The 57671-nt window shown below is 69.2% G+C and carries 48 protein-coding genes, 2 tRNA genes and 2 pseudogenes (1 of these 52 running past the window's edge); 21 read left to right on the top strand and 31 right to left on the bottom strand.

The features are described 5' to 3' along the window. Both MED01_RS17540 and MED01_RS17535 read right to left on the bottom strand, forming a co-directional pair. Positions 1 to 326, bottom strand: partial view of a hypothetical protein gene (locus MED01_RS17540; RefSeq protein WP_238669646.1) — the beginning only. Its footprint begins 469 nt before the window's first position; 326 of the gene's 795 nt are visible here — the first part of the coding sequence; it begins with the start codon at positions 324 to 326; its stop codon lies beyond the left edge, outside the window. A gap of 677 nt (positions 327 to 1003) precedes the next feature. After that, positions 1004 to 1399, bottom strand: a complete 396-nt coding sequence (locus MED01_RS17535; RefSeq protein WP_238669645.1) for a hypothetical protein — start codon at positions 1397 to 1399, stop codon at positions 1004 to 1006. A gap of 324 nt (positions 1400 to 1723) precedes the next feature. On the opposite strand from MED01_RS17535, the gene MED01_RS17530 reads away from it, so the two are divergent. Next, positions 1724 to 2413, top strand: a complete 690-nt coding sequence (locus MED01_RS17530) for a tyrosine-type recombinase/integrase (RefSeq protein ID WP_308193500.1) — start codon at positions 1724 to 1726, stop codon at positions 2411 to 2413. 91 nt (positions 2414 to 2504) lie between these two features. Here the strand turns inward: MED01_RS17530 and MED01_RS17525 are convergent. The 6 genes from MED01_RS17525 to gyrB form a co-directional block, all read right to left on the bottom strand. Then, positions 2505 to 2580, bottom strand: a tRNA-Ala gene (locus tag MED01_RS17525). Positions 2581 to 2622: 42 nt separating this feature from the next. Next, the gene (locus MED01_RS17520) at positions 2623 to 2751 is read right to left on the bottom strand and encodes a DLW-39 family protein (RefSeq protein WP_209444550.1); all 129 of its coding nucleotides are present in this window, start codon (positions 2749 to 2751) and stop codon (positions 2623 to 2625) included. 42 nt (positions 2752 to 2793) lie between these two features. Further along, a tRNA-Ile gene (locus MED01_RS17515) sits at positions 2794 to 2867 on the bottom strand. A 151-nt stretch (positions 2868 to 3018) separates the two neighbouring features. Then, on the bottom strand, positions 3019 to 3933 hold the full coding sequence (locus MED01_RS17510) for a DUF3566 domain-containing protein (RefSeq protein ID WP_238669644.1): 915 nt from the start codon (positions 3931 to 3933) through the stop codon (positions 3019 to 3021). 4 nt (positions 3934 to 3937) lie between these two features. Beyond that, positions 3938 to 6460 (bottom strand): DNA gyrase subunit A, encoded by a 2523-nt coding sequence (gyrA, locus tag MED01_RS17505; RefSeq protein ID WP_238669643.1) that lies wholly within the window; start codon positions 6458 to 6460, stop codon positions 3938 to 3940. A 130-nt stretch (positions 6461 to 6590) separates the two neighbouring features. Beyond that, on the bottom strand, positions 6591 to 8537 hold the full coding sequence (gene gyrB / locus MED01_RS17500; RefSeq protein WP_238669642.1) for a DNA topoisomerase (ATP-hydrolyzing) subunit B: 1947 nt from the start codon (positions 8535 to 8537) through the stop codon (positions 6591 to 6593). A gap of 522 nt (positions 8538 to 9059) precedes the next feature. Here gyrB and MED01_RS17495 point away from each other — a divergent pair. After that, on the top strand, positions 9060 to 9614 hold the full coding sequence (locus tag MED01_RS17495; RefSeq protein WP_238669641.1) for a hypothetical protein: 555 nt from the start codon (positions 9060 to 9062) through the stop codon (positions 9612 to 9614). Here the strand turns inward: MED01_RS17495 and MED01_RS17490 are convergent. Beyond that, positions 9599 to 10087, bottom strand: a complete 489-nt coding sequence (locus MED01_RS17490) for a MarR family winged helix-turn-helix transcriptional regulator (RefSeq protein ID WP_238669640.1) — start codon at positions 10085 to 10087, stop codon at positions 9599 to 9601. The two genes, MED01_RS17495 and MED01_RS17490, sit on opposite strands and share 16 nt — an antisense overlap. A gap of 125 nt (positions 10088 to 10212) precedes the next feature. On the opposite strand from MED01_RS17490, the gene MED01_RS17485 reads away from it, so the two are divergent. Continuing rightward, complete coding sequence (locus tag MED01_RS17485; protein ID WP_238669639.1) at positions 10213 to 10440, top strand: hypothetical protein; 228 nt, start codon at positions 10213 to 10215, stop codon at positions 10438 to 10440. A gap of 9 nt (positions 10441 to 10449) precedes the next feature. Here MED01_RS17485 and MED01_RS17480 read toward each other — a convergent pair whose 3' ends face one another. The 6 genes and pseudogenes from MED01_RS17480 to MED01_RS36470 all read right to left on the bottom strand — a co-directional run. Further along, positions 10450 to 11064 (bottom strand): DciA family protein, encoded by a 615-nt coding sequence (locus tag MED01_RS17480; RefSeq protein WP_238669638.1) that lies wholly within the window; start codon positions 11062 to 11064, stop codon positions 10450 to 10452. Then, positions 11054 to 12187, bottom strand: coding sequence for a DNA replication/repair protein RecF (gene recF / locus MED01_RS17475; protein WP_238669637.1), 1134 nt, complete (start codon positions 12185 to 12187; stop codon positions 11054 to 11056). Before recF ends, MED01_RS17480 begins: the two co-directional genes overlap by 11 nt. A 16-nt stretch (positions 12188 to 12203) precedes the next feature. Continuing rightward, on the bottom strand, positions 12204 to 13076 hold the full coding sequence (gnd, locus tag MED01_RS17470; protein WP_238669636.1) for a phosphogluconate dehydrogenase (NAD(+)-dependent, decarboxylating): 873 nt from the start codon (positions 13074 to 13076) through the stop codon (positions 12204 to 12206). 39 nt (positions 13077 to 13115) lie between these two features. After that, positions 13116 to 14249 (bottom strand): DNA polymerase III subunit beta, encoded by a 1134-nt coding sequence (gene dnaN / locus MED01_RS17465; protein ID WP_238669635.1) that lies wholly within the window; start codon positions 14247 to 14249, stop codon positions 13116 to 13118. Positions 14250 to 15025: 776 nt separating this feature from the next. Then, positions 15026 to 16348 (bottom strand): annotated as a pseudogene (gene dnaA / locus MED01_RS17460) (chromosomal replication initiator protein DnaA); the annotation flags it as partial. 182 nt (positions 16349 to 16530) lie between these two features. Next, positions 16531 to 16855, bottom strand: a pseudogene (locus MED01_RS36470) (chromosomal replication initiator protein DnaA); the annotation flags it as partial. Between the two features lie 625 nt (positions 16856 to 17480). On the opposite strand from MED01_RS36470, the gene rpmH reads away from it, so the two are divergent. The 10 genes from rpmH (at position 17481) to MED01_RS36455 (ending at position 26444) form a co-directional block, all read left to right on the top strand. Next, positions 17481 to 17618, top strand: a complete 138-nt coding sequence (rpmH, locus tag MED01_RS17455; protein ID WP_007453904.1) for a 50S ribosomal protein L34 — start codon at positions 17481 to 17483, stop codon at positions 17616 to 17618. A gap of 34 nt (positions 17619 to 17652) precedes the next feature. Then, positions 17653 to 18069, top strand: coding sequence for a ribonuclease P protein component (rnpA, locus tag MED01_RS17450; protein ID WP_238669634.1), 417 nt, complete (start codon positions 17653 to 17655; stop codon positions 18067 to 18069). Beyond that, positions 18066 to 18362, top strand: a complete 297-nt coding sequence (gene yidD, locus MED01_RS17445) for a membrane protein insertion efficiency factor YidD (RefSeq protein WP_238669633.1) — start codon at positions 18066 to 18068, stop codon at positions 18360 to 18362. Before rnpA ends, yidD begins: the two co-directional genes overlap by 4 nt. 2 nt (positions 18363 to 18364) lie before the next feature. Beyond that, entirely contained in the window at positions 18365 to 19354 is a 990-nt protein-coding gene (yidC, locus tag MED01_RS17440; RefSeq protein ID WP_238669756.1) for a membrane protein insertase YidC, read from the top strand. 212 nt (positions 19355 to 19566) lie between these two features. After that, on the top strand, positions 19567 to 20184 hold the full coding sequence (locus tag MED01_RS17435) for a Jag family protein (protein WP_091397533.1): 618 nt from the start codon (positions 19567 to 19569) through the stop codon (positions 20182 to 20184). Positions 20185 to 20188: 4 nt separating this feature from the next. Then, entirely contained in the window at positions 20189 to 21043 is an 855-nt protein-coding gene (gene rsmG, locus MED01_RS17430; RefSeq protein WP_238669632.1) for a 16S rRNA (guanine(527)-N(7))-methyltransferase RsmG, read from the top strand. A 256-nt stretch (positions 21044 to 21299) separates the two neighbouring features. Next, positions 21300 to 22607 carry a ParA family protein gene (locus MED01_RS17425; RefSeq protein WP_308193499.1) on the top strand — a complete coding sequence of 436 codons (1308 nt, stop codon included), beginning with the start codon at positions 21300 to 21302 and terminating at the stop codon, positions 22605 to 22607. Between the two features lie 27 nt (positions 22608 to 22634). Then, the gene (locus MED01_RS17420) at positions 22635 to 23651 is read left to right on the top strand and encodes a ParB/RepB/Spo0J family partition protein (protein ID WP_238669631.1); all 1017 of its coding nucleotides are present in this window, start codon (positions 22635 to 22637) and stop codon (positions 23649 to 23651) included. A 276-nt stretch (positions 23652 to 23927) separates the two neighbouring features. After that, positions 23928 to 24119, top strand: a complete 192-nt coding sequence (locus tag MED01_RS17415) for a hypothetical protein (protein WP_238669630.1) — start codon at positions 23928 to 23930, stop codon at positions 24117 to 24119. A gap of 1053 nt (positions 24120 to 25172) precedes the next feature. Continuing rightward, on the top strand, positions 25173 to 26444 hold the full coding sequence (locus MED01_RS36455) for a hypothetical protein (protein ID WP_443677139.1): 1272 nt from the start codon (positions 25173 to 25175) through the stop codon (positions 26442 to 26444). A gap of 93 nt (positions 26445 to 26537) precedes the next feature. Here the strand turns inward: MED01_RS36455 and MED01_RS17405 are convergent, their stop codons facing one another. Further along, the gene (locus MED01_RS17405) at positions 26538 to 27539 is read right to left on the bottom strand and encodes a D-alanine--D-alanine ligase family protein (RefSeq protein ID WP_238669629.1); all 1002 of its coding nucleotides are present in this window, start codon (positions 27537 to 27539) and stop codon (positions 26538 to 26540) included. A 7-nt stretch (positions 27540 to 27546) separates the two neighbouring features. Continuing rightward, the gene (locus tag MED01_RS17400) at positions 27547 to 28860 is read right to left on the bottom strand and encodes an aminotransferase-like domain-containing protein (protein WP_238669628.1); all 1314 of its coding nucleotides are present in this window, start codon (positions 28858 to 28860) and stop codon (positions 27547 to 27549) included. A gap of 294 nt (positions 28861 to 29154) precedes the next feature. Between MED01_RS17400 and MED01_RS17395 the strand changes: the two genes are divergently transcribed. Further along, positions 29155 to 29820: a GNAT family N-acetyltransferase gene (locus MED01_RS17395; RefSeq protein WP_238669627.1), complete on the top strand. Its 666-nt coding sequence runs from the start codon at positions 29155 to 29157 to the stop codon at positions 29818 to 29820. A 14-nt stretch (positions 29821 to 29834) separates the two neighbouring features. Here the strand turns inward: MED01_RS17395 and MED01_RS17390 are convergent, their stop codons facing one another. From MED01_RS17390 to murJ, 7 genes are all read right to left on the bottom strand, one after another. Further along, the gene (locus MED01_RS17390; protein WP_238669626.1) at positions 29835 to 30998 is read right to left on the bottom strand and encodes an N-acetylmuramoyl-L-alanine amidase; all 1164 of its coding nucleotides are present in this window, start codon (positions 30996 to 30998) and stop codon (positions 29835 to 29837) included. Between the two features lie 171 nt (positions 30999 to 31169). Next, positions 31170 to 31493 carry a thioredoxin gene (gene trxA, locus MED01_RS17385; protein ID WP_030331849.1) on the bottom strand — a complete coding sequence of 108 codons (324 nt, stop codon included), beginning with the start codon at positions 31491 to 31493 and terminating at the stop codon, positions 31170 to 31172. A 31-nt stretch (positions 31494 to 31524) separates the two neighbouring features. Further along, positions 31525 to 32475 (bottom strand): thioredoxin-disulfide reductase, encoded by a 951-nt coding sequence (gene trxB, locus MED01_RS17380; RefSeq protein ID WP_091396582.1) that lies wholly within the window; start codon positions 32473 to 32475, stop codon positions 31525 to 31527. Between the two features lie 183 nt (positions 32476 to 32658). After that, positions 32659 to 33681 carry an RsmA family anti-sigma factor gene (locus MED01_RS17375; protein ID WP_238669625.1) on the bottom strand — a complete coding sequence of 341 codons (1023 nt, stop codon included), beginning with the start codon at positions 33679 to 33681 and terminating at the stop codon, positions 32659 to 32661. Further along, positions 33678 to 34394: an RNA polymerase sigma factor SigM gene (gene sigM / locus MED01_RS17370; protein ID WP_238669624.1), complete on the bottom strand. Its 717-nt coding sequence runs from the start codon at positions 34392 to 34394 to the stop codon at positions 33678 to 33680. Before sigM ends, MED01_RS17375 begins: the two co-directional genes overlap by 4 nt. 43 nt (positions 34395 to 34437) lie before the next feature. Next, complete coding sequence (locus tag MED01_RS17365; protein WP_238669623.1) at positions 34438 to 36045, bottom strand: protein kinase family protein; 1608 nt, start codon at positions 36043 to 36045, stop codon at positions 34438 to 34440. Between the two features lie 446 nt (positions 36046 to 36491). Continuing rightward, positions 36492 to 38243 carry a murein biosynthesis integral membrane protein MurJ gene (gene murJ, locus MED01_RS17360; RefSeq protein ID WP_238669622.1) on the bottom strand — a complete coding sequence of 584 codons (1752 nt, stop codon included), beginning with the start codon at positions 38241 to 38243 and terminating at the stop codon, positions 36492 to 36494. A 126-nt stretch (positions 38244 to 38369) separates the two neighbouring features. Between murJ and MED01_RS17355 the strand changes: the two genes are divergently transcribed. After that, on the top strand, positions 38370 to 39830 hold the full coding sequence (locus tag MED01_RS17355; protein ID WP_238669621.1) for a CCA tRNA nucleotidyltransferase: 1461 nt from the start codon (positions 38370 to 38372) through the stop codon (positions 39828 to 39830). 302 nt (positions 39831 to 40132) lie between these two features. Continuing rightward, positions 40133 to 42211, top strand: a complete 2079-nt coding sequence (locus MED01_RS17350; protein WP_238669620.1) for a S8 family serine peptidase — start codon at positions 40133 to 40135, stop codon at positions 42209 to 42211. Positions 42212 to 42340: 129 nt separating this feature from the next. Here the strand turns inward: MED01_RS17350 and MED01_RS17345 are convergent, their stop codons facing one another. Next, positions 42341 to 43864, bottom strand: a complete 1524-nt coding sequence (locus tag MED01_RS17345) for a flotillin family protein (RefSeq protein ID WP_238669619.1) — start codon at positions 43862 to 43864, stop codon at positions 42341 to 42343. A gap of 28 nt (positions 43865 to 43892) precedes the next feature. Next, entirely contained in the window at positions 43893 to 44450 is a 558-nt protein-coding gene (locus tag MED01_RS17340) for an NfeD C-terminal domain-containing protein (protein WP_372493673.1), read from the bottom strand. A gap of 99 nt (positions 44451 to 44549) precedes the next feature. Between MED01_RS17340 and MED01_RS17335 the strand changes: the two genes are divergently transcribed. Beyond that, positions 44550 to 45029 (top strand): methylated-DNA--[protein]-cysteine S-methyltransferase, encoded by a 480-nt coding sequence (locus tag MED01_RS17335; RefSeq protein ID WP_238669617.1) that lies wholly within the window; start codon positions 44550 to 44552, stop codon positions 45027 to 45029. A gap of 34 nt (positions 45030 to 45063) precedes the next feature. Here MED01_RS17335 and MED01_RS17330 read toward each other — a convergent pair whose 3' ends face one another. From MED01_RS17330 to MED01_RS17320, 3 genes are all read right to left on the bottom strand, one after another. Then, positions 45064 to 45699 (bottom strand): hypothetical protein, encoded by a 636-nt coding sequence (locus MED01_RS17330; RefSeq protein ID WP_238669616.1) that lies wholly within the window; start codon positions 45697 to 45699, stop codon positions 45064 to 45066. Between the two features lie 150 nt (positions 45700 to 45849). Continuing rightward, complete coding sequence (locus tag MED01_RS17325; RefSeq protein ID WP_238669615.1) at positions 45850 to 46929, bottom strand: inositol-3-phosphate synthase; 1080 nt, start codon at positions 46927 to 46929, stop codon at positions 45850 to 45852. Between the two features lie 23 nt (positions 46930 to 46952). Then, on the bottom strand, positions 46953 to 47594 hold the full coding sequence (locus MED01_RS17320; protein ID WP_238669614.1) for a PadR family transcriptional regulator: 642 nt from the start codon (positions 47592 to 47594) through the stop codon (positions 46953 to 46955). 175 nt (positions 47595 to 47769) lie between these two features. Between MED01_RS17320 and MED01_RS17315 the strand changes: the two genes are divergently transcribed. The 3 genes from MED01_RS17315 to MED01_RS17305 all read left to right on the top strand — a co-directional run bounded on the left by MED01_RS17315 (position 47770) and on the right by MED01_RS17305 (position 52263). After that, a complete protein-coding gene (locus MED01_RS17315; protein ID WP_238669613.1) occupies positions 47770 to 48219 on the top strand; it encodes a DUF5318 domain-containing protein in 450 nt (149 codons plus the stop codon). 197 nt (positions 48220 to 48416) lie between these two features. Beyond that, positions 48417 to 51356 carry a transglycosylase domain-containing protein gene (locus tag MED01_RS17310; protein ID WP_238669612.1) on the top strand — a complete coding sequence of 980 codons (2940 nt, stop codon included), beginning with the start codon at positions 48417 to 48419 and terminating at the stop codon, positions 51354 to 51356. A gap of 628 nt (positions 51357 to 51984) precedes the next feature. Beyond that, the gene (locus MED01_RS17305) at positions 51985 to 52263 is read left to right on the top strand and encodes an IS66 family transposase (RefSeq protein WP_308193498.1); all 279 of its coding nucleotides are present in this window, start codon (positions 51985 to 51987) and stop codon (positions 52261 to 52263) included. An 828-nt stretch (positions 52264 to 53091) separates the two neighbouring features. Here the strand turns inward: MED01_RS17305 and MED01_RS17300 are convergent. Beyond that, a complete protein-coding gene (locus MED01_RS17300; RefSeq protein ID WP_238669610.1) occupies positions 53092 to 53586 on the bottom strand; it encodes a hypothetical protein in 495 nt (164 codons plus the stop codon). Positions 53587 to 54100: 514 nt separating this feature from the next. On the opposite strand from MED01_RS17300, the gene MED01_RS17295 reads away from it, so the two are divergent. Continuing rightward, on the top strand, positions 54101 to 55609 hold the full coding sequence (locus MED01_RS17295; protein ID WP_238669609.1) for a glycosyltransferase family 87 protein: 1509 nt from the start codon (positions 54101 to 54103) through the stop codon (positions 55607 to 55609). A gap of 138 nt (positions 55610 to 55747) precedes the next feature. Here MED01_RS17295 and MED01_RS17290 read toward each other — a convergent pair. Further along, positions 55748 to 57671 (bottom strand): putative glycosyltransferase family protein (locus MED01_RS17290; protein WP_238669608.1); only part of this gene is annotated, 1924 nt, incomplete at its 5' end.

The following is a 57671-nucleotide window of genomic DNA, read 5'->3' as shown; positions in this document are numbered from 1 at the left end:
AGATCACGGCTATGGGCAATACTGTTTCGCACATCCTCCAGCACACCAAAGTAGGCAAGGGTTCGCGCCTTGTCTTTGAAAACGGACTGGAATCGATCCCAGTTCTTCTCAACGATGCCCGTAAGGTGGTATGCCTCTGTATAGTCGATCAAATCGTCCGAGACAACAGCCCCGTCACGCCGTTTGGCTTCCTCGACCTGACGCTCCGTCAATCGCTCTGCATCTGGGGCACCCCTGGCTTGAAGCCAATCCTCCTCCCCAAGAACTTGCTTGATGACCAGACGCAAGGCGATCTCTATTGACCTTAGGGACTCGACCGGCTCCATGAACGGATCTTACAGCCGGATATCACAGATGCCTCTAGGCGCGACATAGGCCCAGCATGCCCGACGTGTCTACGAGATACGGAGACCCGTCCTCCGCAGACGTCAAGCGGACCTTGACGCCCGGTGACCGGCGACGAGTCGGGGGCGGGGTTGGCGGCGCGCACCATTTAAGGGCAGGCCATCGGCCTGCCCGCGACTCCTGCCCGAGGGTCGCAGAGGCTCCGAGGTCAAGGGCGGCCCGCAGGGCCGTCGCTTGCGACGCATAGCGCCCTTGAGCTTGGAGGGGCGGCCCGGCACACTCGCGCCGCCAACCCCGACCCCGACGGCCGCGACCTGCCGCGCGGACCCGGCGTGCCCATGTGCTGCGCCGCGCCGATCGGGCGCGGCCCGGCCGGCTGCCGGCCCACGAACCTCAACCACCCACGCCGCTACCGTCTAGGGCGGCCCCGGGCTTCCCGCTCTCCGCGCCAGCCGCCGGGCGTTCTGCGTGGCCGGCGTGGAGCGACAGCGGAGCGTCGGACGCGCGCCCAGGCGGCGGCGCGTGCGGCCCGTCTTCGGGCCGCCTTGAAGACGTACAGAAACTTTGCACAACACCGCCGGCAGTCCGGCTGTCCCGTCACGGCGCATATTTGACAGTCGCGTCCCACCAGACGCTTGACATGATCGTTGCGCCTCGTTTACGCCGATCCCTCGGGCCGGTACCAGCTCCGGCGCTCCATCCACGCCTGGTGAGCGGCCTTGATCGCCGAAGCGCCTCCGCTGCTTTCGCGCTCCGCCAGGAAGTGATCCAACAGCCTGAACAGGGCGTCGCTCGCCGCACGGTTCTGAATGTCATCGAGCGGCAGGAGCGGCGAAAACTCCTCGGGAGTAGCAAGCCGTCTGACGAGTGCCTGCCACATCAGGTTGTTGCCGGCGTCGAACTGGATGACCAGCCACTCGCGCCACCCGTCTAGGACTCGAGCGTCAGCCATCCAGCAGCCCTGCAAGAACGCTGTGAACTGCCCAAACGAGCCGTCTAGCCCGAACATGCCCGGCCTCCGGTGGAGCTTGTCGAACAGCTCCCGATAGTCCATCGCCCATCCTCCCGTGCCCTCCGAGCCCAACGACCACGCGCCGCCCGCCCATAGAACCTAGGTCAACCGTCGTGCATCAGTTGGGACGGATTTGTCAAGCATCTCGTGAGACTAGGCACGTCGGCAGTCCGGCCGGCAGTCCGGCGGGTCAGCCCTACGAATGGGTAGTGCTGAGGGGCTAGCAACGGCGTTATCGTCTATCCATGTCGCTGGTTCCGTGGGCCTACGAGGTCTCCCGCCAAAACCTGGCGAGCACCCTGCCTCGCCGCTGGGCTCACGTCCAGGGCGTCGCTCAGAAGGCACAGACTCTTGCCGCAGAAGCTCGTGAAGGTTCTCCGTGGTCTGTCCCGCGTGCCGAAGTGGGTACCCACAGAACACGAGGTGTTGGCGCTCCTCGACGCGGTCCCCGCACGGTATCGGGCTGCGATCTGGCTCGGTGCCGGCCAAGGTTGCCGCTTCGGCGAGATGCTGGGAATGGAACACGGTAAGAGCGTCGACGTAAGCGCCCAGGAGCTGCACGTCACTCAGCAGCTCCGGTACTCCCCACAGGGCTACGGCGGCTTCTACCTCTGCCTGCCCAAAGCCGGTTCGTCAGGAACCCTCGACCTGGACCAAGCCGTACGGGAAGCCCTCGACACTCATGTCCGCGACTTCCCACCGGTCGAGGTCGAAATGGTCGACATCACCTCCGGCGACCCGGTCCGCCGCTCGGTGCCGCTGTTGTTCCCGGCCACGCGCGGGAATCCGTTCACGGACCGAACCTGGTCGAACGAGTGGGTCAAGTGGCGAGACAAGGCGGGATGGCCCAAGAAGCACGGAGGGTTTCACGCGCTGCGGCACTTCTTCGCTACAACGCTGATCACCAATCACGCCGAGCCACAGGACGTGCAACGGCTCCTGCGTCACCAGACGCTACGGATCACCTTGGAGACCTACGTGCACTGGTGGCCTCGCCGGGAGCGGCGGCGCGGTGTCATCGGTGATGTCCTGCGGGCTGCGGCGCACCGCCGGTAGATGCCAACCGAGGGAAGATCATTCCTGGTCTGTGCCGGATCTGTGCCCGATGATCTCGAACCTAGCTCCGGTGCAGCTCACAGGCTGTGTGTGGTGGAGCCCAGGGGACTCGAACCCCTAACCCCTGCCTTGCAAAGGCAGTGCTCTGCCAGTTGAGCTAGGGCCCCGTGGGTGGCCCTGGCGACGATCGCTCGTCGCCGGGCCGAGCGTCAGCGCAGGTCGGGCGCGGTCGTCGCCTCGTGCCACAGGGCACGCTCGTCGTTCGACGCCTTGATCTTGTTGAACACGACGGCGGCCACACCGACGACGCCAGCCAGAATCAGCAGCTTCTTGAACATGGGGCGACCCCTCGCGCTCGACTACCGTCGGACGACATGCGGTGGGGCTAGATGGAATCGAACCATCGACCTCAGAGTTATCAGCTCTGCGCTCTAACCGACTGAGCTATAGCCCCGCGTTGCGACGAGCAAGATTAACCCATCCGCTCCGCCGGCCCCAAATCGGGGTCCGAGCTTGCGAGCCAGGCCCGTCGTCGCCTGCAAAACCTACCCGAGTACGGGACGCCGGAGCGACCGCTTTCCGCGGTGCCCCGGCGTCCCGGTCACTCAGTCCCGCTCGGCGAGGGTCAGCTCGATCCCGCCGACCAGGTCGGCGCAGACGTTGTAGACGAACGCGCCAAGGGTGGCCAGCGCGGTGAACAGCACCACGTTGACCAGGCCGATCAGCGCCGAGCTGAGAATCACGCCCTTGGCGGTGATCTGGAAGCCGCTGGTGCTCTGCCCACCGCCGGCGTTGACCAGATCGCTCAGGCTCTCGTTGACGCTCTGGAACACGCCCATCGCGTCCAGCGCCAGGTAGAGCACCGAGGTGGCCACCACCACGACGATGAAGAGCACCACCGACACCGCGAATGCGAACTTCATCACGGACCACGGATCGATCCGCTTGAGGTTCAGCCGGGCCCGACGCGGCCCGCGGGAGGCGGCCGAGCTGACCGACGTACGCGCCGCACGCACCGCGTCACCGACGCGGGCTGCGCCGACGGCGGACGCGTTGCCGATCCCCGGTGGGAGGCCACCGCCGCTGGCCGGGCGGCCGGCAGTGGCGGTCGCCCGCGCCGCGTCAGGCTGCGGCTGGGTCATCCCGGGTGTGATCCGCGGCTGGGTGCCGGTGGACCCGGTTGACGCCGCCTGACCGGGCCGGAGACCGATCGGTTGGGTGGTCGCCGGACGTGCCGGGGGTGCCGCCGCCGGACCCGGAGGGCTGGCGGCGGCAGACGTCGGCGCCTCGGCGCTGGACGCCTCGGTCTTGTCGCCGGACTCGCCATCTTCGCCCGGCTGCTCCGGCGGGGGTGTCATGCCTGGAGCCCTGGTGAACTTCGGGGCAGGCGCGTCGGCGGGGACCGTCGCCCGGCCCACGGCCGCGCGGCCGGTCGCTGGTGTGCCGCCCTTGGCGGCCTCCTCGTCGACCGGTTTGGCCGAGGTCCCCGTGTTCCCCGACTTCGCCTGTGTCTCCGTCATTCAACTAGTCCTGTTCGTCAGGCTCGTCGGCATTGCGAGCAATCGCCACGATAGTCACGCCGTCCGGGAGGTCCATCAGCTTGACCCCCATTGTGTTCCGGTCACGCGTACGGCGTACAGGCTTCACCGGAGTCCGAATGACACCACCGTTGCTGGTGATCGCGAACAGCTCGTCGTCCGGATCGATCACCACCGCGCCAACCAGACCGCCGCGCCGTTCGGTGATCTTTGCAGTCAACACGCCCTTACCTCCCCGGCCCTGCACCGGGTATTCCTCGATCGGGGTTCGCTTCGCGTATCCCCCGTTCGTGGCCACCAGCACGTCCAAACCTTCCCGCACGACTTCCATGGCGAGCAGGACGTCGTCGTCCGTGAAGCGCATGCCGATCACACCCGAGGTGGCCCGGCCCATCGGCCGCAACGCCTCGTCCGAGGCGTTGAACCGGATCGCCTGCGCCTTCTTCGAGACCAGCAGCAGGTCGTTCTCCGGCGCAACCAGCGCAGCACCGACCAGCTCGTCCTCATCGCGCAGGTTGATCGCGATGATGCCGCCGGAACGGTTGGAGTCGAACTCCTCGAGCCGCGTCTTCTTCACCAGGCCGTTCTTCGTGGCCAGTACCAGATAGGGGGCTACCTGGTAGTTCGGGATCTCAATGATCTGCGCTATCTGCTCGTCGGGTAGGAAGGCGAGCAGATTGGCCACGTGTTGGCCCTTGGCTACCCTACTGGCCTCCGGCAACTCGTACGCCTTGGCCCGGTAGACGCGGCCCTTGTTCGTGAAGAACAGGATCCAGTCGTGGGTCGAGCAGACGAAGAAGTGGCTGACGATGTCGTCCTGCCGCAGCGTGGCGCCACTGACACCCTTGCCGCCGCGCCGCTGCGAGCGGTACAGATCGACCTTGGTCCGCTTGGCGTACCCGGTGCGGGTGATCGTGACGACCACGTCCTCGCGGGCGATGAGGTCCTCCATGGAGACCTCGCCGTCGAACGGGATGATCTGCGTCCGGCGGTCGTCGCCCCACTTGGTGACGATCTCGCCCAGCTCCTCCGAGACGATCTTCCGCTGCCGCTCGGGCTTGGCGAGGATGTCCTTGAGGTCGGCGATCTCGATCTCGAGCTTCGCCAGGTCGTCGACGATCCGCTGACGCTCCAGGGCGGCGAGCCGGCGCAGCTGCATGTCCAGGATCGCGGTCGCCTGGATCTCGTCGATCTCCAGCAGCCGGATCAGGCCCTGCCGGGCGTCGTCCACTGTCGGAGAGCGCCGGATCAGGGCGATCACCTCGTCCAGCGCGTCCAGCGCCTTACCGAGGCCGCGCAGGATGTGCGCCCGCTCCTCGGCCTTGCGCAGCCGGAACGCGGTCCGCCGGCGGATCACGTCGATCTGGTGCTCGACGTAGTAGCGGATGAACTGGGCCAGGTTGAGCGTGCGCGGCACGCCGTCGACCAGGGCCAGCATGTTGGCGCCGAAGGTCTCCTGGAGCTGGGTGTGCTTGTAGAGGTTGTTCAGCACGACCTTCGCGACCGCGTCGCGCTTGAGCACCAGCACGATCCGCATGCCGGTACGACCGGAGGACTCGTCGCGGATGTCGGCGATCCCGGCGAGCTTGCCCTCCTTGATCAGCTCGGCGATCCGCTCGGCGAGGTTGTCCGGGTTGACCTGGTAGGGCAACTCGCTGACGACCAGGCAGGGGCGGCCCCGCTTGTCCTCCTCGACCTCCACCACGGCGCGCATCCGGATCGAGCCGCGGCCCGTGCGGTACGCGTCCTGGATCGCTGTGGTGCCGACGATCAGGCCGTGGGTCGGGAAGTCCGGGCCCTTGACGATGCCGAGCAGGGCTTCGAGGGTGGTCTCCTCGTCCTCCTCCGGGTGCTCCAGGCACCACTGCACCGCCGCGCCGATCTCCCGCAGGTTGTGCGGCGGGATCTTGGTGGCCATGCCGACCGCGATGCCCTCGGAGCCGTTCACCAGGAGGTTGGGGATCCGCGACGGCAGGATGGTGGGCTCCTTGGCCCGGCCGTCGTAGTTGTCCTGCAGGTCGACGGTGTCCTCGTCGATGTCCCGCAGCATCTCCATGGCGAGGGGGTCGAGCTTGCACTCGGTGTATCGCATGGCGGCGGCCGGGTCGTTACCCGGCGAGCCGAAGTTGCCGTTGCCGTCGACCAGCGGGTAGCGCAGCGACCAGGGCTGCGCCATCCGGACCAGCGCGTCGTAGATCGCCGAGTCGCCGTGCGGGTGGAACTGACCCATCACGTCACCGACGACACGGGAGCACTTCACGTAGCCGCGGTCCGGACGGTAGCCGGAGTCGAACATCGCGTAGAGGATCTTGCGGTGGACCGGCTTGAGGCCGTCCCGGACGTCCGGCAGCGCGCGACCGACGATGACGCTCATCGCGTAGTCGAGGTAGGAGCGCTGCATCTCCACCTCGAGCCCGACCGGTTCGATCCGGTCGTGCGCGACCACCGCGGCGATGGCCTCGGCGGGAACCTCGGGCTCGTTCGGTGTGGACTCGGGAGAATCGGTCACTGTATACCCTTATCAGACTCAGAGTCGTTTTCGTGCTGTGGATAACGGCTGTGGATACCGGCCAAGCTGTGGATAACTCTGTGGACCGCCGGATCGGCCGGGCAGTGCCCGACCGATCCGGCGCAGTCCGTCAGATGTCCAGGAACCGCACGTCCTTGGCGTTGCGCTGGATGAACGACCGGCGCGCCTCGACGTCCTCACCCATCAGCACACTGAACAACTCGTCGGCGGTCGCCGCGTCGTCGAGAGTGACCTGACGCAGGGTACGCGTCGCCGGGTTCATAGTGGTTTCCCACAGCTCGGGATAGTTCATCTCGCCGAGGCCCTTGAAGCGCTGAATGTCGTCCGGCTTGGCGTTCGGCTTCTTCTGCTGGCGCAGCGCGATCAGGCCGTCCCGCTCACGGTCGGAGTACGCGTACTGGGCGTCGTCGCCCTTCTTGTTCCACTTGATCTTGTAGAGCGGCGGGGCGGCCAGGTAGACGTTCCCCATCTCGACCAGCGGACGCATGAAGCGGAACAGCAGGGTGAGCAGCAGCGTCTGGATGTGCTGGCCGTCGACGTCCGCGTCGGCCATCAGCACCACCTTGTGGTACCGCAGCTTCTCCATGTCGAAGTCGTCGTGGATGCCGGTGCCCAGCGCGGTGATCAGCGCCTGGACCTCGTTGTTCTTCAGCACCCGGTCGATCCGGGCCTTCTCCACATTGAGGATCTTGCCGCGGATCGGCAGGATCGCCTGGGTCCGTGGGTCGCGACCCTGCTTGGCCGAGCCGCCGGCCGAGTCGCCCTCGACGATGAACACCTCGGACTCGCGGGGGTCGGTCGACTGGCAGTCGGCCAGCTTGCCCGGCATCGAGCCGGACTCCAGCAGCGACTTGCGCCGGGCCAGCTTGCGCGCCTGCTGGGCGGCGATCCGGGCGCGGGCCGCCTGGGACGCCTTCGTGATGATCATCTTGGCCTCGGCCGGGTTGCGGTCGAACCAGTCGACCAGCCGGTCGTTGCAGACCCGCTGCACGAAGCTCTTCACCGGGGTGTTGCCCAGCTTGGTCTTGGTCTGACCCTCGAACTGCGGGTTGGCCAGCTTGACCGAGATGATCGCCGCGAGCCCTTCGCGGATGTCCTCGCCGGAGAGCTTCTCGTCGCCCTTGAGCAGCTTCTTGTCGGTGCCGTACCGGTTGACCACGCTGGTCAGCGCGGACCGGAAGCCCTCCTCGTGGGTGCCGCCCTCGTGGGTGTTGATCGTGTTGGCGAAGGTGTAGACCGACTCGCCGTACGACTCGTTCCACTGCATGGCGATCTCGAGGGACATGCCCTCCTCTTCGGCCTCGAACTCGACCACTGTCTTGTGGATCGGGCTCTTCGAGGCGTTGAGGTGCCGGACGAAGTCCGCGATGCCGCCCTCGTAGTAGAAGGTGACCTCGCGCTGCCGGCCGTCCTCCTCCTCGGCCACCCGCTCGTCGAGCAGGTGGATGCGCAGGGCGCGGTTGAGGAAGGCCATCTCCTGCAGGCGCCGGTAGATGGTCTGGAAGTCGAAGTCGACGGTCTCGAAGACGTCGGGGTCGGGCCAGAAGGAGACCGCCGAGCCGGTGCGGTCGGTGGCCTCGCCCTTCTCCAGCGGGCTCGGCTTGGAGTTGGTGTAGTGCTGCCGCCACACGGAGCCGGACTTGTGGATCTCGACGAACATCTTGGTGGAGAGCGCGTTCACCACGGAGACACCGACGCCGTGCAGACCACCGGAGACCGCGTACGCCTTGCCGTCGAACTTGCCACCCGCGTGCAGGATGGTCAACGCGACCTCGACACCCGGCTTCTTGAGCTTCGGGTGGAGGTCGACGGGGAAACCACGGCCGTTGTCGGTGACCCGGACGCCGCCGTCGGCGAGCAGCACCACGTCGATGGTGTCGCAGTATCCGGCCAGCGCCTCGTCGACCGCGTTGTCGACGACCTCCCAGACGAGGTGGTGCAGACCGCGCTCGCCGGTGGACCCGATGTACATACCGGGCCGCTTGCGAACGGCCTCCAGCCCCTCGAGAACGGTGATCGACTCTGCGCCGTACTCCTGCTTGTCCTGCGCTGCCACCCTCGGCCACTTTCTCGCGTCAGCCGCGCCGGTAGGGCGCGTCGGGCGCGGGTTCGGCGGACAGGACGCGACGTCGGCGCGCGCGGACCGGCGCCGGAGAACTCCGGACAGCGGGTCGAACGCGCCGGTCGCCGCGGTTGCCCGCGGATCGCGATCGGCTCGACCCGACGTGGAGAATGAATCTGGGCCACCGGCCCCGTCCCACTCCCGCACCGGGTCTTCGTCTCGCTGTCAATCCTACTGTGCGCGGGGGACAGAACCACCACTCGGCACCCTCAGCGAGGCGGCTGAGAAGTCCGTAGCCGGCAGAACCCCATTGCCCGCGACTCCCCCCACACGCCACGGTCCGATCGCACGCGCCGCCCCCGAACGGGTTGACCCGCGCTCGGGCGGGTCGGGGGTCGCGGCCGAAGCGTCAGTGCCGTACGTTTGCGGCGCTCCGGAACCAGGCTTGATCTTTACCGGCCGGAACCGGGACGATCGACCCGATCGACCCGACACGTGCTCTTTAAGAGGTGACAGATGGGGCTGGACAACGTCGCGGTGCACTGGCCGCGGACCGGCCGCTTCTACGATCCGGTCGCGCCGGCCGAGTTCGTCGACTTCGGCGAGATCGTCGACCTGCCGCGCATCTCCGCGCCGACAGCGGCGTTGGCCGAGCTGATCGCGAAGACCGGCACCATCCGGGCGACCGCCTACACCGAGTTGGTGGATCTGCTTCTCGGCCTCGAAGGTGTGTTGTACGCCACAGACGCCGCAGCCGAGGACGAGGACCCGGTGATCGATCCGGACGGCTGCTCCTGGATCGCGAGCGGCATCGAACGGTTCGTGGCCGCGCACCGCGCGACAGGCGAGGCGGTCACCTTCGAGTCGGTGAGCATCGTGCTGCGCTCCCTGCTCGGCGACGGTCGGTTGGCCGAGCAGCAGCTGCGCTGGCTGGAAAGCCGGCTCGACGCGCTGCGCGACGAGAGCGGTGCTCCGCCGCAGTGGAACTTCACCTGCGCGGAGCTGGGCGTGCTGGCCGCGTTCTACAGGCGCTGCGCCGAGCGCGGGTTCGCCGTCTACGCCGACGTCTGAGCCGCCGCGTCATTCTCCGACGCGCCCGGTCGGTTGGCGGCCGCGATCAGCTGCGTGAGCACCGCGTGCAGGTGTTGCAGGTCCTCGACGGGCAGCCCGAGCCGCTGCACGATCGCGGCCGGGATCAGCTCGGCCTGACTCCGCAGCTCCGCACCGCTGGCGGTGAGGGTGACGGCGAGGCTGCGCTCGTCGCTCGGGTCGCGTTCCCGGCGCAGGTAGCCGGCCGTCTCCAGCCGCTTGAGCAGGGGTGACAGCGTGCCCGGGTCGAGCTGGAGCAGGCGACTGAGGTCGCGACCGGACAACGGCGCGTGCTGCCAGAGCGCCAACATCACCAGGTACTGCGGATGGGTCAGCCCCATCGGCTCCAGCAGCGGCCGGTAGACGGCCACCACGCTGCGCGCGGCCACCGAGAGGGCGAAGCAGACCTGCTGCTCCAGGGCCAGCGGGTCGACGCCGTCAGGTCGTTCGCTCATCGGTTGCCCTCTCTCCGCACGGTGACTATCGTACCGATCATTGGTACACCAACCATTGGTGCCCCAAAGGTCTGCTCGTGCGATGGACGAGAACCGGCGAGGCGACGCGGGGAAGAGGGCGGCAGATGAGCGAGGACGGCGCGATCACCAGGGGCCCGGGCGAGGGCGGCCGATTGATGCGTTGGGCCTTCCGGCACCTCGCCGGCCCGGCCGAGGGTGTCCAGGGCGCTGTGCAGGGCGGCTCGGCCGAGGCCCGCGAGGCGTGGAAACGCGACCTGGCCGAACGCAAGCGCTTCACCCGGGAACAGCGGGAACGCAAGCGGGCAGCCCGCGAGGCCGACCGGCGCGGCTGAGGAGTCGGCTCAGCCGTACGTGTCGCGCGGACCCCGGCCGCGTACCCGCCGCGGGCCCTTCCCCCAGGAGGGCGCGGCGGGGCCGTGGATGTGCAGCTTGCGCACCACGTTGTGCCCGACCTCGCTGGCGATCTGCTTGAGCAGCGAGCCGGCGAGCAGCCGCAGCTGGGTGGCCCAGGCGGTCGAGCGCGCCTCCACTGTCAGCTCGCCGTTCTCCAACTTCACCGGGCGACTGTTCTGCGCGACCTCCGCGCCGACGACCCGCTCCCAGGCGCCGAACACCGTGGCCTCGGCGGCCGGCTGCTGCCAGCCGCGCGCCTTCACCAGCCGGTTCAGCACGGCACTGAGCGGCTGTGGATCGCGCGGGTCGGGGCCGGGGCCGGAGTAACCGCGCAACCGCCGCCCCGAGCCGCCGCCGGCAGCGTCACCGCCCCCGGGGGTACGCCGGGCGCGGGCCGCCGCCTGCCGTCGGGACAGCGCCGCGTCGAGCACCGCCCGGGCCAGCTCCGGCCCGCTGGCGGCCGCCGTCGGCTCACCGCCCGCCGATCCCTCCGCCGCCTTCGGGGTACGCGCAGCAGGACCGTCGCCGGCCGCTGGTCGTTTGCTGCCTGGCTCATCCGACACGGCGTACCGTCCCTTCGCCGACCTGGTAGCGGGTGCCGCGCAGGGCGGCCGGCACGTCATCGTCCACCGCGCAGGTGACCAGCAGCTGACTCGCCCCGCCGACCAGCTCCGCCAACCGCTCCCGGCGGCCGGTGTCCAACTCCGCGAAGACATCGTCGAGGACCAGCACCGGCTCGATGCCGTCGGCCCGCAACAGGTCGTACCCGGCCAGCCGCAACGCGAGGGCGAACGACCACGACTCGCCGTGGCTGGCGTACCCCTTGGCGGGCAGTGGGCCGAGGCTCAGCGCCAACTCGTCGCGGTGTGGGCCAACCAGGGTGGTGCCCCGCTCGATCTCGGCGGAGCGGGACGCGGCCAGGGCCGCCGTCAGCGCCTCGGCCAGCGCGGCCCGATCGGTGGTCGGCTCGACCAGCTCGATCGAGGGCCGGTAGGTGATGCTCGCCGCACCCCGACCGGCGGCCACCGCGTCGTACGCCTTGGCCACGTGCGGGGTGAGCGCGGCCACCAACTCCAGGCGGCCGGCGAGCAGCTCCGCCCCGTGCTGGGCCAGGTGGGTGTCCCAGACCGCGAGGGTGCCGAGGTCGCCACCCCTGGAGCCACCGGTCTTGCGAGCCAGGTACGCGGTGCGCAGCAGGGCGTTGCGCTGCTTCACGACCCGCTCGTAGTCGGCCCGCACACCCGCGAACCGGGGCTGCCTGTTGACCAGCAGGTCGTCCAGGTAGCGGCGGCGCTCCGACGGATCACCCCGGACCAGCTCAAGATCCTCCGGGGCGAACAGCACCAGCCGGAGCGCCCCGAGCACGTCCCGGGCCCGCCGCGTCGGTGAGCGGCCCAGTCGGGCCCTGTTGGCCTTGCCGGGCACGATCTCCAGCTCGACGAGGAGTTCACGGCCGTCGTGCACCACAGCGCAGCGGATCACTGCGGACGTGGCGCCCATCCGGACCAGAGGCGCATCGGTGGCGACCCGGTGCGAGTCCAGGGTCGCCACGTAGCCCAGCGCCTCGACGAGGTTGGTCTTGCCGACGCCGTTGGCGCCGATCAGGACGTTCGCCCCCGGCTGGAGGTCGACGGCCACCCGCTCGTACGAGCGGAAGTCGACCAGTTCCAGCCGGTGAACGTACACAGGTTGTGGATACCGCTCAGCGCTTGTGGACGGCGTGGCCACCGAACTGCTGACGCAGCGCGGAGACAGCCTTCATGGCGGGCGAGTCGTCCTGCCGCGAGGCGAACCGGGCGAACAACGAAGCGGTGATGACGTTCAGCGGCACCGCAAGCCGGACCGCCTCGTCCACCGTCCACCGGCCCTCGCCGGTGTCCTCCGTGTAGCCGCTCAGATCGGCCAGCTCCGGGTCCTCGTCGAGCGCCCGGTCCAGCAGGTCGAGCAGCCAGGAACGGACGACAGTGCCCTCCCGCCAGGACTTGATGACGCCCGGCACGTTGGTCACCAGCTCCGAGGCGGCCATCAGCTCGTAGCCCTCGGCGTAGGCGTGCATCAGGCCGTACTCGATGCCGTTGTGCACCATCTTCGAGTAGTGGCCGGCACCGACAGGGCCGGCGTGCACGAAGCCGAACTCACCCTCGGGCTTGAGCGCGTTGAAGATCGGCATCAGGCGGTCCACGTGCTCCTGGGCGCCACCGACCATCAGCCCGTAGCCGTTCTGCCGGCCCCAGACGCCGCCGGAGACCCCGACGTCCAGGTAGCCGATGCCCCGCTGGTGGAGCCGCTCCGCGCGGGGCGCGTCGTCGCTGAAGCGCGAGTTGCCGCCGTCGATGATGATGTCGCCCTCGCCGAGCACCTCGGCGAGCTCGTCGATGGTGGCGTCGGTGACACCGGCGGGCACCATGACCCAGACCGCGCGCGGCGACTCAAGCTTCTCTGCCAGGCCCGCGATGGTCGTGACGTCGCTGATCTGCGCGTTGTGGTCGAAGCCGACCACCTCGTGCCCGGCCGAACGCAACCGCTCCCGCATGTTGCCGCCCATACGGCCGAGTCCTACCAGGCCGAGCTGCATGTGTTTCTACCTCCGTGGATCTGGTGTTGCTGGGCGCGATCAGCGCGAGACGCGGATCGGCATGATGAGGTACCGGTACCCCGGAATGACCTCGCCATCCTCGCCAGCGGGTGAGATCACCGCGGGCTTGAAGGCGTCGACGAACGAGAGCACGGCCGTCTGAGCGCCCAGGTTTGCCAGACCGTCGATGAGGTACTGCGGGTTGAAGCCGATGGTCAGTGGCTCACCGGTGAAGGTGGCCTCCATCGCCTCGCTGGCCCGTGCCTCCTCGGAACCGCCGGCCTCGACCACCAGGCCGTCGGCGCTGAAGCTGAGCAGCACCGGGGTGGTCCGTTCGGCGACCAGCGCGACCCGCTTGACCACCTCGATCAGCGTGCTGACCGGCACCCGGGCCGCGGCGTTGTGCGTGGCCGGGAAGAGCGACCGCACCGGCGGGTAGTTGGCGCCGTCGAGCAGCCGGCTGGTGGTACGTCGGGTGCCGCCGGCGAGGCCGACCATGCCCTCGCCGGCAGCGCCCTGGGCGAGGGCGAGCGTGACCTCGCCGCCCAGCGGGCCGAGGGCCTTGGCGGTGTCGTTCAGGGTGCGGGCGGGCACCAGGGCGTTGATGCTCACCTCGGGGTCGTCCGGCCGCCACTGGATCTCGCGCAGCGCCAACCGGTACCGGTCGGTGGCGAGCATCGACAGGGTGTTGCCCGACAGCTCGACGCGGACACCGGTCATCATCGGCAGCGTCTCGTCGCGACCGGCGGCGATGGCCACCTGGGCCACGGCGGTGGCGAACGCTGCGGCGTCGACTGTGCCGGCGCTCTGCGGCATCTCGGGCAGCGCTGGGTAATCCTCCACCGGCATGGTGGGCAGCGTGAACCGGGCGCTGCCGCAGACCAGTTCGAGATGCGCGCCGACCGCGGCGATGTCGACAGGCTTGGCCGGCAACGCCTTGGTGATCTCGGCGAGCAGGCGGCCGGAGACGAGCGCGGCGCCGTCGGCGTCGCCCTGCACCTCGACGGTCACCTGGCTGGAGACCTCGTAGTCGAACCCGGAGACCCGCAGGTTGCCGTCGGTGACGCGGAGCATCACCCCGGCGAGCACCGGTACGGATGGCCGGTTGGGCAGGCTTTTCGCGGTCCACGCCACAGCCTCGGCGAGCGCGTCGCGCTCTACTCGGAACTTCATCAATGCCTCCGCGTCGACGTCAGCGACAACTCTCTCATGCCGACCGCTGCCTACCGTCCCGCCCGACCGTGCGGGTACCCATCGCACCTTAGGGCGCGGGGACATCGGCTGTGCGCCCGACCCCATGGATCGTGTCGATGCTGACCGGCTGATCCGACAGCGTTCGGCCCGATCCACAGAAAGCCCAACGGTGATGATTGGTTTTTGTTCTCTTAGAAGAGATAACTCATCGTCTTCATCGCACCTGTGCAAACTGTGGAAAACCGAGGTCTGCGCAGGTCAGACAGGTTATCCACCGGTAATTTAGCTGTGGAGAACCGGGGGTACAACCGGCTCGTGTGTCCACAGCCCGGCGACGACGGCCGGTTGTCCACCGTTGTCCACCGGTTGTCCACCGGTAATCCACCGACTTTCTCCCCAAGCCTGTGGATCGCGGGGAAGATCACCATTGCCGTCATCCCCAGAACCTTCAACAGCTCGTGCACAGGTTGATGATGATCGGTGGATAACCTGACGGTCGTCCCCAGGCGTCCACAGCCTCGTACACAGGGTTTCTCCACAGCCTGTGGGTAACTGGCGGAGGACGGACCGTAGTTATCCACCGACGGTGGATAACGAGCTGTGGACAACGAGTGGGGATCGAGGCGGTCACGGCCTCAATGCTGTGGTCTGCACCATGTCGAGAGTCCAGCTACTGACCCAAAAAGAACGCCCGACCGGAGATCCGGTCGGGCGTGTCCTGCGGCTGTGCGCCGCCGCGAGGGCTGTCGTACGCCTCAGCTGTTCTGCTTGATGCGGTTGGTCAGCTCGGCGATCTGGTTGTACAGCGAGCGGCGCTCCGCCATCTGCTGACGAATCTTGCGGTCGGCGTGCATCACAGTGGTGTGGTCGCGGCCACCGAACGCCTGCCCGATCCGGGGCAACGACAGCTCGGTCAACTCCCGACACAGGTACATGGCCACCTGGCGGGCGTTGACCAGCACCCGGGACCTGGACTGGCCGCGCAGATCCTCCAGGCTCACCCCGAAGTAGTCAGCGGTCGAGGCCATGATCTGGTCCGCGTTGATCTCCGGACCGGCGCCGTCGGGCATGAAGTCCCGAAGCACCTCCTCGGCAAGCGACAGCTCGACTGTCGACCGGGTCAGGCTGGCGAACGCGGTCACCCGGATCAGCGCGCCCTCCAGCTCCCGGATCGAGTTCGACACCCGGGAGGCGATGAACTCCAACACGTCCGGCGGGGCGTACATCCGCTCCTGCGCCGCCTTCTTCTGCAGGATCGCGATCCGGGTCTCCAGATCCGGCGGCTGGATGTCGGCCAGCAGCCCCCACTCGAACCGGGTTCGCATCCGGTCCTCGAGGGTCGCGAGCTGGCGCGGCGACCGGTCAGAGGTGATCACGATCTGCTTGTTGGCGTTGTGCAGCGTGTTGAAGGTGTGGAAGAACTCCTCCTGGGTGCGCTCGCGGTTCTCCAGGAACTGGATGTCGTCGATCAACAGGATGTCGACGTCGCGGTAGCGCCGCTGGAACGCGCTGGTCTTGTCGTCCCGGAGCGAGTTGATGAAGTCGTTCGTGAATTCCTCGGTCGAGACGTACCGGACCGAGCGGGCGTTGCCGAGTGTGGTGGCGTAGTGCCCGATGGCGTGCAACAGGTGCGTCTTGCCCAACCCGGAGTGCCCGTAGATGAACAGCGGGTTGTACGCCTTGGCCGGCGACTCCGCCACCGCCACGCTGGCCGCGTGGGCGAAGCGGTTGGACGAGCCGATGACGAACGTCTCAAACATGTACTTCGGGTTGAGCCGGTTGCCGCCGGTGTCGGCACCGGGCAACCGACGGTCGTCGCGGCCACCGGTCCGATGGTCCACGGCGCTGCGACCCGGGCCGCTGTCCGTTCCGCTGTCCCGGGGGAGCGAACGGATCACGTGCTGGTCGCGTGGTGACGCCGAGTCGTCCCGGTAGCGGGGCTCGTAGGGCCGCGTGTCTGGGCCGGGCGGGTCCAGGCGGGCGGCCTGCTCGTCGTAACCGCGCCGGTCCGGACCCGGCCGGGAGGGCCGCAAGGGCTCCGCGAAGGCAGCGCTGAACAGCGCCTCCTGCCCGTCCCTGCTGGCGGGAATCAACCCCGCGCGATGCCCCTCCACAGGCGGCGCGAGCGGCGGACCCGCCGGCGCGGGCAGCGGAGAGGGATCGGGGGTACGCGGCGCGGGTGACTGTTCCCCGATCATCGCGTCGGCCGACGGTCGAGCACCCTGGTCGTCGTCGAACGGCGCGTGGCCCGGGCCGTCGATGTCGAGCTGCCCGGTCTCCGGGGCGCTGCGGTAGACGGTGCCGGCCGGCCGGCCGGTGGCGTCCTCGGCCACCCGAACGGTGACCGCGACCTGGATCGGTCGGCCGAGCCGGCGGGTGAGCGCCTCGGTGATCGCCGGGCGCAGCCGTGACTCGATCACGTCGCGGGTGAACGCGTCCGGAACGGAGAGCAGCGCGGTGTCCTCGACGATCGCTCGCAGCCGGGTCAGTCGGAGATAGGCACGCTGCTGGGCGGAGATGATCTCGTCGGCGAGCTCGTCGGTCGCCGCTAACCACACTGCGGCAAGGTCGGTCGTACCGGCCACCGTCGTGCCACCCCCTCGCTTCTGCTCCCGGCCGCCGCTGTCTGCCAGCCGGCCGTCCCGGGCCCGCTGCGTTCGCGGGTGGAACAACACCCACCCGGACGGTCGACCGGTGGTCATCCACAAGTTATCCACAGCCTGTGTACCGACCGATTGTGGCCGCCGCCGGACGCGGGTGGGACCTGCCCCTGCCTGAACGGGCGCTGAAGCGGGTACACCGTGCCGAACGATTCACTGCCATGTCCGGTCTTGCCTGCGCGACGACCGGAGCTTCCGACGCTCACCGCAATCGGGCACGGTAACAGCGTTGTCCCTGCGCCATCAACCGGCGACGCGGCGGCGCCCTTGTCGGCATCAGCGAAAACCACCCTTCGGCCTCGGGCGCGTCCCGTTGTCCCCTGCTCGGGGTGTTTGACGGTCATTGCCCCCCTGCGTAGGCTGGAACGGCTGCTTTCTCGCCCTCTGCTAGGGTGATGGGTGCTTGCTGTCCGCGGTCGCATCCCCGCAACACCGAGGTCCCGCTCCGCCGGGCAGCACCGATCGTGGGCCACCGTCGAGGTGGCCTGGACCACCACACGACCCCGGCGATCCCGTCGCGCGGGGCGCGTACGAAAACGGAGAGCCTGACGTGAGCAAGCGCACCTACCAGCCGAACAACCGCCGGCGCGCGAAGACCCACGGCTTCCGGCTGCGCATGCGCACCCGTGCCGGCCGTGCCATCCTGTCGAGCCGTCGCGCCAAGGGTCGCACCACCCTGTCGGCCTGAGCCGACCGGGCCGGTCCAGGGGACGTGGGCAGTCGTGCTGGCCGCCGCACAGCGACTGCGGCGCAGTACTGACTTCGCCGCAGCGGTTCGCGGTGGCCGACGCGCCGGACGTGGCGCCGTCGTGGTCCACCTGACCATGCCGGTGACCGTCGACCCCAGCACACCGACCTTGCCGGAGCCGGTACGGGACAACAGTGCGGAGCAGTCGTCCGTGCCGTCCCGTGCCGGCTTCGTCGTGTCCAAGGCGGTCGGCAACGCGGTGACCCGTAACCGGGTCCGGCGCCGACTGCGGGCGCTGGTCCGCGAACGGTTGACCGACCTGCCCGCCGGCAGCACCCTGGTCGTCCGGGCGCTCCCCGCCGCGGCGCAGGCGTCGTACCCTCGGCTCGCCACCGACCTGGACGCCGCCATCGCTGTCGCCCGGTCGCCACGCGAACGGCGGTCCCGATGAGCGGTGCCGAGCAGAGCAGCCCTCGGCCGTCGACAACCGGTGCCAAGGTGCTGATCGCGCCCATCATCGCGTACCGTCGGTGGATAAGTCCGGCACTGCCGGCTCGCTGTCGGTTCTACCCGTCGTGCAGTGCGTACGCCCAGGAGGCTGTCGTTCGGCACGGCGCGCTCCGGGGAGCCGTGCTGGCGGCCCGACGGTTGTTGCGCTGCCACCCCTTTCACCCTGGTGGATATGACCCGGTGCCGGAGCCGGGCGACCGCCGCCGTGCTGATGTGACTGGAGCCCCGAATTGAGTCTGAGTCTCGACTGGATCTACTACGCGATTTCGTGGATCCTGCTGACCTGGCACTCTGCCTGGGACGCCATCGGGGTGCCCGTCGGTGCGGTGATCGGCACCAACTTCGCCTGGATCCTGTCCATCATCTTCCTGGTGGTCACCGTCCGGGTGATCCTGTTCCCGGTCTTCGTCAAGCAGATCAAGTCGCAGCGGGCGATGCAGGCGCTCCAGCCCAAGGTCAAGGAGCTTCAGGAGAAGCACAAGGGTGACCGGGAGACGCTCCAGAAAGAAATGATGGAGCTCTACAAGAAGGAGAAGGCCAACCCGCTGATGGGTTGCCTTCCGATGTTCCTTCAGATCCCGGTCTTCCTGGGCCTCTTCCACGTGCTGCGCCGGCTCGACCCGGACAAGCAGAACAAGACCCTCTACGGCTGGACCGTCGACCAGTTCCAGAGCGCCTCGCAGGCGAAGCTCTTCACCGCCCCGATCGCCGGCAAGTTCGGCTCCACCGCCGACGAGCTGGCCAGCCTCGGCGCCAACGGCAGCACCGTGAAGATCATTGCTGGTGTCCTGGTCCTGGTCATGATCGCCACCACCTACCTGACCAGCCGTCAGATGATCCTGAAGACCGGCTGGGCCGAGGACCCGCAGCAGCGGATGATCCAGCGACTGATGCTCTACGGCATCCCCGCGTCGCTGCTGATCTCCGGTGCGATCTTCCCGATCGGCGTCATCATCTACTGGGTCACCAACAACCTCTTCACCCTCGGCCAGCAGCAGTGGGTGCTGCGGAAGTTCCCGCCGCCGGTGACCGCCAAGAAGGCCGTCGCGCCCGCTGCCAGCCGCAACCCGGTGCAGCCCGCCAAGTCCGGTGGCCTGTTCGGTCGCGGCAAGGCCGCCCCGGCGGCGCCGGTCAAGGCGGCCGCGCCCAAGGTGGCCGGGCCGAAGCCGGGCGCCAAGCCGGCGAACAACCCGAAGAAGAGCCGCCCCGCCAAGCGGCAGGGCTGACCTACGAGGGCCGCCGCCGGACCACCGGCGGCGGCCCGTTCCGCACCGCGCAGCCGCCGTACGGCCGGCGCCGGGCGGAACCGACCGCGCACCGCGCGGCCACGGGCGACACTGCCCGTACAGACGTGCCCGTGGGCACCGGCAACCTCCAGCCGGCCCCGGGAAACCAGTCGGACCCGACGGTCCGGCCGAGCGAGTACGGAGATGAGACCGTGACCGAGACCAGCATCCCCCGCGCCGAGCAGTCCCTGGACGAGGAGGAGACCGCCACGCTCGCGGTGGACGGCGACGACACCGAAGCCGATGACACCGAGGCGGACGACGACACCGACACCGCCGCTGGCACCCGGGTGAAGAAGGCTGTGGGCGAGGGCGACCTGTTCCGGCAGAGCGAGATCGCCGCCGACTACGTCGAGGGCCTGCTCGACATCCTCGACTACGACGGCGACATCGACGAACTCGTCGCCGCTGGCCGTCCGATGGTCGAGGTGGTCGGCGAGCGGCTGCAGAATCTGGTCGGTCAGCGCGGGGCCACCCTGGAGGCACTTCAGGAACTGACCCGCCTTGCCGTCTTCCGGCAGACCGGTACGCCGAGCCGTCTGCTGCTCGACGTCGGTGGCTACCGGGCGAACCGCCGCAAGGAACTCGCCGCGGTCGCCAAGAACGCCGTCGAGAAGGTCAAGGAGTACGGCGAGCCGGTCCGCCTGGAGGCGATGTCCGCGTTCGAGCGCAAGTGCGTGCACGACGTCGTCAACGCCATGTCCGGTGTGGCGAGCGAGTCCGAGGGTGTGGAGCCGAACCGGCGCATCGTCGTACGGCCGGCGGACTGACCGGGTGACCCACGACGACATCACGGCCGATGCCGTGTCCGGCCCGGGCGGCACGCCGCCCGGGCCGTCCGCTGTCCGCCCCGCAACCGTCGACGCTGATGCCGAATCGGCCGGGCGTGACACCGCACCGTCACCGGCTGACGCGGCGTTGCCGCCCGAGCTGGCCCCGGCCGCGCTGACCCTCTTCGGTGACCGTCTCGACCTGGCCGCCGCGTACGCCGAACTGCTCGCCACCGACGGGGTGGTCCGCGGCCTGATCGGCCCCCGGGAGGCACCCCGCATCTGGGACCGGCACCTACTCAACTGTGCTGCTGTCGCGGAGCGGATCCCGTCCGGAGCGACGGTGCTCGACGTCGGCTCCGGCGCTGGTCTGCCGGGCCTCGTCCTGGCCATCGCCCGCCCCGACCTCACTGTCACACTGATCGAGCCGCTGGCCCGGAGGACGTCGTTCCTGATCGAGGTCGTCGAGCGACTCGGTCTGGCCAGATCGGTGCGGGTGTTCCGCGGCCGGGCCGACGAGGCGGCCAGCGGTTCGAGCGGCCGTGAGCCGATCAGCGGAGACGTGGTGACCGCGCGCGCGGTGGCGCCCCTGGATCGGCTCGCGGGCTGGAGCCTTCCACTGGCAGTTCGCGGTGGTCGGCTGCTGGCACTCAAGGGTTCATCCGCCGCAGCCGAGATCGAGGAACACGCCGACGTGGTGGCGCGACTCGGCGGCGGGGAGCCGGCCGTGCAGCTCTGCGGCGTCGGGGTGATCGATCCGCCGACCACTGTCGTGGAGATCGTGCGCGAGCGGATGATCGGCCCGGCCCGCCCGGCGGCCAAGAAGCGCGCCCGGGGTGGACGCTCCCGCCGAAGCTGACACTTCGCGCCATCGGGCTTCCGGCCGGTGGGTTGCCTCGTTGTACCGGTACGGATGGACGAGGGGATGAGAACCCGACGTGGACCGGCCGCGCCCGTCCGCCGTAGGCTGACCGCGCGTCGATAGTGTGGAGCGGGTGACGGACGTCGCGGGTCTCCGACCGCTCCCGCGGGCCGTACGCTCCGGGATGCGGGCGAGGAGGCGGCCAAGTTGACCGGGGCGCGGACCGACCATCCGAAGCGGGCAGGGATGACAGGTGCATGACGACGGCAGGTACGACGATCCACGCGTGACCGGGTCGACCAGCGATCCCGTTTCACGTGAAACCGACTACCCGAGCTGGTCGCCCGGCGCGACCGGGCCATCGACCCGACCTACCGACGGCGATCCGCCGGCAGCGCTCGACCCACCATTGGGTGCCGGGCATCCGGAAAGCTCGGCCATTCCGGAGCCGGCGGGTGGTCGTCGGACGCCGGAGGCGTCGAGTCGACCGGTGAACGCCGCCGAGGTGCGGTCGACCTCGGGTCGCCGCAACACCGCCGCGTCGGTTCGCTTCGAGCCGGCCGTCCCACACCAACCCACTGCGGCGGTTGTTCGGGACGCCGCGCCGGTCGCTTCGACCGATTCGTTGGCCGCCGTGGCGGCCGATCCCACGTACGTTTCACGTGAAACCCCGACGCGCGAAGAGGATGACCCACCGTTGGCTATGGAGGCGATGCGCGCCGTGCAGATCCTGAATCCCAGTGGCGAGGTGACAATGCCTCGGCCGGACCGGACCCGGGTCATGTGCGTCGCCAACCAGAAGGGCGGCGTGGGTAAGACCACCACCACCGTCAACCTTGCGGTGGCGCTCGCCCTGCACGGCAACCGGGTGCTCGTGGTCGACCTCGACCCCCAGGGCAACGCCTCGACCGGGCTCAACGTCCCGCACCACACGGGAATCCCCGACGTGTACGACTGCCTGATCAACAGCGTGCCGCTGGCCGAGGTGGCACAGGCGGTCGACGGCATCCCCAACCTCTGGTGCGTACCCGCGACCATCGACCTGGCCGGCGCGGAGATCGAGCTGGTGTCGGTGGTGGCCCGGGAGTCGCGCCTGGACCGGGCGATCGCCGCCTACCCGGGCGAGTTCGACTACGTCTTCATCGACTGCCCGCCCTCGCTCGGCCTGCTCACCGTCAACGCTCTGGTTGCCGCGCAGGAGGTGCTGATCCCGATTCAGTGCGAGTACTACGCGCTGGAAGGGCTCAACCAGCTGATCAACAACATCAACCTGGTACGCCAGCACCTCAACCCGAAGCTCGATGTCTCCACCATCCTGCTGACCATGTACGACCGTCGTACCCGGTTGGCCGACGCCGTCGAGCAGGACGTCCGGAACCACTTCGGCGACAAGGTTCTCCAGGCGGTCATCCCCCGCAACGTCCGGGTCTCCGAGGCACCGAGTTACGGCCAGTCGGTGATGACCTACGATCCCGGTTCGCGGGGTGCCACGAGTTACTTCGAGGCCGCCCAGGAGATCGCCGAGCGCGGCGTCAAGGAGCCGGTGGGCCGGAATGCGTAGTGCGGAAGAGTCGCTGGGAGGCGTGGCATGAAGAACCGTCCTCGGGGCGGTCTGGGTAGGGGCCTCGGGGCGCTGATCCCAACCGGGCCGGCGCCGGATGCCGCTGGCACCGCGACGGCCGAGCCGGAGAACGAGCACCTGGACGACACGGGCACCGTCGCCGTCGCCGCGGTGCCGGCCGGAGCGCCTGTCCACGAGCCGGAGCCCGTGCTGAGCCCGGTGCCCGGTGCTCGATTCGCCGAGATCCCGGTCGACGCGATCATGCCCAACCCGAAGCAGCCCCGCCAGGTCTTCGACGAGGAGGCGCTGGAGGAGCTGAAGACCTCGATCCAGGAGGTCGGCTTCCTCCAGCCCATCGTCGTCCGACAGCTCGACGACGAGAAGTACGAACTGGTGATGGGCGAGCGGCGCTGGCGGGCCGCCCAGGCGGTGGGGCGGGAGAGCATCCCGGCGATCGTCCGGGACACCCGTGACGACGCGATGCTCCGCGACGCCCTGCTGGAGAACATCCACCGGGCGAACCTGAACCCTCTGGAAGAGGCCGCCGCCTACCAGCAACTGCTGGAGGAGTTCGGGGCCACCCACGAGGAGTTGGCCCGCCGGATCGGCCGGAGTCGCCCGCAGATCTCCAACACGATCCGACTGCTGAACCTGCCCGCACAGGTGCAGCGCCGGGTTGCCGCCGGCATCCTGTCGGCGGGGCACGCCCGCGCCCTGCTGAGCCTCGACGAGGCGGAGGCGCAGGAACAGCTGGCCCTGCGGATCGTGGCCGAGGGACTGTCGGTTCGGGCGACCGAGGAGATCGTCGCCCTGGCGCTCAACGACGGACCGACGAAGGGCCAGGCCGCGAAGCGGCGACCCAAGGCGCACGCGCCGGCCCTGACCGATCTCGCCGATCGGCTGTCCGACCGGTTCGACACCCGCGTGAAGGTGGACATCGGCCGGAGCAAGGGCAAAATCACGATTGAGTTCGCGACGGTGGACGACCTTGAGCGGATCGTCGGGATCATCGGAGTGCAACAGGAGGAGAGCGGGGAGGACTGATTCCGCCCGCTCGCCTACGGCCGCGCTACCCCACCGGGGGCGCGGCCGTTCTGCATCCCGGGGTCGTCGCGGTTTCACGTGAAACAGGCGGCGGACCTGACTCCAAGATCGGGTATGACCCGTGGATGTCGTCATCCTCGGCTCGCCCAACCAGTCAGCCGACCCGAGGTCCCGCTCTGGCAGCAGGAGAAGTGGGCGGGGCGGTGGAGCGGAAGTTCGGTCGGTCGCGTTGGCCGCACGTCGACAGCACAATCCGCTCGCGGCTAGCGGCTCGCGATGACGGGGGGAAATGACGGGGGCGCGATGACGGGCGCGGCGGGCAGCGGGGCGTGGCGATCGGGTCGCCGTGGGCGCGGCGGTGCGCAGCGGTGGGCGACAAGCCCGCGTCGCGAGCGGCTGGTGGAGGAGCGGGCGCAGCGGCGGGCAGCGGACGCGGTGGCTGGCGACCGGCGGCGGCCGCTGGGGTGAGTGCGGGCCTTGAGAGGAACGGATCCTCTACACGCGTCGCAGAAGGCTCCGGGATGGTCCACTCGACCGCAACCACCCCCTGCGCCGATCAAAGCGCCAGGGGACCGCTGAGTGGCGCGAAACGACGTCTCCGTGGTCATCCGCAGGTGGGTCGAGGACCTCGATCGTGGTTAGCCCGCTAGAGCCGCCGCACAGCAACCTGGCGGGAGTCCGCCGGTCCGGGAGACCGCCAGACGGGCCAGACCGCCAGACCGCACGGCGGCCAGACCACCGGACCACCGGACCGCCGGACCACCGGACCACCGGACCGCACGACGGCTAGACCGCCAGACGGCTAGACCGCACCACGGCCAGACCCACGAACTGGATGCACGAGCGGTAGACCCCAGCGCGATATCGGCCCTGGCTCCGGATCGTCTCCGCCACCCGGCGCGGCGGTTTCACGTGAAACCGAGATAGCGGCTCGCTGGCACCGGTCGAACCCTGGGGGCGGAGTGACTGGTCAAGCGGAGTGGCCTCCCTATCCCAGCGATCGACGTTGGTGCTACGGGTCCGATCGACCCCTCACGGGCTTTTCGGAGACATCAGGGGATCCACGCCGCGCGGGTGGGTGTTCTGCTGACACGGTCCGCGAACGCATGCCAACCCGTCACCGTCGACGCGTGCCAGATGAGACAGCGGGAGGTCGTCGGTGGCTGGGGAACCGCGCCGACGGTGGCGCGCGACGCCGGTCGGAGCGCACCCCTCCGATTTCGTCTCCGGTGGCCGTCGACTAGGCCGATTTGGCGGTTCGCGGACAACGACCGACCGGCCGAAAAGTTATCCACACCGGTTGTCCACAGGCACCCCCCGTTTCACGTGAAACAGCGCGTGGGAGCGGGTGTGAGCCTGTGGATGACGGCCTGTGTTCAGGATCTCGGCAGCCTGTGGATATCGCCTCTCGGTGGCCCGCGCGACCACGCGCACCCGGTCGATGACGGGTGCCGATCCGGTGGCCCGGGACCGCTCGAACAGGTAGGGACAGCGGTGCCAGACTCGGTTAGGGTCAGCGTCGTGCACGACAACCCTCCCTCAGTCCCGGACTTCACCCAGTGGCCGTCATTCCCCTTCGAGGGTGACCTCCACGTGAAGCAACTCGATGATCCGGTCCCGGTCGAACCGCCGCGGAAGGGCGAGGGTCTCCGGGAATGCACCGCCTGCAACGCACCCGACGACGCCTACATCTGGGTGGGTGAGCGGTGGCGCGTCCGCGCCATGGACCGGCCCACCGGCCTGCCCATGGTGCTCATCCTGGAATCGCGCACCCACCTCGACCTCGGCGACCTGCCGAACCTGCTGGCCGCCGAGCTGGGGGTGATGACAGTACGTCTGGAGCGGGCCATCCGGTCGCTCGACGGCGTGGCGCGGGTGCACGTCAATCGCTGGGGCGACGGCTCGGCTCATCTGCACATGTGGTTCCTCGCCCGTCCGTACGGCCGGCTTCAACTGCGGGGCACGTTCCTGTCCCTGTGGGACTCGATCCTGCCGCCGATCTCCGAGGCGCAGTGGCGGGAGAACCTGGCGCTCGTCGCGGCCTGGCTCGCCGAGTTTGGTGGCCGCCCGCTCGCCGAGCCGCCCCGTATCCAGTGGCAGGCGCCGTCCAGTCTGCTGGCCCAGTCTGCCGCCGCGGACGCCGCTGCCGCAGCGGAGGCTGCCTCAGCGGCAGCAGCCGGGACGGAGGCCGTCTCGGTCATCGAGGCGGCAGAGGAGATCCCGGAACCGGCGCTCGACTCCACTCCTGATCCGACCGACGCCGACAGCCGGTCCCGGGCCGAACCGGTCGTGGACCCGGACGCTGATGCCGGCTCGACGACGAGCACCGTCACCGACCGCGCTGCTGAACCCGCCCGGTCGGCCACGGTCGGCGGTCCGGCGGTTGAACCCGCTCGGCCGGCGTCCGCCACCAACCTGCCCGGCATCCCGGCTCCCGGCACCCGGGACTCCACCGCCGCAGCATCGGGCAGCGCCGCATTGACTGCGGCCGCCACGGGCAGCACCGTCACGACGGCCACCGACGGACTCCACGTCGGCCTGGCGGAGGTGCCTACCGACAGCCCTCACGGTGTCGGAACGGCGGAGAAGCGCACCGGCCGGGCTCACCTCGGCCCGCCGAGTGGAAGCGCCGGGGAGGCTGATTCCGCCAACCCGGCCGTGTCCGACCCGGCCACCGGGGGCGCCTCCGGAGAGGCCGTCAGCAAGACCGCACCCGGGAAGGACGCCGGCACTCCGGGCCCGGACGCGCGCACCGATGGCACCGACACACCCGACGTAAGCGCGACCCACTGACCTGGAACCGCCAGTGAGGTTGACCCCCGGCAGGCCAACCTCACTGTCGTCCCGTCGGGTTGGCCCGCTCGGCCGTACGGGTTGGCGGGGAGGTCAGTGCTTGGTGAGGCGGGCGGCTGCTCGGGCGACAAGGGTGCCGAGAAGTCGGCCGAAGTCCAGGCCGGCCGCCTGCACAGCGAGCGGAAGCAGTGACGTCTCCGTCATCCCCGGCGAGACGTTGACCTCCAGCACGTGCGGCTGGCCGGCCGCGTCCACGATCACGTCGACGCGGGAGAGATCCCGTAGACCGAGCGCGGTGTGCGCGGCGAGGGCCACGTCAGCGACCGTGGCGGCCACCTCCGGGGCCAGCCGGGCGGGGGCGTGCCAGGTGGTGCGCCCTGCCGTGTAGCGGGCGGCGTAGTCGTACACGCCGTTGCGCGGCACAATCTCCACCGGTGGCAGCGCCTGTGGACCGTCGCCGAGGTCGACGACGGAGACCGCCACATCCATGCCCGGCACGTACCGCTCCACGAGCGCCGTGGAGTAGTACGCGAAGCAGCCGACCATTGCGGCGGGCAGCGCGGCGGCGTCCCGGACCACCGCCCCGCCCAGCCCGGACCCGCCCTGCGCCGGCTTCACCATCAGGGGTACGCCCAGACGGTCGACGATCCGGTCCAGGACGGCGACCGCGCCGAGCTCGGAGAAACGATCGTGCGGGAGCGCCACCCAGTCGGGGGTGGGGATGCCGGCCTCGCGGAGCACCGCCTTGGCGGAAGGCTTGTCCCAGGCGACCCGGGAGGCCCGGGCGTCGCAGCCGACGTACGGGACATCGCACAGATCCAGCACCCCGCGCAGCGAGCCGTCCTCGCCGGTCGCGCCGTGCAGCGCGATCACCACCGCGTCCGGCGGGTCGGCGGCGAGCGACGGCAGCAGCGCTACGTCAGCGTCTCGCAGCTCGGCCTCCACCCCGACGGCGCGCAGCGCGTCGAGCACCCGACGACCGGAGCGCAGCGACACGTCCCGTTCGTAGGAGAGCCCACCCGCGAGCACCACGACGCGCAGGTCGGCCGAGATGGCGGAATCGGTCACGAGGAGGTGCTCGGCGGTCGTACCCATGCCGGCATCATGCCAAGTCGGGCCCGGGCACGTCGGAGCCGGCCCGGCCGCGTCGGCCGGCGGCACCACCCACGGCACCGAAGACCCGGCGCATAGCGATCTCCTGCTCCATCACCCCGGCCAGCCGGCGGACGCCCTCGCGGATCCGGTCCGGCGGCGGGAAGCTGAAGTTGAGCCGCATGGCGTCGGTGCCGGTGCCGTCGGCGTAGAAGCCGGTGCCGGGAACGTAGGCGACCCGGGCGGCGACCGCTCGCGGCATCATGGCCTTCGAATCGAGCCCGTCGGGCAGGCTCGCCCACACGAACAGACCGCCGGCCGGGGTGGTCCAGCTGGTGCCCTCGGGCATCAGGTCGGCCATCGCGTCGAGCAGGGCGTCGCGGCGTTCCCGGTAGACCTCGCGATAGACCTTGAGCTGCTGCCGCCAGGGCATCGTGCTCAGGTAGGTGGCCACCGCGGCCTGGGCGAAGCCGCTGGGGCAGAGGATCTGCGCCTCGCTGGCGATGACCAGTTTGTCGCGGACCGCGTGCGGCGCCAGGATCCAGCCGACCCGCAGCCCGGGGGCGAAGGTCTTGGAGAAGGTGCTGAGGTAGAAGACGCCGTCGCGGCGGCGGGCCCGTAGAGGGGCCGGGGCCTCACCCTCGAACCCCAGTTGGCCGTACGGGTCGTCCTCGACGACGAGCAGGCCGGCGCGCTCGCAGATGTCGAGCACCCGTTCCCGGCGCTCCTCGCTGAGCGTCACGCCGGTCGGGTTCTGGTAGGTGGGGATCGTGTAGAGGAATTTGACCCGCTGGCCCGCGCGGGCCAGGTCGGCGATGGCCGTCTCCAGCGCCTCCGGGATCAGCCCGTCCTCATCCATCGGTACGTGGACGACCTGCGCCTGGGCGGCCTGAAACACGCCGAGCGCACCGACGTACGTAGGTCCCTCGGCGAGCACCACGTCGCCCGGGTCGAGGAAGAGCCGGGCCACCAGGTCCAGCGCCTGCTGCCCGCCCACCGTGACCACGACGTCCTCCGGGGAGGCGCCGCAGGCGGCGTCGATCCCGGAGAGCGACATCACCTCGCAGATCCGCTCGCGCAGCTCGAGGGTGCCCTGACCGATGCCGTACTGAAGGGTGGTCACGCCCTGCTCGGAACCGAGCCGGCCGAGCATCTCGCCGACCGCGTCCAGCGGAAGGGCGGCAATGTACGGTGCGCCACCGGCAAGCGAGACGACCTCCGGACGACTGGCCACCGCGAACAATGCTCGAATCTCGGAGGCGGTCATCCCGCGTACCCGCCGGGCGTACCGGTCGGTGTAGTCGTCGAGTGTCGTGCCGGTCATGACCTCACCTCGATCACTGCTCGAGTGGCTCCCGCCCGGGTACCCCGCACACCGCTGACCATGGCGGCGGACACACCGATTGTCGATCCTAGTCCGCCGGAGTCGTGCTGCCGCCGTGCCGCAGCAGATCGACCACATGGCGGACCGTCCTCGGCGTCCCCCGTTGCGGTGGGCATTCGCGCGTCCCCTCCCGCATCGCCGATCGGCGGCGTACGATCGCTCGTCGGGGGCAGGAAGGCGGCGCTGTCGTTCCATGCCGGTCTCACCACCGAGCCTATTGTGGGGATGCGCCATATGTCGCGACGTCTGGTCAGCCTGACCCTCGACACGTTGGAAGACCTTCCGCGCCCGTGCCGGCAGTGCGTCTACTGGGAGCTCGATCCGGTCTCCGCGGACCGCGCCTGCGCTGCTGGCGACCCGGCCCTGGAGAAGGAGGCATGGGTCTCCCAGACGCTGCTGGAGTGGGGTTCCTGCGGCAAACTCGCGTACGTCGACGGCATGCCGGCCGGCTTCGTGATGTACGCCCCGCCCGCTTACGTGCCCCGGTCGATGGCGTTTCCGACCTCGCCGGTCTCCGCGGACGCGGCACTGCTGATGACAGCCAACGTGGTCGCCGCGTTCTCCGGCGGCGGGTTGGGCCGGATGCTGGTGCAGGGTGTCGCCCGGGATCTGACCAAGCGTGGGATCAAGGCGATCGAGGCGTTCGGCGATGCCAAGTTCGGTGACGCGGACGACCCGGCCGGCGGTTGCGTGGCACCTGTCGACTTCTTCCTCTCCGTGGGCTTCAAGACGGTACGTCCGCATCCGCGCTTCCCTCGGTTGCGTCTTGAGCTGCGCACGGCGCTGAGCTGGAAGTCCGACGTCGAGTACGCGCTGGAGAAGCTGCTCGGGTCGATGAGCCCGGAAACCCTGCTCCGGCCGGTCCGTCCGGCCCCGGCCACCCGCTCCACCAACGGCTGACGCCCGGCGGTGAATCAGTCCACCACAGTGCCGGCGGTCACCACGGCACGCAGTTCGCTGACGTCGAGCGATCCGGTCGGGACGTCTCGTTCGATCGGGTAGTACATCCGCTGCACCGCGGCCACGATCGCCTCCACCACCCGGTCCCGGAACCGGGGGTCGACAAGGTGGGCGCGGTCCGTCGGCGAGGTGAGGTAGCCGACCTCGACCCGGACGGCGGGCATACGCGTCAGTCGCAGCAACTCCCACGTCTTGGCGTGGGTACGGCAGTCCCGCAGCCCGGTGCGGGCGACGATTTCCCGCTGCACCAGCCCGGCCAGGCGTTCACCGGTCGCCGAGGTGACCCCGTTGTCGGTGCCGTAGTGGTAGGTCGCGACGCCCTCCGCATCCGGGTTGGCGTGGCCGTCAAGGTGCAGCGAGATGAAAACGTCGGCGCCGAGCGAGTTGGCGAGCAGGGCCCGGTCGGAGTCCGGCAGGCAACTGTCGGGCGACGGGCCCCGGGTGAGCTGCACCCGCACCCCGGAGGCGGCGAGCCGCCCCTCCAGTCGGCTGGCCAGGTCGTGCACCAGGTCCGCCTCGGTCCAGCGCAGCGAGCCGTCGGGCACCACCATTCCGGGGTCGGTGCCGCCGTGCCCCGGGTCGATGACGACGGTCTTGCCGACCAACGCCGGCCCGGACTGCCGGATCGCGTCGGATTCGCGGAGCCACTGCGGGCGGCCACCGACCACCTTGCGGCCGATGCGGCGGAGCGCGTTCATCGTGTGTGGGCCGCAGGAGCCGTCCGGGGTGAGCCCGACCTCACGTTGGAACTGGGCCACCGCCCGCGACGTCCGGACACCGTAGATCGCGTCCGCGCGGCCCACGTCGTACCCCATCTCCAGCAGTCGCTCCTGTAGCGACCGGACGTCCTCGCCGGTGAGCGGCTCGGGGACCGCGTGGTAGAGGGTGCGGGCGCCGAGCCGCCAACGGGCGGCATCCAGGGCGCGCCAGGTCTCCGCGCCGACCCGGCCGTCCACACTGAGCCCCCGCGACTGCTGGAAGGCGCGGACGGCCCGCTCGGTGTCGAGGTCGAACTCGTCGGTGTGCGGGCCAGCGGCGGCCAGCAGTTCGAGGCCGGTCAGAATGGTACGGATCTCCGTGACCGCGGGTCCCCGGTCACCGGGTCGGATCGGACGCACGCACGACCCCCTCTGCACGACACTGGCTGGCCGGGCGGCCCAGGCTTGAGGCTATGCGTTCCGGGGCGGCGAGGTGGCTGGGGCCGAGAAATCCGTCGACGGTACAGCCGAGAAGACACCGAACCCCGCACCCGGCGAGCGGGTACGGGGTTCGGTTGATGTTTCTGCTGGTCAGAGGGCCGATTCGATGAGCCGGACCAGCTCGCCCTTCGGCTTGGCACCGGCGATCGACTGGACCGGCTGGCCGTTCTTGAAGACGGTGAGCGTCGGCACCGACATCACCCGGTAGGCCCGAGCGGTCTCCGGGTTCTCGTCGATGTTGAGCTTGACGATGGTGACCTGGTCACCCATCTCCCGGGCGATCTCCTCGAGCAGCGGCGACACCTTGCGGCACGGCCCGCACCACTCCGCCCAGAAGTCCACCAGCACCGGCTTGTCGGCCTGCAGCACGTCAGCGACGAAGCTCTTGTCGGTGACCGCCTTGGTTGTTCCCACTATGCCCCTCCTCCGGGATGTGTTCCTTGTTTCAGCTGAGCGTCGCGATGAACCGCTCGGCGTCGAGCGCGGCGGCACAACCGGTGCCGGCCGCGGTGATCGCCTGACGGTAGGTGTGGTCGACCACGTCGCCAGCGGCGAAGACACCGGGCACGTTGGTGCGGGTGCTCGGGGCGTGGACCTTCACGTAGCCCTCGTCGTCCAGCTCGACCTGGCCCTGGAACAGCTCGCTGCGGGGGTCGTGACCGATGGCGACGAAGACGCCGGTCACGTCCATCACCTTGGTCTCGCCGGTGTGCACGTTGCGGACGCGAACGCCGGTGACCTTGCCGTCCTCGCCGAGGATCTCCTCGACGGTGCTGTTCCACTCGACCTTGATCTTCTCGTTGCTCAGCGCCCGGTCGGCCATGATCTTGCTGGCCCGGAACGAATCGCGGCGGTGGATGATGGTCACCGACTCCGCGAAGCGGGTGAGGAAGGTGGCCTCCTCCATCGCCGAGTCGCCGCCACCGACGACCACGATCTGCTGGTTGCGGAAGAAGAACCCGTCACAGGTGGCACACGCGGAGACGCCGTGACCCAGGAATTCCTGCTCACCGGGCACGCCCAGCGGACGCCAGGCCGAACCGGTGGAGAGAATGATGGATCGCGCCCGGTAGGCGGTCTCGCCAACCCAGACGGTGCTCACCGCGCCGGAGCCGGCGTCGCCGGTGTCCACCAGCTCGACCCGGGTCACGTCGTCGGTGAGGAACTCGGCGCCGAACCGCTCGGCCTGCTTGCGCATGTTGTCCATCAGCTCGGGGCCGAGGATGCCGTCGGCGAAGCCGGGGAAGTTTTCCACCTCGGTCGTGGTCATCAGCGCGCCACCGGACTGCACGCCCTCAATGATCAGCGGCTTCAGGTTGGCACGTGCGGCGTAGACCGCCGCTGTGTAGCCGGCCGGCCCGGAGCCGATGATGATCAGGTTGCGGACCTCGTCCACTGCCGTCTCCCGAGTTGTGTGTGTTCGGCGTCGGCGCGAGCACCGATGCTGATCCGAGTCGCCGACGCCTGGGTGGGGCCGGCAGCTGACTTCCAGAACGTCATCGTACGAACCGGGGATTCCCGAGCCGGGCATCCGGTGGGTCAGGTCACGTGGGGGGTCATCGTGCCATTGACCGTGGATTCACCCTACCCGCGCCGAATACCGGCTGTCCGAGCCGGACCCAGGCACTCCGCACTCGGGGCCACTCACCCAGGCCCACCGGGCGCCGGTCGCGTCGGTGAAGTGGATGACCAGCGCCTGATCGCCCTGGAACCGCGCGTAATCGATCACCTCGACCACCAGTGGGGCCGATCCGTGCTCCGTCGCCACACTGGTCAGACAGCTGGTCAGCGCGGCCTCGTCGGTCAGCCGGGCCAGCTGGTCCGACCCGTAGGGAGAGGGACGGCGACCGCCCTCGGCATCCACCTTCGGCTGCTCGCCCGGGGTGTTGCCGGTCGCCCGGCTGGCGGCCGGTGTGCGTGGCGCGTCAGTGTCGTAGGCGTTGCCGAGGGTCTGCGGGGTGTAGTTCGTACCACTGCGCAGTGCCGGCCCGGTGGTGCGGGCCGTCCCGGCCCCCGCGACGCCCTCCGGCGCGCTGGCCGGCTGGTTCATGGCGTTTGTGCGGCCGGAGTCGTCCGACGCCCGCATCGAGAGCTGGTTGAGGCCCAGCGCGACGGCGATGACGGCGATCGCGGCGGCGGCCACTGGTGCGCCGCGGCGGGCCCAGCCGCGCTGGCGGCGGCCCGGACCGGTGGACGCCCAGCGCCCCGACCCGGCGGGCGGGGGGACGGGAGGCCGGCGACCAGCCCCGCCCTGCGTCGGTACGACCAACGGCGTCGCCGCGTCGCCGGCCCGATCGACGCTGGGCGCGCCGACTGGTGCCTCCTCGGTCGAGGTGTCGGTAGTCGGCTCCGCGGAGGCCAACGCGGCCAGGAGGCGGTCGGTGATCGCCGCCGGCATCTCCGGTGACGGCTCGGCCCAGTGGGTCAGATCCGTCCGGACCTCGGTCACGGCGGGGGCCAGCAGCGCGTACGCCTCGGCCCAGGACGGGTCCGCGGAGACCAGTTGGGCGACCTCGTCCTGCTGCGGGGTGCCGTCCAACGCCCCGCCGAGGTAGTCAGCGAGGAGGTCGATGTCGACCTCCCGGAACCCCTCGGTCGTCACGTGTCCTCCTGGTTGGCGTCCCGCCGGTATCGACCTGACCTCGATCCGACGCCCTCCACCGGGCCGGGGTTCCCGGGCGTGACGCCGGGCACTCCCGTGATCGGGGCGGTGGGGTCCGGTCGGGCCGAAGGCGTCGCGACGGTGGCGGGGCGGAGATGCCCGAGCAGCACGGCCAGCCGCGCCCGGCCCCGGGCACACCGGCTCTTCACCGTGCCCTCGGCGACGCCGAGGATGCGGGCGACCTCGGCGACCGGATAGCCCTGTACGTCGACAAGCACCAGCGCGGCGCGTTGCTCAAGGGGCAGCGCGGCGAGCGCCTCGCGGACCACCAGCACGGTGTCGTGGTCCGTTACCGGTGCCGCCGGCTCCAGCCCGCCGGTGCCCGATCCGTCGTCGGCCCGGTTGCCGTGCGGCAGCGGCACTGTGGGGTGCGCCTGCCGTCGTCGGATCCGGTCCAGGCAGGCGTTGACCACGATGCGGTGCAGCCACGTGGTGACGGCGGAGTCGCCGCGGAAGCGGGCCGCCGCCCGATGCGCCGACAGCAGGGCGTCCTGGAGCGCGTCGGCTGCCTCCTCGCGGTCGCCGAGCGTCCGCAGGGCCACCGCCCACAACCGGTCCCGGTGGCGGTGGAACAGTTCGGTGAAGGCGTCCCGGTCTCCGGCGACGTGCGCGCGCAGCAGCTCCAGGTCGCTTGCGGCGGCGCGCCCGTCCATCACCGCGTCCAGTGCGTGCGAGGCCCGGATCGTGGTGCCCGGCTCACGACCCCTGGACCGTAATCTCCTGCACCCCCAGCTTGAACCCACCCTCGGACGGAGGCAGCTCGGTGATCCAGAACAGCAGGTACTGGTATTTCTTGTCGGCGTCGAAGCCGTTGAACGTCATGGTGGTGCCGTCATGGTCCTCGAACGGCTGGCCGATGCCGGTCTTGTAGCTTGCGACCAACTGCTTGTCACCGCTGGAGCTGGACTCCGGTTTGATCGTGCCGGCGAGCAGTTGAGCGGACGCGCCGGTAGCCGACAGCACCGCCTGCACCGACCTGACGGTGTGCGGCTCGCCGAGGTCGATCCAGACGCCCATGCCCTTCTTCAGGTTGCCGAAGTTGGGCTTGTTCACGTAGGTCTCGGTCTCCCAGCCCTTGTCCTCGTCACCGTCGATGACCTTCTCGGCGTCACGGACCTCACTGCGGTCCTTGCTGTCCGGGTCGATGATCCGGACGCCCTTCACCGTCAGCTTGCGGGCGGTCGCGGCGGCCGGGGTGGCGTCGCCGGCCGGGGCACTTGAGGTCGGTGCGGCGACCGGGTTGGACTGCGGGTCCTCGTCGTCGCCACCCAAGGCGATGATCCCGATCAGCAGACCGACCAGGGCAACGGCCAGCAGACCGGCGATGCCGACGGCGACCTTGCGGCCTCCGGCCGCGGCCAGCGGTGACGGCTCTTCCCCGGTTTCGCCGGCGAACCGCAGCGGCCCGCTGTTGTCGAGGTAGTGCTCGTCCTCGGCCGGCACGTCCAGTCGCGCCAGTTCCGCGGCGAGCACGTCGGAGGACGGCGGCGCGATCTCGGCGTCGAGCAGGTCCATGGTCAGGTCGTCCAGGTACGCCGGAACGCCCGCCCGAACCTGGCGCGGTGCCGCGATGGCACCCCCGGCGTCCCGAACAGCGTCCGGGATGGCGGCGCGGCCGTGGCCGGCGGTGGCGCCGTGAAGTGGTGCCTCGGCGTGCGGCCAGGAGCCGGTCAGCGCGAAGTAGAGAACCCCGCCGACCGCCCGGATGTCGTTCTCCTGGCTGTCGGCACCGTCGGTGCGGGCGTCGGCCAGGACCACCCGGCCCTCATCGCTGATCATGACGGTGCCGGGGTGGACGTTGCCGTGCACCATGCCGGTGGCGTGCACCGCGGCGAGCGCGCTCGCGACGGCGTTGCCGATCGCGGTGGCCCGGGCCGGGTCCAGGGGGCCGTCGGTCGCCAGGTCCCGCAGGGACTGCCCGTCGACCCACTCGCGCACCACGTACGCCCGGTCGGCCTCGTCGATCGCGTCGTAGACGCCGACCAGGTTGGGGTGGATGACCCGGCTGGCCGCGACGGCGGCCTGAAGCATCTCGGTGGCGGAGTCGCCACCCGGGTAACGCAGCACCACGGCAACCGGACGGCGCAGGATGACATCGACCCCGCGCCAGACCAGCCGACCCGCGCTGTCGTTGTTGATGTGCTCAACCAGTTCGTACCGCTCGGCGAGGACTTCACCGGCCGTGGGAGCACCGAAGGTCATGACCGGAGGAGCGCTTTCGTCTGCCTCCTGACCCTCGCCGACCTGGGTCACCCGTCCTCCCTCGGTGATCGTGTCGATCGATGAACCCGAACTGCTGGGCATGTGGCTTCCCGCTCTGCCGTTGAAGGAACCGGCCGACCGGTGTCGACGCCCAGCGTCGGCCCCTGCCGTACCCGTCGAGAGCGACCTTACCCGGGTTGCCCGTCTCTCCGACATGTCATCTTCCCGCCGTACCTGGCGGGGTTTCCGGCTGTCGAAGAGCTCGTCCGGTTACGACCGTTGTCAGCCACGTTGCTGGCACATGTACTAGCTAATCTACGGCTTCACCGCAAGTGACCGACGCCGGGGCTGGGCTGGCGTGGCGCTCGCGCTGCCTCGTACGTTCCCACCGATCGGGTCGCCACCCTCAGCCGTACGGTTGGTTATCCACAGGCCGAAGCGGTGGTTGACCGGCGAATCGCGGAGTTATCCACAGGTGCATCCCCAGCCTGGTGATCCGTAGTCACGGTCCGTATGAGTGCCAACTTGTTGTAATCGGGTGTGGACGTTCAGCGACCGAGGCGGCGGCGAACCATCCCGACCACCTCGGTGATCTCCCCGATCCGCAGCAGCATGGCCAGACCCAGGTAGCTCCCGCCGATCACCACGCCACCGATCACCAACTGGACGATCGCCTCCAGGCGGCTGGGGGTGTCGTCACCGGGCAGCAGCTTCACCACCAGGAGGCCGACCACTGCCGAACCCAACGCCGCCACCGCGACCCTGCCGCCGGTCCGCATGATCTCGCCGAGCCCGATTCGACCGACGCGCGGCCGAAGCAGCCAGGCCGAGCCGATCGCGGCAGCCAGATAGGAGACCGTGTTGCCGATCATCATTCCCGCACCGGCGAAGCTCGCCGAGAAGGCGACGTACAGCACGATCTGCACCCCGATTCGCAGCGCCACCACCGGGATGTTGATGAGAGCCGGCGTGCGGGTGTCGGGCAGCGCGTAGAACGCGAAGGTGAAGAGCTGACTGACCGCGAACGGGACGAGCGCGAGCGCGGCGGCGAGCAACACGACGGACGTGGCGGTGGCGTTGTCCTCGTTGAACGCGCCGAACCGGAACAGGGTGAACGCGATCGGGGTGGCGAGGACGGCGTAGCAGACCGCGATCGGGGCGAGCACCGCCGTGACCGTGCGGGTACCCCGGGAGAGGTCGGCGGCGAGGTCGGCGTACCGGCCGTCGGCGGCGGCCGCGCTCATCCGGGGCATCAGCGCCGTGATGATCGAGACGGCGATGATGCCGTGCGCGGTCATCAGCAGCAGGAACACGTTGTTGTAGATCAGCGGGCCGGCGGCGTTCTCCTTGCCGGCCCGGTTCAGCAGGTTGAACAGCACGATCAGGCCGACCTGGCTCACCGCGACGTAGCAGATCATCCAGGCGCCGAGCCGGCCCAGCTCGCGTAGCCCCAGCTCGCGGAAGTCGAAGCGAAGCTTCCAGCGGAAGCCGACCTTGCGCAGTGCCGGCAGCAGGCCCATCGCCTGGATGGCGACGCCGAGCAGGGTGCCACCGCCAATCAGCAGGACCCGCCCGGTGGTCATGTCGTCCGGCTTGACGATCTCCGCACCGAAGATCGCGATGTAGAGGCCGGCGGTGCCGATCACCACCAGGTTGTTCAGGATCGGTGCCCACATCGGGGCGGCGAAGTGCCCCCGGGTGTTGAGCACCGCACTGATCAGCGCGCTCAACCCGGAGAAGAAGATCATCGGCAGCATCAGGCGGGCGAGCCCGGTGACCAGCCCTGAGTAGCCGTCAGCCGACTCCTCTCCGCCGTAGAGCCAGGTCAGCGGCGCTGCCAGCAGGAGAGCGAGCAGGGCCGCCGCGCCGAGTGCGAGCACCGCCAAGGTCAGCAGCCGCTGTGCGTACGCCTGGCCGCCATCAGTGTCGATCTTGCGTCGCCGCACCAGCACCGGGATCAGCACGCTGGTGAGGACACCGCCGAGCAGGAACTCGTAGACCATGCCGGGCAGGATCTGCGCGGTGGTGTACGCGTCACCGACCAGCGCGCCGCCGAGCGCCGCGCCGATCACCAGGTTGCGCAGGAAGCCGGTGCCCCGGCTGACCAGGCTGCCGATCGCCATCACCGCGCTGTTGGCAGCCGCGCTCGCCTCGGCCACCTGTTCCTGCGGTGGTGCGGTCGACTCCATGGCCGGCTGGTTCAGCGGCTCGGCGGAGATGAAGGTGGCGCCATCCCCGGGTCGGGCGTTGGCACCGCCATCGTTCGCGGCGTTGGCGCTGCGGTAGAGCCCGCCGCTCATCTCCAGCCTCCCAGGGGTACGTCGAGTCGGACACCGACCCGCACGCCACAGACCATAGTCAACCCCCACCCGTTACCCGCGCCCGGCGGATCGGATCACACCCCGGCCCGATAAGCTGGTGATCCCATGTCCGAAGCCTCCGCTCCTCACGCCGCCGACCGCCGCGAACTCACCGCCGCGCAGCGCAACGCCGTCGCCGAACTGCTCCGGGTGTCCCCGGTCGCCGACGAGTTGGGCCGCCGCTTCGTCCGCGCCGGTCACGAGTTGCACCTGGTGGGCGGTTCGGTGCGGGATGCCCTGCTCGGTCGACTCGGGGATGACCTCGACTTCTGCACCGACGCGCACCCCGACGAGACCCTGCGGATCATCAAGGGCTGGGCCGAGTCGATCTGGGAGACCGGTCGGGAGTTCGGCACCATCGGCGCTCAGCGCGACGGCCTCCGACTGGAGATCACCACCTTCCGTGCGGAGTCGTACGACCAGGTCAGCCGCAACCCGGTGGTGGTGTACGGCACCAGCCTCGACGAGGACCTGAAGCGGCGCGACTTCACGATCAACGCGATGGCTGTGAGCCTGCCGGACCACCGGTTCACCGACCCGCACGGTGGGCTGGACGATCTCTCGGCCAAGGTGATCCGTACCCCGAGCACGCCTGGTGAGTCGTTCGGCGACGACCCGCTGCGGATGCTGCGGGCCGCCCGGTTCGCCGCCCAGCTGCGTTTCGCCGTGCACCCGGCCGTGCACCTGGCGATGACCGAGATGGCCGCCGACCTGGACCGGATCACCGCCGAGCGGATCCGCGACGAGTTCACCAAGCTGCTCTGCGGCGCGGACCCGATCACCGGGCTGCGGCTGCTGGTCGACACCGGGCTGGCCGAGCGGTTCCTGCCGGAGCTGACCGGGCTGAAGCTGGAGATCGACGAGCACGCCCAGCACAAGGACGTCTACGAGCACACGTTGACTGTCGTCGAGAACGCGGTCTCCTACGAGGAGGAGGGCTGCGACTTCATCCTGCGGATGGCCGCCCTCCTGCACGACGTGGGCAAGCCGGCGACGAAGGCGGTCGGGTCCGACGGCCGGGTCAGCTTCCACCACCACGAGGTGGTCGGCGCCCGGCTGACCAAGGCCCGGATGAAGGCGATGCGCTACCCCAAGGACGTCACAGCGCAGGTGACCGCGCTGGTCGCGCTGCACCTGCGTTTCTACGGGTACGGGCGGGGCGAGTGGACCGACTCGGCGGTGCGCCGCTACGTCGCCGACGCCGGTGACCTGCTGCCCCGCCTGCACAAGCTGACCCGCTCCGACTGCACGACCCGCAACCGGCGCAAGGCCGCCCAGCTCGCGGCCGACTACGACGCGCTGGAGGATCGGATCGCCCGGATCGCGGCCGAGGAAGACCTGGCGCGGGTTCGACCCGACCTGGACGGTAACGCGATCATGGAGCTGCTCGGCGTACCGCCGGGGCCGGTGGTCGGGCGGGCCTGGAAGCACCTCAAGGAGCAACGCCTTGAGCACGGCCCGCTGGACCGCGACGCCGCCGAGGCGGAGCTGCTGCGCTGGGCTCGCGCCGAGGGCATCCTCGGCTGACGCGCGCAACGTCAGTGTTGGTCAGGTAGCGCCGTCTGCAGCGAGGTGGCGGGAGCCGTCGCTTCAGGGCGTGGCTGCGACGCTGCACGGCTGTCCGGTCGACGACGAAACGCCAGCGGATCGACCGAATGGCTGAGGTGTATCGCTTTCATCGTCGTCCATGATGGCTGGGCGTCCGTCGGCTACCGGTGCACTGACACCGCCGCCGACCCCACCGCCCGTCCGGTCGTCCGGATTGGACGGGCGACGACCAACGGGGAGATCACCTAGTGAAACGCCGTGGCGTGATACGCCGCTCGGCGGTGGCGAGCCTTGCTCTCGCCTCCGCAACCATCATCGTCAGCGCCGCGACCGGCGGGGCCGCAATGGCCGAACCGACCGCTCCGTTGGCACCGAAGCCCGCAAGTAAGTTGACCGCTCCCAAGCCGGACGGCCGGTTGGACAAGGCCAAGCCCGCCGAGGTCGTGCCGGGTCGCTACATCGTGGTGCTCAAGAACAAGAAGACCACCCCCGCCAAGATCAAGGCTGCCGCCTCGGCTCTGGCCAAGGAGAACGGTGGCAGCGTCGGCCGGCTGTACAGCAGCGCCGTCAACGGCTACTCCGCCGCGATGACCGCGAAGCAGGCCGGCCGGCTGGCCGCCGACCCGGATGTCGCCTCCGTGGAGCCGGTGGTCCGCTTCCACAAGAGTGGAACGCAGAGCGCGCCTCCCTCCTGGGGCCTGGACCGGATCGATCAGGTCTCGCCCAAGCTGAATGGCAGCTACACCTACCCCACCACCGGTGCCGGGGTGAGGGCGTACATCGTCGACACTGGCATCGACATCAATCACAGTGACTTCGGTGGCCGTGCCTCGTACGGCTACGACGCGATCGATCGGGACAATGTGGCGCAGGACTGCCACGGTCACGGCACGCACGTGGCGGGCACCGTCGGCGGCACGAAGTACGGCGTGGCCAAGGGCGTCAACCTGGTCGCCGTCCGGGTCCTCGACTGCGAGGGTTCCGGCACCACCGAGGAGGTCCTGGCCGGGATCGACTGGGTGACCGCCAACGCGCAGAAGCCTGCCGTGGTCAACATGAGCCTCGGCGGGCCGGAGGACCCGGACTCCCCGGCGCTCTCCAACGCGGTCAGCAACTCCATCGCCACCGGTCTCACCTACGCGGTGGCCGCCGGCAACGAAGCGGACGATGCCTGCTACTACACCCCGGCCAGGGTGTCGGCGGCGATCACCGTCGGAGCCACCGACAGGTTCGATCGTCGGGTCTCGACCGAGAAGTGGGATTCGAACTACGGTCCGTGTGTCGACGTCTGGGCTCCGGGCGTTGACATCGTCTCGGCGGCTAGTGGGACCACCGACGGGTCGGTGGCCTTCAGCGGGACCTCGATGGCGGCGCCGCACGTGGCGGGAGCCGCTGCGCTGCTGCTTCAGTCGAACCCGACGTGGTCCCCGACGCAGGTGCGCAACACGATAGTGACCCGGGGGCTCGCCGGCGCTGTCTTGAACCCGCAGGGCGGGGTGGACCGTCTGCTCAACGTCGCGGCGGCCCTCTCTCCCGCGCGCTCCGCGCACGGTCTGCTGGCGCGTTCCAACGGCTATTTCGTCTCGGCTGACGGTGCGGGCAGCAAGCCGCTGGCCTCCGTCGGCCCGGTGCTGGGCGGCTGGGAGAAGCTCGACATCGTCGACGCCGGCAGCGGCCTGGTCGCACTGCGGGCGAACGTCAACGGCAAGTACGTCAGCGCCAACGGTGCCGGCAGCAAGCCGCTGATCGCCGCCGCCGCGACGGTGAGCACCTGGGAGAAGTTCCAGCTGGTTCACAACATCGACGGCACCGTGAGCCTGAAGGCCACTGTCAACAACAAGTACGTCAGTGCGCCCAGCAACGGTGGCCCGCTGATTGCCAGCGCGGCGAACGCCAGCACCTGGGAGAAGTTCGACCTCGAGACGAACCTGATCGTCAGCTTCAAGTCGTCCGCGAGCGGCAAGTACGTCTCCGCTGACGGTGCCGGGAGCAAGCCGCTGATCCCGGTGGCCGCGACGGTCAGCACCTGGGAGAAGTTCGAGCTGTTCGATCTGGACTTCTACGGCTACTTCGGCCTGCGGTCGTTGGCCAACGGCAAGTGGGTCTCGGCGACCGGTGCCGGATCGCAGCCGATGGTCGCCTCGGCCACCGGTATCGACGCCTGGGAGGCCTTCACCTTCTGGCACCGGGGTTTCGGGGACACGGACGGGTCGGGCTGGATCTATGCGAACGTCGACGGGCAGGCGGTCAGTGCCGGCAGCGCCGGCACCAGCCAGCTGATCCCGAACAAGAACTTCGACTTCTCTGCTCCGGACTTCGGTCTCTCGGCGGGCGAGCGCTTCGTCATGAACCTCGCCTGAACCAACAACTGAATTACCACCGGCGCCCGCCGGCACCCCTCCTTCGGGAGGCAGTGCCGGCGGGCGCCGGCCGTTCGTGGGTCATCCGGTGCCGGCCAGATCCCTGACTTGTCGGCCGGTTTGTCTGGCTCAGCGCGAAACGGTACTGCCGTCCACAGTGTCGACCCCGGTGGTCGGCGCGGTGGCGTCGGTGCGTCCAGCACCGAGCCGTGCCAGCAGGCCGGGCAGGTCGATCCCGGTGAGGTCGCTGCCGAGCTGGAGGCCCTGGGCCACGTTGCCGGCCACCGACTTCGTGAGCGACGACGCGCCGTCGGTGGAGATGACCGTCATCTTGTCGATCGCCCCGATCGGCGCGCTGGCCGCCTCGACGACCTGCGGCAGCACCTTGACCAGCAGGTCCAGTACGGCCGCCTCTCCGTACGCGGCGAACGCCTCGGCCTTGCGCGCCATCGCGTCGGCCTCGGCCTCACCCTTGGCGAGGATGGCCGCGGCCTCGGCCTGACCTTCCCGCTCCACCGCCTCGGCGATGGCGGAACGCCGCCGCTGCTCGGCCTCACCCTCCTTGGCGCCTTCGATGGCGTTGGCCTCGGCGAGCGCGGCACGCCGGGCCCGCTCACCCTCACCGGTGAGGCGGGCCTGCTCGGCGGAGGCCTGCGCGGCGGCGATGACCGACTGGCGCTGCGCGTCGGCGTGCAGCACCGCCGCGTTGCGGGACGCCTCGGCCTCCTGCTCCACCTTGTACCGGGCCGCGTCGGCCGGCTTGCGAACCTCGGTGTCGAGCTGGCGCTGCTTGAGTTCGGCGTTGCGCTCGGCCACCTTCTGCTGTTCGGAGAGGATCGCCTGGTCCCGCTCGGCCTGGGCGAGCGGTCCGGCCGCTGCGGACTTCGCCTTCGCCGCGTCGATCTCGGCCTGGATGCCGGCCTGCTTGAGGGCCAGGTTGCGGTTCGCCTCGGCGATGGCCTCCTCGGCCAGCAGTCGCTCCTGCTCGGCTTGCTGCCGGGCCCGGGCCTCGGCGATCGCCGCGTCCTTGAGCACCCGGGCGGCCTCGGGTCGGCCCAGGTCCTGGAGGTAGGAGCCTTCGGCGAGGATGTCCTGGAGTTGGAAGGTGTCCAACACCAGACCCTGGTTGGTCATCGAGTGCTCGGCTTCCTCGGCGACCGCGCTGGCGAACGCCGCCCGGTCCCGGATGACCTCCTCGACGGTGAGCCGGCCGACGATCGAGCGCAGCGCGCCGGCCAGCACCTCCCGGGTGAAGTTGTCGATCTCGTCCTGCTGGTGCAGGAACCGTTGGGCGGCGGCCCGGATCGCGTCCTCGGTGCCGCCGACCTTGACGATCGCCACCCCGTGCAGGTCGGCGCGGATGCCCTGCTTGCTCACGGCGCCTCGGATGCCGACGTCGATCCGCCGGCTGGACAGGTCGAGCGACTGGAGCTTCTGCACCACCGGCAGCACGAACACCGAGGCGCCCAGCACGACCTTCTGACCGGAGTTGTCGGTGGACCGCCCGCCGTCGGCGGTCTGGGTGGTGCGGCCCTTGCGACCGGTGACGATGAACGCCTCGTTCGGGCCGGCCACCTTGATCCGGGAGAGCACGAAGAGCACCAGGATGAGCGCGAGGAGGACCGCGCCACCGATGGCGATGAGTAGGGCCATATGAGGAGTCCCGTCTATGAGGGGTAGGTCAGTAGGTCTCTACGTGCACGCTGGTCTCACTGAGCGCCTGCACGACGAAGACCTGTGCGCCGATCGGGATCGGCTGGTCCGCGCGGGCGCTGAGCTTGACCGGTTGGCCGGCGAGGCGGATGCGAACTTCGCCGTACCCGTTGGCCGGCACCGGGGTGACGACCAGGCCGAGCGCGCCGACCAGGTCGTCGCGGGTGGGGGTGGGGTCGGTGCGCATGTTCCGCGCCGCCCGGCTCAGCCGGGACGCCAACCAGCCGGTGGGCACGGCTGCGAGCACGCCGCCGGCCGCCGCCCCGACGACCATGCCGGGGGTACGCGCACCGAGCAGCTCGTTGACGATGGCCGCGCCGAACCCGAAAGCCCCGGCGAAGCCGGCGACCGTCTCGACCGAGATCGGCCCGTCCACGTCGGCGTGCCCGAACTGGAGCAGCTCGGTGCCGAGCAGGGCGAGCGCGAGCACACCGATGCCCGCCCCGCCGATGATCAGAAAGATGAGCGTCCCGGTTGCCACGACCTTGACGGTATCGACGCCGCGCAACGCTGAACGGCCTGGCAGGGCCCCAAGATGATCTATCGACGCCGGGTCGGGAGTGGCGCTCAGCCCGACGTTGGTGGCCGGGCCGGCGAGAGAGCCCGCGTCGGGGAGAATAGGTGGATGCGCTGGACTGTGCTCGACTCACCGATCGGTGAGTTCTCCGTCGCCACCGACGGCACGAGCGTCCGCGGTGCCCATTTCGGCCGGTTCGAGGCTGCCACCATCGAGCCCGACGACGCGCTGTCCCGGCAGGCCGCCGACGAGCTGCGGGCGTACTTCGCCGGTGAGCTGACCGCGTTCACCGTCCCGGTGTCGGTGCCGCGCGGCTCCGACTTCGAGCGCGCCGTGTGGCGGGAGATGACGCGGATCCCGTACGGGGAGACGCTGACGTATGGCGAGGTGGCGCGCCTGGTCGGCGATCCCGGCGCGGCACGGGCGGTGGGCGTGGCCTGCAACCGCAACCCGGTCCCGGTGCTCGTGCCCTGTCACCGGATCGTCGGCGCGGGCGGCAAGCTGGTCGGCTTCGGTGGGGGCCTGCCGCGCAAGGTCACGTTGTTGGAGTTGGAGGCCGGGGTCGCGCTGCGACACGCCTGGTCCTGAGCCGTTCCCCTGCGGACGTCCGCTTTGATGGGCCCTATGACCCGGCCCTGGGCGACCCTTCCGGTCCGGCGGCCGGTGAGGTCCGAACGGGCCACGACGGATCGACCGGGGTCTGCGGCCGGAAGAACTCGTTGGCGGGTGGCAGGGCAAGCAGGACCAGCGCGACGAGTATCGCCACCGGAGCGCCCAGGCCCAGGGTGAGCAGCAGCGGCTCCAGCCACTCCGGCATGCCGTCCCGTGCCATCGCGGTGATCCGGTCCATGTTCTCGGCCGAGTAGATGGAATAGAGCGGCCGCGGCGACCGGGCGGCCCCGACGGTGGCGCAGCAGGCGAGGACGGGCGCCGAGGCCCAGGCGGCGATCCGTGCGCCGTTCACGCCCACGACGTTGACTGCGGCCAGCGTGAGGAGCCCGATCGCCAGCACCGCGGTCAACAGGTCAGCCGCCAGATCGGCGGTGCTGCCCAGAGCGGCGAAGGCCACGCCGTCCGTTGGCTCGAAGGACCTGGCGGCAGTGTGGAAGAAGTCCTGGTGCCAGTAGTTCAGTGGCAGTGCGGCCAGTTGCGCGACGGCGGCCAGGGCCAGCAGCAGGCAGGCCAGCGTGACGATGCGCGGCCGAGGACGTCGGACCGGGTGCGGGTGTGTCACTGTGGTGCCGGTACGGGACGCCATATCTCGATTATCGATAGCCTCACTGTCACCTGTGGTCCCGGAAACGGTGGCGCTGATCACGGCAGCTCTCGTACCCACAGAAGCCGACCCACGGGCAAGGGCCGAGTCCATGCGGACCCGGCCCTTGTACGTGCTTGGCGATTCAGCGCGTCAGCGCGTGACCTCACCGGCGATGAACTCCTCGACGGCCTGGTGGGCGTCGTGGTCGGCGTACTGCACCGGCGGGGACTTCATGAAGTACGACGAGGCCGACAGGATCGGGCCGCCGATCTTCCGGTCCAGGGCGATCTTCGCGGCCCGGACCGCGTCGATGATGACGCCTGCCGAGTTCGGAGAGTCCCACACCTCGAGCTTGAGCTCGGCGTTGAGGGGGGTGTCGCCGAACGAGCGGCCCTCCAGGCGGATGTACGCCCACTTGCGGTCGTCCAGCCACGGCACGTGGTCCGACGGGCCGATGTGCACGTCGCTCTTGCTCATCTCGTGCGGGATCTGCGAGGTGACCGACTGGGTCTTCGAGATCTTCTTCGAGACCAGCCGCTTGCGCTCCAGCATGTTCATGAAGTCCATGTTGCCGCCGAAGTTGAGCTGGTACGTGCGCAGCAGCTCGACGCCGCGGTCCTCGAAGAGCTTCGCGAGGGCACGGTGCACGATGGTGGCGCCGACCTGGCTCTTGATGTCGTCACCGACGATCGGCAGGCCCGCGTCGGTGAACTTCTGGGCCCACTCCGGGTCGGAGGCGATGAAGACCGGCAGGGCGTTGACGAACGCGCAGCCGGCGTCGATCGCGGCCTGGGCGTAGAACTTGGCGGCCTGCTCGGAGCCGACCGGCAGGTAGCAGACGACGACGTCGACCTGCGCGTCGCGCAGCGCCTGCGCCACGTCGACCGGGGTGGCGTCCGACTCCTCGACGATCTCGCGGTAGTACTGGCCCAGACCGTCGAAGGTCGGACCGCGCTGCACGCTGACGCCGGTCGGCGGCACGTCGCAGAGCTTGATGGTGTTGTTCTCGCTGGCGACGATCGCCTCCGCGAGGTCCATGCCCACCTTCTTGGCGTCCACGTCGAATGCCGCGACGAACTCCACGGCGTTGACGTGGTAGTCGCCGAAGGCGACGTGCATGAGACCCGGGACGCGGTCGTTCGGGTTGGCGTTCCGGTAGTACTCGACGCCCTGAACCAGGGACGAGGCGCAGTTACCCACACCGACGATGGCGACGCGGACGGAGCCCATAGCGTCTGCCTCCTTCTTTTCTGTCACGGCCGCTCATTCCTGGTCTCTCCAGGCGGAGGCGGGCTGTTGTCTTCTCGTCGGCCGCCGGCTGTCCCGATGTTGTTCGGGACCGTCGGGGCTCGGCCGGAGCGCTCGTTGGCGATGAGCTCCTCCAGCCAGCGGACCTCGCGCTCACAGGCATCAAGGCCGTGGCGCTGCAGTTCCAGGGTGTAAGCGTCGAGGCGCTCGGCCGCCCGGCCCAGCACGTCACGAAGCCCTTCGCGACGCTCCTCGATCTTGCGGCGGCGACCCTCCAGAATGCGCAGTCGGGTCGCCTGGTCGGTCCGGGCGAAGAACGCGAAGTGCACCCCGAAGCCCGTGTCGTCGTACGTCTCGGGCCCGGCCTGTGCGATCAGCTGGGCGAAGCGTTCCTTGCCTTCCGCGGTGATTTTGTAGACCACCCGACCTCGTCGGCTGGTCAGCGCGGGAACCTCCTCGGCAGTGGCGGGTGTCTCAGCAGCTTCGGTGATCCATCCCGCCGCCTGAAGCCTGCGTAGCGTGGGATAGAGCGAGCCGTAGCTGATCGCCGCCCGGATCGCGCCGAGTTTGGCGGTCAGCTCCTTGCGCAGCTCATAGCCGTGCATCGGAGACTCCTGCAGGAGGCCGAGGATGGCGAACTCAAGCACTGGCCACCCTCTCTTTACCCTCCGGCGTGGAGCGGTAACCGCCGCGATGTATCGGACCGATACATCGCACGTTAGCGGGTCGTGCCGGCCAGGGCAAACCCCCGTTCCGAGATGCCCTCGTCACGGATTGTGAGCGTGGTCGCCTGGTCGGGCCGGACCGCGTACCCTTCTCCGCATGCGTACGCAGCGCCAGGTCGTCGACTACTCGCTTCAGAAGCGAGCAGTGCTGCGTGAGCTCCTGGCCGGCCGAGTCGGCACGTACGACGTCTGCGACGCGTCGCCGTACCTGAAGAACGCCGCTCGGTTCCATGGCGAGCCGACCGACCGGCGCTGCCCGATCTGCCGCAGCGAAAACCTGACCCTCGTCCACTACATTTACGGTGACGAACTCAAGCAGTCCGCCGGGCAGGCCCGGACACTGGCCGAACTGCCGGTGCTGGCGATGACGCTGCGTGAGTTCCAGGTCTTCGTGGTGGAGGTGTGCCTCGGTTGTGACTGGAACCATCTCGTCGAGCAGTACCTGCTCGGCCGGGACGGGCTGACCGGCGACAGCGACGGCACCAACGAGCAGGACGCGGCGGGCGCCGAAGGTGCCGGCCGGCGGAGGCGAGAGGCGCAACGGTGATCTCAGCTGGTTGTACCGGCCCCGGGGCCGTAGGCGAAACCCGGGACGGTCGACCGCTTGTTGGTCCGATTGGCCCGATTGATACGGCAATGACCCTGGTCGGCTGGCACCCCCGTGCCGGCGTCCCGGGTGAAGCAACTCACGGCAACCCGGTGGCGGCGCAGCCGCGCCCCACCGCGACCGGCAGGGTGTGAGGAATGAACTCGTACGGCGATCCCAGTTCTGCGCGCGGACGGACCCAGCACTCGGGTCCAGACGGTGACCCTGGGCCGGGCGCGGACGACGCGTACCGCCGACCCGGCGGTGATTCCGGCGGGAGCGGTTGGTCAGCCTCGGACCGAGGCACGGCAACACCAGGGCGGGCCTCGGTGACGCCGCGGGCTGCCGGTGGTCGCGCCAGTGTCGGCGGTTCCGCCTCGGTGCCGCCGCGTGGCAGCGCGGCCGCCGGATCCGCCTCGGTGGGTTCGGCAGCGAGCGGCCGGGCCGGTCGAGCCTCGGTGCCGGTGTCCCCGGCACCGGGTGTGGCCGCTGGCCGCGCTGGCGCCGGTCGGGCCTCGGTGCCCGTCTCTCCGGCGCCGGGCGCGCCGGCAGGTCGGGCCGCGGTCGGTGCCGCCGCCGTCGGTGCGGCCTCGGTCGGCACCGCGTCGGCGGGTCGGGCCAGCGTCGGTTCCGCATCGGTCGGTGGTCGTGCGGCGGTCGCCCGGGCGAGCGTCTCACCGGTCTCCGGTGGGCCGGGCGGTCCGGGTGGTCCCGGTGGGCCGGGCGGTCCGGGTGGTCCCGGTCGGGGCGGCCGTGGTCCGGGTGACTCGGGCGCCGCGGCGCGTGCGAAGAAGCGCAAGCGGATGAACCTGCTGATCGCCGGGTTCGCCGTCTTCATCATGCTCGCCGGCATCGGCGTGGTCGGGTTCACCTACTACTCGACAAACGTGGTGCTTCCGGACGAGATCACTCCGCCGCAGGCGACGACCCTGTACGCCTTCGACAACAAGACGATCATCGCCAAGGTGGGCGATCAGAACCGGACCCTGGTCACCATCGACCAGATTCCGGAGTACGTGCAGAACGCGGTGGCCGCGGCCGAGGACCGGAACTTCTACCGGCACTCCGGTGTGGACTACAAGGGCATCGCCCGCGCCGGCTGGAACAACCTCTCCGGCGGTGACAAGCAGGGTGCCTCCACCATCACCCAGCAGTACGCGCGCAACGCCTACGACAACCTGAAGGACGACACGTACGCCCGGAAGGTGAAGGAGGCGATCCTCGCCTCCAAGCTCAACGACGAGTACACGAAGCCAGAGATCATGCAGCACTACCTCAACGTGATCTACTTCGGCCGGGGCGCCTACGGCATCGAAGCGGCGGCGCAGACCTACTTCGGCAAGTCGGTGACCAAGCTCAATCCGGCCGAGGGTGCCGTCCTCGCGGCTCTGATCAAGCAGCCCGAACCCAGCTCCACCCACCAGGGATACGACCCGGCGATCAACCCGACCGCGGCCCAGGAGCGCTGGACCTACGTGATCGATGGCATGGTCAAGGAGGGCTGGCTCGGTGTGCCCGGCAAGGAGCCGCGGCCTGCTGAGTACCCGCTGAAGAGCATCAAGTCCCCGAAGAAGGGCGGCATCGGCGTCGACTTCGGCGTCGACACCCCGTACGGCAATGTCATCAACTACGTCCGGCAGGAGATGCGGGACAGGGGAATCTGCGTCGAGAAGGACGCGGAGGTGACGGATGCCAAGCCGCTGTGCTCCCAGGCGCTGATGGCTGGCGGTTACCGAATCCGCACGACCATGGACACCAGGATGCAGGCGGCGGCGGTCGAGACGGTCCAGCGCAAGTCCAAGGGCTCCGAGTTGGCCGGTCAGAAGAGCAACATCATGGCGGCGATGGTAGCGATCGACCCCACCAACGGTCGGGTCGTCGCGTACTACGGCGGTGACAACGGCACCGGCACCGACTACGCCGGCAAGAACACCGACTCCACCGGGGCGATCAGCGGCGGTCACTCGCCCGGTTCAAGTTTCAAGATCTACACGCTGGCGGCGGCCCTCAAGGAGAAGAAGGCGCTCGAGTCACGCTGGAAGGGCAAGGCCTTCAAGCCGGAAGGCACCTTCAAGGTCAGCAACGCGGGCGACGACAACCCTGACTGCGGTAACTCCTGCACGCTGCGGGTGTCCACGCTTCAGTCCCTGAACGTGCCGTTCTACTACGTCACCGAGGAGATCGGCGCGGACAAGGTCGTCGACATGGCCAAGCAGGCCGGCGTCACCACCATGTGGCGTACTGACACCAACCCGGCGAAGGCCTACGACCTGACCAAGAGCGACCCGAAGGACATCACGCCGGAGCCGTTCTTCAACGTGGTCGGCTACGGCCAGTACCCGATCACGGTGCTGGACCACGCCAACGGCGTTGCCACCTTCGCCAACGGGGGTGTCTACAACAAGGCCCACTTCCTGTACTCGGTGGAGAAGCAGAACGCGAACACCGGTAAGTGGGACAAGGTCTACAGCGAGAAGCTCGACTCGAAGCGGCGAATCGAGAGGAGCGTCGTGGACGACGTGACGTCCGTGCTGAAGGACTACCCGGCTGCTGTCAACCACCGGCTCGATGACGGTCGCAAGGCGGCCTCCAAGACCGGCACCTGGGAACTCAAGGACGGCAGTAAGGAGAACGGCGACGCCTGGATGATCGGTTACACGCCACAGTTGGCCACCGCAGTGTGGGTGGGCAACGTGGGGGACCGGAAGCCACTCATCCTCAAGGACGGCCGCAAGGTCAGCGGTGGAAACCTCCCGGGCGACATCTGGGAGCGGTTCATGAACGAGGCGCTGAAGGGCAAACCGAAGGTCGACTTCCCGCCGGCGGCGAACATCGGCGACAAGGACTCCGGAAACGGCGAAGCACCACCGCCGCCGCCCCCGCCGCCACCGACCAACCCCGGGGGCCAGGGCCCACCCTGTAACCCGCTGATCGATCTGTTCTGCAACCCCGGGGGCAACAACCCCGGAGGTGGCGGTAACCCTGGGGGCAATCCCGGCGGCAACCCCGGCGGTAATCCTGGGGGCAATCCTGGCGGCGGCGGAACAGGTGGTGGCGGTGGCGGGCTACTGCCCAGCCTGCCACCCAACCGGGACTGACCCACACCAACGCACGACGCCGCCGCTGGCCGGACGACCTGTCCCGGCCGGCGGCGGCCTTTTGTGCCCGAAACTTCGCGCCGGGACAGGACGGGCACCCCGGTCCCACGGAGATGCGTGGCAGCCAGACCCCAGTCGTCCCCGTGCCGCCCTGCCCACCTGGTATCTGCGGCGAGCGAGGGCCGCAAGCGCCGCATTCTTCGACAAAAGAGGCCCTTGAGCCTCGGTTTTTTATTGATGCCCACGCGAGGTTCCTGGCCCACACGGGTCATCCTTGGGATGCCCGAAGGCAGTGCTTCCGCAGGGATGGGTTGATTCAGTTGCTCGATCGACGTGTGAGGTGAGAGGACATGGGTTGGGCTGGCAGACGCCGAAGCCGAACGGTGGGGCCTGGTCGGCGCCGGGGTAAGCAGCCTGGGTCGCCGGGTCGACGTTTGCGCTGGTGCCGACCCGGATCGCCTGGTGGTTCACCGGCCGGACCGGTGTGTGAACCCGGTCTGCGGTGCGGATCTTGGCGACACGGTGAAGTTCGCCCGCCAGCGGGCGCAGGTGTTCGAATTGCCGGAGCCGAAGATCGTGGTCACCGAGCATCAGCCCGTGGCGGTGCGGTGCTGGTGCCCGCTGGTTAGTGAGGCGGCGCGGCCGGCGGGGCACCCAGTATGGCCCGAGTGTGAAGGCTGCAGCGGTGTATGGGTGTGGGGCGCAGTTCCTGCCGTTCGCGCGGGTCTCACGGCTGCTGGGTAATCTGTGCGGCGCGCGCGTCTCGACGGGGTTCGTGCACGCGGTGGTCACCGAAGCAACCCGCAGGCTGGGCCGGTTTACCTCACACCTAGCCGCGTTGCTGCACCTGGAGAAGGTACTGCACGTCGATGCGACATCGACCCGCCTTGATGTTGGGTTCAAGTAGGTGCACGTGGCCTGCACCCCGATGCCGACGTCGTTCCACGTCGGCGGCCGCAATATGGCCGACATCGACGTCGGTGGGGTGCTACCCGGCTTCGACGGCACCATCGTGTGGGACGGCTACGCCGCCTACCAGCACCTGCGCTACGCCGAGTCACGTAAGGGCGTGCTACGCCGGCGCCTGCGGCCGCCAGCAGAACCAGCCCGACCGCCACAGGGAGGTGTCGAAGACCGGCAAGCCGGTCGAACGTTTCCACACCCACCGCGGCATGATCTTGCGATTCGTGATCGACCTGGCCGTGCCGTCCACCAACAACCAGGGCCGAACGTGATCTTCGCCCCTGGCGCACCCTGCAAGGACTATTGGACTTTGCCGCGGTCCGGTCTTATTTGTCCACTGCCACCAAACAGGGCCAGGACGCACTCGACGTGCTCAAACAACTGTTCACAGCCGGATCTTGGATGCCCGCCGTGATCTCAAGCTGAATACGTACCGGCTATCGCGAGGATCGCTACTCCTGCTGATGTTCGCCAAGTTCCTGGTGGTGGATAAATTCGCATAAACTAGCACCTCTTCGATGCTGGAATTTTTAATTCATCCGAGGGTCCTAGTGACGGCGTTTTTCGTCGTATGAGCTCAGGCGACGAAAAACGCCGTCACTATTGCGCGACGAATGACTGAGAAATACAAAACATGGCGACGACCGCGCCGGTTGGGCTGTGGAAGCACGACTTCGAATTTACTCAGGCTTGGCGCAAAAACTATTAGTGAGGGCTACAGGAAGGTGGTCTGCCCTAACTAAAATAGAGCTACTTGCCCTAACGGCTAAGCTCAGTATGCAACCAATCCGGCACCGCGCCGATCAAAGTCGACGTAGAACTCCGTGCCGTCGAGCACGTTGGACGCGATTACCTTCCAGCTTCCGACCGGCACCCATTTCAGGCCGTTGCATGTCCCGGTCCGACGGTAGCAAACCTGAGCGTACACCCCCCGATCACTGGGCTTCAGGTTGATGTCACCGCAGGACGACGTGGTCTTGGCGTATCCGGAATATGGCCATGTGAAAGAGTCGTTCATGTCGGCGTAACTCTTTGCGTTGCCGTAACATGATTGGATCACTGCAGTCTCGTTCGCGCCCACTTCAGGCGCGGACTGTAGGGCCACCTTTTGCGTGGGAAGCAGATTCGCCTTGTCAGCTGCACTGGCGTGGGCGGGGCCGGCCAGCATGAGAGTAGTCATGCATGCGATAGCAGTTGAGATTGCCACGGTCGATGGCTTCTTTCTCCACATGACAGAAAGGGTATCGATCATGTCCTTTGTTGTCAAGCTCAAACTTTCGGTGTGCTATTCGTGGAAGTGGCGGCTGGGTTGAGGTAGCGTCGATGACGCTGTCCGCATCTTTTCTGTGTGAGCTTCTGTCGCTAGTGGGAGTGTAAGCGGGCGTTCAAGCACTCGATTGGAAAGCTGCTATTGGCTAGGGTTTGAGGTGCTGGTTAGGCACGTCGCTAAGCGGCTTCCTTCGTGAGGCCTTGACGTCTTCGGATCGACTGCGTTGGGTTATGCTAGCCCCGTGAGGCGAGCGCGCGAACGGGGTGATCTAATGGCGCAGGGTCCTGAATGGCATGGCACGTCGATTTCGGCGCCCTCGGCCTTTTTGCGTCAACTTGTAGTGATGCCGTATCTGGCCAATTCACGTCTCAGGCTGACTGGTATCAGGTGTACGAATTACCCTCATGTTGTCTCGATAAGTACCAAATTAGTGGAAATCGGTGAGCGACGCGGGACCAGTCAGGCATAGATTGGTGGTCCGCACTCGTGTCGTACGGCAGGATGCCTCTTCATGAGCACCCAGTCGACGCCCGGCATCGACGACGCCGGAACCACTGATCACCCGTCCCGCTCCGACGGGTTCGTCCGCGGCATCTCCAGCGTCATCGGCGGCCCGCTGGGCGACCACGCGACAGCGCTGGACCGGCCGGCCGGTCGGGAGCGTCGCTTCTGGACTGCCGTGCGGATCGTGCTGGCGTTGGCGTGCCTCACGCTCGCCCTGCACTGGGTGCAGAAATCGCCCTGCCAGGACGGCGCCTGGCAGAACAACGTCCAGTACACCCGGTTCTGCTACACCGACGTCCTTGCCCTCTACTACGCCGAAGGGCTCAACGAGGGCAAGGTGCCCTACCGTGACCACCCGGTCGAGTATCCGGTGTTGACCGGGTACTTCATGGGGGCGCTGGGCCTGCCGGTGCACGCCATCGGCGACGGCGACCCGAGCATCAACCAGGGTCAGTGGTTCTACAACCTCAACGCGCTGGTGCTGGGCGCGCTCGCGGTGGCCACTGTGGCGGTGATCCTGGCGTTGCGCCGCCGACGACCCTGGGACGCGGCGATGTTCGCACTCGCCCCGGCGTTGGTGCTCACCGCCACCGTCAACTGGGACCTGCTCGCCATCGGGCTGGCCGCCTTCGGCCTGCTGGCCTGGGCCCGAAAACGACCGGCGGTGGCCGGCGTACTGCTCGGGTTGGCCGGCGCGGCGAAGCTCTGGCCGCTCTTCCTGCTCGGGCCGATCCTCATCCTGGCGCTACGGGCCGACCGGGTTCGTGCCGCGCTCATCGCCATCGGGACGGCTATCGCGGCAGTGGTGCTGGTGAACCTGCCGGCCGCCCGCGCGTACCCGGAGAACTGGGACCGTTTCTTCGAGCTGAACACCACCCGGCCGATCGACTGGGGCACGCTCTGGTACATCGGGCGCTACCTGGACGGCAAGGTCGGCAACGACCCCGCCAAGCTCGGCCCGTTCGAGTGGCTCAACGCCAACATCCCGACCCTCAACACCGTCTCGTACGCACTGTTCGGGCTGGCCTGCCTCGGTATCGCCGTGCTGGCGCTGCGGGCGCCGCGCCGACCGCGGCTGGGTCAGCTCGCCTTCCTGGTGGTGGCGGCGTTCCTCATCTTCAGCAAGGTCTGGTCGCAGCAGTTCGTGCTCTGGCTGCTTCCGCTGGTCGTGCTGGCCCGGCCGAAGTGGGGCGCGTTCCTGGCCTGGCAGATCGCCGAGGTCTGCTACTTCGTCGCCTTCTACGGGGAACTGCTCGGCGCGGCAACCAGCAAGCCGGTCTTCCCGGAGGGGGTGTTCGTGCTGGCCTCGACGCTGCGACTGGCCACTGTGGTGGTGCTCTGCGTGTTCGTCGTCAAGGAGATCCTGCACCCCGAGCAGGACGCGGTGCGGGCCACCTACCCGGACGACCCGGACGGTGGCGTCCTCGACGGCGCCCCGGACGCCCCCTGGATAGACCGCTGGCGCCGCAGAGAGACAACCAGCGAATCCCAACCCGAGCCCGTCGCAACCACCTGACCCAAGGCCGACCGCGGCCTGGACCAGCAGGGTTTTCGGGGGAGCCCGCCCGGCGCAGGGATCAAGCCTGACCGCCGGAGCCGGGTGGGCTCCCCCGAAACCCGCCTCAGCGAGCAGTCGCGACGAGCCGCCAGAGCTTCAGAGGCGGAACACCACGGCGTCTCCGACCTCCTGCCGGCTGATGCCGAGCGACTCGACCGGCGCGTCGATGGTGATCTCCCAGGGCGTGCCGGTCACCTGGCCGCGCAGCAGCACCACGGTGCGGACGCCGAGCGTGCGCAGGTAGTCGATGCTGGTCTGGTCCGGGAACGACTGGCTCACCCGACGGACGTCGTCGAGCTGGCGCGGCGTGAAGCCGCTACCGCCGTTGACGACGTCGGGGAACCCGCTGGTCGACCAGAGCATCACGTGCTGGTCCAGGCTCTGACTGCTGGGCAGCACCAGCATCGGCCCCTCCGCCGAACGCATCGCCGCCGGCTGGGTCGGCACCACCGGATGTGGCGTGGTGTTCAGGCCCTCGACGGTGACCAGCAGCAACGGCAGCAGGGTGGCCGTCCGCAGCCACGGCCCCGGCCACGACGGGATTCGTTGCGCCGTCAGCTCGCGGACCCGGTCGGTGAGGGCGGTGACCGCGCCCGCCGCGAGCAGGCCGAGCAACAACGTGGTCCAGAGCATCAACCGCCCAGGGGTACGCAGCGCACTCCAGCCCGGCAGATGCTCGAAGAGGGGCACGTAGGTGAAGGTCCCGTCGAAGAAGCGGGTGCCCATCGCGAAGGCCATGGTCACCAGCACCCCGGCGAGCAGCAGCAGTCGGTGCCGCAGCCGCCACACCGAGAAGAGCAACCCGCCCGCGGCGAGCGCGTAGAGCACGAAGCCCGGCAGCAGGGTCATCTCCGGGTGCCACGGCAGCGCTTCCCGGGCACCCTCGTGCAGCCCACCCCAGATCCGCGACTCCCCGGGCGCCGTCACGAAGCCCGACGCCGGCGGCGAGAAGAGGCTGATGTCGCCGATGGTGCGCTCGGCGTACGGGTGCAGCTCGGTCACCTTGAAGAACGGGAACGCCATCAGCAGACCGACACCGGCGAACAACACCCCGCCGAGCACGTCGGCGGCGAACAACCGGCGACCGAACGGCACGGCCTGCCCGGTGCGCAGCCGCCGTGCGAAGAACAGGACGGCAGTGACCAGCACCGCGCCGGCCAGGAAGTACGCGAATGGCAGCCCGATGCCGAAGCCGAGGCTGAGTTGCCAGGCCGCCACCAGCCAACCCGCGTAGACCCATCCGTCATGCCGGCGCTCCGGCCGGTAGCCGTGACGCAGCGACCACCCGTGCCCGCGCGCCAACATCGCCAGCGCCAGCGGAATGCCCCCGTTGGAGAGCACGTGCAGGTGCCCGGCCTGGGCCAGCAGCCACGGCGCGTAGGTGTAGCTCACGCCCGCGACCGCCGCACCGATCCGGCCGGCCCCGAGCTGTCGGGCCAGCGCGTACGCCCCGAGCGTGGCGAGCGCGTGCGCCAGCACGAACATGATGTTGTAGCGCAGCACGGCGTCCTCGGGACCGCTGCCGAGCATCCCGGCCGGGGCGTACCCGAGCAGCGTGTCGGAGAACGCGAAGCTCCACAGCTCGGGGAAGAACGTGTTCGACTGCCACAGCCGCGCCGGCTCCGCCAGCAGGATGTGCCCGGACCAGGCCATCTGCCAGGCTTGCAGGCTCGGGTCCCAGTAGTCCTGCGGAAGGGTGTAGCGCGGATAGCGCAGCGTCGGCCAGGTCATCAACACGGCCAGTGCCAACGCGCCGAGGGCGGCCAGGGTCCACTCGTGGATCAGGAACCGCCCGACCGCCCGGCCCGCCCGACTGAAGATGGAGGGCCGTGGCTCCGGGGCGGAGGCGAACGCCTCCCAACGCTCCGGGCCGGCCGGCTTCGCCTCGCTGTCAGCCTTGTCCGTACCGTCGGCGCCGTCCGCCTTCGCGCCCTTGGCCGGGTCGCTGTCGTCGGCCGTTTTGCTGTCCTTGGCCGTTTTGCTGTCCTTGGCCGTTTTGCTGTCCTTGGTCGCGCCGCTG

Source organism: Micromonospora alfalfae, from assembly GCF_022230925.1.
GTDB lineage: Bacteria > Actinomycetota > Actinomycetes > Mycobacteriales > Micromonosporaceae > Micromonospora > Micromonospora alfalfae.
Note: the sequence above shows the minus strand (reverse complement) of the source record. Positions and strands in the feature narration are given on the sequence as shown.

Bases quoted from the DNA above. Each gene is read 5' to 3' on its own strand.
- MED01_RS17535 (WP_238669645.1), bottom strand. From the start codon at position 1,399: ATGGACTATCGGGAGCTGTTCGACAAGCTCCACCGGAGGCCGGGCATG.
- MED01_RS17520 (WP_209444550.1), bottom strand. From the start codon at position 2,751: ATGTTCAAGAAGCTGCTGATTCTGGCTGGCGTCGTCGGTGTGGCCGCC.
- MED01_RS17510 (WP_238669644.1), bottom strand. From the start codon at position 3,933: ATGACGGAGACACAGGCGAAGTCGGGGAACACGGGGACCTCGGCCAAA.
- MED01_RS17495 (WP_238669641.1), top strand. From the start codon at position 9,060: ATGGGGCTGGACAACGTCGCGGTGCACTGGCCGCGGACCGGCCGCTTC.
- MED01_RS17490 (WP_238669640.1), bottom strand. From the start codon at position 10,087: ATGAGCGAACGACCTGACGGCGTCGACCCGCTGGCCCTGGAGCAGCAG.
- MED01_RS17485 (WP_238669639.1), top strand. From the start codon at position 10,213: ATGAGCGAGGACGGCGCGATCACCAGGGGCCCGGGCGAGGGCGGCCGA.
- gnd (WP_238669636.1), bottom strand. From the start codon at position 13,076: ATGCAGCTCGGCCTGGTAGGACTCGGCCGTATGGGCGGCAACATGCGG.
- dnaN (WP_238669635.1), bottom strand. From the start codon at position 14,249: ATGAAGTTCCGAGTAGAGCGCGACGCGCTCGCCGAGGCTGTGGCGTGG.
- yidD (WP_238669633.1), top strand. From the start codon at position 18,066: ATGAGCGGTGCCGAGCAGAGCAGCCCTCGGCCGTCGACAACCGGTGCC.
- MED01_RS17420 (WP_238669631.1), top strand. From the start codon at position 22,635: ATGAAGAACCGTCCTCGGGGCGGTCTGGGTAGGGGCCTCGGGGCGCTG.
- MED01_RS17415 (WP_238669630.1), top strand. From the start codon at position 23,928: ATGACGGGGGGAAATGACGGGGGCGCGATGACGGGCGCGGCGGGCAGC.
- MED01_RS17405 (WP_238669629.1), bottom strand. From the start codon at position 27,539: ATGGGTACGACCGCCGAGCACCTCCTCGTGACCGATTCCGCCATCTCG.
- MED01_RS17400 (WP_238669628.1), bottom strand. From the start codon at position 28,860: ATGACCGGCACGACACTCGACGACTACACCGACCGGTACGCCCGGCGG.
- MED01_RS17395 (WP_238669627.1), top strand. From the start codon at position 29,155: ATGTCGCGACGTCTGGTCAGCCTGACCCTCGACACGTTGGAAGACCTT.
- sigM (WP_238669624.1), bottom strand. From the start codon at position 34,394: ATGGACGGGCGCGCCGCCGCAAGCGACCTGGAGCTGCTGCGCGCGCAC.
- MED01_RS17365 (WP_238669623.1), bottom strand. From the start codon at position 36,045: ATGCCCAGCAGTTCGGGTTCATCGATCGACACGATCACCGAGGGAGGA.
- murJ (WP_238669622.1), bottom strand. From the start codon at position 38,243: ATGAGCGGCGGGCTCTACCGCAGCGCCAACGCCGCGAACGATGGCGGT.
- MED01_RS17355 (WP_238669621.1), top strand. From the start codon at position 38,370: ATGTCCGAAGCCTCCGCTCCTCACGCCGCCGACCGCCGCGAACTCACC.
- MED01_RS17345 (WP_238669619.1), bottom strand. From the start codon at position 43,864: ATGGCCCTACTCATCGCCATCGGTGGCGCGGTCCTCCTCGCGCTCATC.
- MED01_RS17335 (WP_238669617.1), top strand. From the start codon at position 44,550: ATGCGCTGGACTGTGCTCGACTCACCGATCGGTGAGTTCTCCGTCGCC.
- MED01_RS17330 (WP_238669616.1), bottom strand. From the start codon at position 45,699: ATGGCGTCCCGTACCGGCACCACAGTGACACACCCGCACCCGGTCCGA.
- MED01_RS17325 (WP_238669615.1), bottom strand. From the start codon at position 46,929: ATGGGCTCCGTCCGCGTCGCCATCGTCGGTGTGGGTAACTGCGCCTCG.
- MED01_RS17315 (WP_238669613.1), top strand. From the start codon at position 47,770: ATGCGTACGCAGCGCCAGGTCGTCGACTACTCGCTTCAGAAGCGAGCA.
- MED01_RS17310 (WP_238669612.1), top strand. From the start codon at position 48,417: ATGAACTCGTACGGCGATCCCAGTTCTGCGCGCGGACGGACCCAGCAC.
- MED01_RS17295 (WP_238669609.1), top strand. From the start codon at position 54,101: ATGAGCACCCAGTCGACGCCCGGCATCGACGACGCCGGAACCACTGAT.